Source organism: Waltera intestinalis, assembly GCF_009695995.1.
In the GTDB taxonomy this organism is placed as follows: Bacteria; Bacillota; Clostridia; order Lachnospirales; family Lachnospiraceae; genus Acetatifactor; species Acetatifactor intestinalis.
Map to the genome: position 1 here is coordinate 1 of NZ_VUMU01000012.1, position 55,987 is coordinate 55,987.

The 55,987-nt window shown below is 46.4% G+C and carries 64 protein-coding genes (1 of these 64 cut by a window edge); 53 read left to right on the top strand and 11 right to left on the bottom strand.

Annotated elements, in window-relative coordinates:
* Positions 1-331: 331 nt before the first annotated feature.
* The 4 genes from FYJ59_RS09740 to FYJ59_RS09755 all read right to left on the bottom strand — a co-directional run bounded on the left by FYJ59_RS09740 (position 332) and on the right by FYJ59_RS09755 (position 4,070).
* Positions 332-508, bottom strand: coding sequence for a hypothetical protein (locus tag FYJ59_RS09740; protein ID WP_154496662.1), 177 nt, complete (start codon positions 506-508; stop codon positions 332-334).
* A gap of 105 nt (positions 509-613) precedes the next feature.
* Entirely contained in the window at positions 614-2,539 is a 1,926-nt protein-coding gene (locus FYJ59_RS09745) for an asparagine synthase-related protein (RefSeq protein ID WP_154496663.1), read from the bottom strand.
* Position 2,540: 1 nt separating this feature from the next.
* Complete coding sequence (locus FYJ59_RS09750) at positions 2,541-3,368, bottom strand: sensor histidine kinase (protein WP_154496664.1); 828 nt, start codon at positions 3,366-3,368, stop codon at positions 2,541-2,543.
* Between the two features lie 15 nt (positions 3,369-3,383).
* Positions 3,384-4,070 (bottom strand): response regulator transcription factor, encoded by a 687-nt coding sequence (locus FYJ59_RS09755; RefSeq protein ID WP_154496665.1) that lies wholly within the window; start codon positions 4,068-4,070, stop codon positions 3,384-3,386.
* Between the two features lie 185 nt (positions 4,071-4,255).
* On the opposite strand from FYJ59_RS09755, the gene FYJ59_RS09760 reads away from it, so the two are divergent.
* From FYJ59_RS09760 to FYJ59_RS09770, 3 genes are all read left to right on the top strand, one after another.
* Positions 4,256-4,531, top strand: a complete 276-nt coding sequence (locus tag FYJ59_RS09760) for a PqqD family protein (RefSeq protein ID WP_154496666.1) — start codon at positions 4,256-4,258, stop codon at positions 4,529-4,531.
* A gap of 6 nt (positions 4,532-4,537) precedes the next feature.
* Entirely contained in the window at positions 4,538-5,401 is an 864-nt protein-coding gene (locus FYJ59_RS09765) for a hypothetical protein (RefSeq protein ID WP_154496667.1), read from the top strand.
* A gap of 100 nt (positions 5,402-5,501) precedes the next feature.
* The gene (locus FYJ59_RS09770; RefSeq protein ID WP_154496668.1) at positions 5,502-5,717 is read left to right on the top strand and encodes a hypothetical protein; all 216 of its coding nucleotides are present in this window, start codon (positions 5,502-5,504) and stop codon (positions 5,715-5,717) included.
* A gap of 14 nt (positions 5,718-5,731) precedes the next feature.
* Here FYJ59_RS09770 and FYJ59_RS09775 read toward each other — a convergent pair whose 3' ends face one another.
* Positions 5,732-6,250, bottom strand: a complete 519-nt coding sequence (locus FYJ59_RS09775; protein WP_154496669.1) for a S24/S26 family peptidase — start codon at positions 6,248-6,250, stop codon at positions 5,732-5,734.
* A 173-nt stretch (positions 6,251-6,423) separates the two neighbouring features.
* Between FYJ59_RS09775 and FYJ59_RS09780 the strand changes: the two genes are divergently transcribed.
* From FYJ59_RS09780 to FYJ59_RS09835, 12 genes are all read left to right on the top strand, one after another.
* The gene (locus FYJ59_RS09780; protein WP_154496673.1) at positions 6,424-7,824 is read left to right on the top strand and encodes a sugar transferase; all 1,401 of its coding nucleotides are present in this window, start codon (positions 6,424-6,426) and stop codon (positions 7,822-7,824) included.
* A 133-nt stretch (positions 7,825-7,957) separates the two neighbouring features.
* Complete coding sequence (locus FYJ59_RS09785; protein WP_154496675.1) at positions 7,958-8,191, top strand: hypothetical protein; 234 nt, start codon at positions 7,958-7,960, stop codon at positions 8,189-8,191.
* 213 nt (positions 8,192-8,404) lie between these two features.
* Positions 8,405-9,328 (top strand): dTDP-4-dehydrorhamnose reductase, encoded by a 924-nt coding sequence (gene rfbD / locus FYJ59_RS09790; protein WP_154496679.1) that lies wholly within the window; start codon positions 8,405-8,407, stop codon positions 9,326-9,328.
* Between the two features lie 211 nt (positions 9,329-9,539).
* Entirely contained in the window at positions 9,540-9,962 is a 423-nt protein-coding gene (gene rpsL / locus FYJ59_RS09795) for a 30S ribosomal protein S12 (protein ID WP_022153693.1), read from the top strand.
* Positions 9,963-10,177: 215 nt separating this feature from the next.
* On the top strand, positions 10,178-10,648 hold the full coding sequence (gene rpsG, locus FYJ59_RS09800; RefSeq protein ID WP_118545676.1) for a 30S ribosomal protein S7: 471 nt from the start codon (positions 10,178-10,180) through the stop codon (positions 10,646-10,648).
* Between the two features lie 15 nt (positions 10,649-10,663).
* Complete coding sequence (gene fusA / locus FYJ59_RS09805) at positions 10,664-12,826, top strand: elongation factor G (RefSeq protein ID WP_154496682.1); 2,163 nt, start codon at positions 10,664-10,666, stop codon at positions 12,824-12,826.
* Positions 12,827-12,943: 117 nt separating this feature from the next.
* Positions 12,944-14,131 (top strand): elongation factor Tu, encoded by a 1,188-nt coding sequence (gene tuf / locus FYJ59_RS09810; protein WP_118549993.1) that lies wholly within the window; start codon positions 12,944-12,946, stop codon positions 14,129-14,131.
* Positions 14,132-14,831: 700 nt separating this feature from the next.
* Positions 14,832-15,689: a hypothetical protein gene (locus tag FYJ59_RS09815; RefSeq protein ID WP_154496684.1), complete on the top strand. Its 858-nt coding sequence runs from the start codon at positions 14,832-14,834 to the stop codon at positions 15,687-15,689.
* A gap of 193 nt (positions 15,690-15,882) precedes the next feature.
* The gene (locus tag FYJ59_RS09820; RefSeq protein ID WP_235897992.1) at positions 15,883-17,172 is read left to right on the top strand and encodes a CapA family protein; all 1,290 of its coding nucleotides are present in this window, start codon (positions 15,883-15,885) and stop codon (positions 17,170-17,172) included.
* 177 nt (positions 17,173-17,349) lie between these two features.
* Positions 17,350-19,404: an oxidoreductase gene (locus FYJ59_RS09825; protein WP_154496688.1), complete on the top strand. Its 2,055-nt coding sequence runs from the start codon at positions 17,350-17,352 to the stop codon at positions 19,402-19,404.
* A 14-nt stretch (positions 19,405-19,418) separates the two neighbouring features.
* The gene (locus FYJ59_RS09830) at positions 19,419-20,699 is read left to right on the top strand and encodes an aconitase X (protein ID WP_154496690.1); all 1,281 of its coding nucleotides are present in this window, start codon (positions 19,419-19,421) and stop codon (positions 20,697-20,699) included.
* Positions 20,696-21,139, top strand: a complete 444-nt coding sequence (locus FYJ59_RS09835) for an aconitase X swivel domain-containing protein (RefSeq protein ID WP_022154650.1) — start codon at positions 20,696-20,698, stop codon at positions 21,137-21,139. Before FYJ59_RS09830 ends, FYJ59_RS09835 begins: the two co-directional genes overlap by 4 nt.
* An 86-nt stretch (positions 21,140-21,225) precedes the next feature.
* On the opposite strand, the gene FYJ59_RS09840 is transcribed toward FYJ59_RS09835, so the two are convergent.
* The gene (locus FYJ59_RS09840) at positions 21,226-21,663 is read right to left on the bottom strand and encodes a GatB/YqeY domain-containing protein (RefSeq protein ID WP_022154647.1); all 438 of its coding nucleotides are present in this window, start codon (positions 21,661-21,663) and stop codon (positions 21,226-21,228) included.
* 323 nt (positions 21,664-21,986) lie between these two features.
* On the opposite strand from FYJ59_RS09840, the gene FYJ59_RS09845 reads away from it, so the two are divergent.
* The 10 genes from FYJ59_RS09845 (at position 21,987) to FYJ59_RS09890 (ending at position 31,572) form a co-directional block, all read left to right on the top strand.
* A complete protein-coding gene (locus FYJ59_RS09845) occupies positions 21,987-22,661 on the top strand; it encodes a DNA alkylation repair protein (RefSeq protein WP_154496693.1) in 675 nt (224 codons plus the stop codon).
* Between the two features lie 30 nt (positions 22,662-22,691).
* A complete protein-coding gene (locus FYJ59_RS09850; protein ID WP_154496695.1) occupies positions 22,692-23,771 on the top strand; it encodes an anti-sigma-I factor RsgI family protein in 1,080 nt (359 codons plus the stop codon).
* A 97-nt stretch (positions 23,772-23,868) separates the two neighbouring features.
* On the top strand, positions 23,869-24,384 hold the full coding sequence (locus FYJ59_RS09855; protein ID WP_235897993.1) for a GNAT family N-acetyltransferase: 516 nt from the start codon (positions 23,869-23,871) through the stop codon (positions 24,382-24,384).
* Positions 24,385-24,430: 46 nt separating this feature from the next.
* On the top strand, positions 24,431-25,390 hold the full coding sequence (locus FYJ59_RS09860) for a GTP-binding protein (RefSeq protein WP_154496697.1): 960 nt from the start codon (positions 24,431-24,433) through the stop codon (positions 25,388-25,390).
* Positions 25,378-26,124, top strand: a complete 747-nt coding sequence (locus FYJ59_RS09865) for a DUF5058 family protein (protein ID WP_154496699.1) — start codon at positions 25,378-25,380, stop codon at positions 26,122-26,124. The genes FYJ59_RS09860 and FYJ59_RS09865 overlap by 13 nt, the downstream gene beginning before the upstream one ends.
* A gap of 64 nt (positions 26,125-26,188) precedes the next feature.
* Positions 26,189-27,007, top strand: coding sequence for a hypothetical protein (locus FYJ59_RS09870; protein ID WP_154496701.1), 819 nt, complete (start codon positions 26,189-26,191; stop codon positions 27,005-27,007).
* 19 nt (positions 27,008-27,026) lie between these two features.
* Positions 27,027-28,466 (top strand): M20/M25/M40 family metallo-hydrolase, encoded by a 1,440-nt coding sequence (locus FYJ59_RS09875; RefSeq protein ID WP_154496705.1) that lies wholly within the window; start codon positions 27,027-27,029, stop codon positions 28,464-28,466.
* Between the two features lie 12 nt (positions 28,467-28,478).
* Positions 28,479-29,027 carry a phosphohydrolase gene (locus FYJ59_RS09880; protein WP_154496707.1) on the top strand — a complete coding sequence of 183 codons (549 nt, stop codon included), beginning with the start codon at positions 28,479-28,481 and terminating at the stop codon, positions 29,025-29,027.
* Complete coding sequence (locus FYJ59_RS09885; protein ID WP_235897995.1) at positions 28,969-29,889, top strand: SDR family NAD(P)-dependent oxidoreductase; 921 nt, start codon at positions 28,969-28,971, stop codon at positions 29,887-29,889. Before FYJ59_RS09880 ends, FYJ59_RS09885 begins: the two co-directional genes overlap by 59 nt.
* 321 nt (positions 29,890-30,210) lie before the next feature.
* Positions 30,211-31,572, top strand: a complete 1,362-nt coding sequence (locus FYJ59_RS09890) for an MATE family efflux transporter (RefSeq protein WP_154496709.1) — start codon at positions 30,211-30,213, stop codon at positions 31,570-31,572.
* 12 nt (positions 31,573-31,584) lie between these two features.
* Here FYJ59_RS09890 and FYJ59_RS09895 read toward each other — a convergent pair whose 3' ends face one another.
* The gene (locus tag FYJ59_RS09895; RefSeq protein ID WP_154496711.1) at positions 31,585-33,063 is read right to left on the bottom strand and encodes an alanine/glycine:cation symporter family protein; all 1,479 of its coding nucleotides are present in this window, start codon (positions 33,061-33,063) and stop codon (positions 31,585-31,587) included.
* 432 nt (positions 33,064-33,495) lie between these two features.
* Between FYJ59_RS09895 and FYJ59_RS09900 the strand changes: the two genes are divergently transcribed.
* Entirely contained in the window at positions 33,496-34,485 is a 990-nt protein-coding gene (locus tag FYJ59_RS09900) for a hypothetical protein (RefSeq protein WP_154496713.1), read from the top strand.
* Here the strand turns inward: FYJ59_RS09900 and FYJ59_RS09905 are convergent.
* The 3 genes from FYJ59_RS09905 to FYJ59_RS09915 form a co-directional block, all read right to left on the bottom strand.
* The gene (locus FYJ59_RS09905) at positions 34,433-35,296 is read right to left on the bottom strand and encodes an AraC family transcriptional regulator (RefSeq protein WP_205839517.1); all 864 of its coding nucleotides are present in this window, start codon (positions 35,294-35,296) and stop codon (positions 34,433-34,435) included. The genes FYJ59_RS09900 and FYJ59_RS09905 overlap by 53 nt on opposite strands.
* A gap of 238 nt (positions 35,297-35,534) precedes the next feature.
* Positions 35,535-36,248 (bottom strand): response regulator, encoded by a 714-nt coding sequence (locus tag FYJ59_RS09910; RefSeq protein WP_154496717.1) that lies wholly within the window; start codon positions 36,246-36,248, stop codon positions 35,535-35,537.
* Between the two features lie 63 nt (positions 36,249-36,311).
* A complete protein-coding gene (locus FYJ59_RS09915) occupies positions 36,312-37,448 on the bottom strand; it encodes a sensor histidine kinase (RefSeq protein WP_328597227.1) in 1,137 nt (378 codons plus the stop codon).
* 290 nt (positions 37,449-37,738) lie between these two features.
* Between FYJ59_RS09915 and FYJ59_RS09920 the strand changes: the two genes are divergently transcribed.
* The 4 genes from FYJ59_RS09920 (at position 37,739) to FYJ59_RS09935 (ending at position 41,883) form a co-directional block, all read left to right on the top strand.
* Complete coding sequence (locus FYJ59_RS09920) at positions 37,739-38,431, top strand: PrsW family glutamic-type intramembrane protease (protein ID WP_154496722.1); 693 nt, start codon at positions 37,739-37,741, stop codon at positions 38,429-38,431.
* Positions 38,432-38,540: 109 nt separating this feature from the next.
* On the top strand, positions 38,541-40,076 hold the full coding sequence (locus FYJ59_RS09925) for a DUF1538 domain-containing protein (protein WP_154496724.1): 1,536 nt from the start codon (positions 38,541-38,543) through the stop codon (positions 40,074-40,076).
* 11 nt (positions 40,077-40,087) lie between these two features.
* On the top strand, positions 40,088-40,777 hold the full coding sequence (locus FYJ59_RS09930; RefSeq protein ID WP_118551150.1) for a P-II family nitrogen regulator: 690 nt from the start codon (positions 40,088-40,090) through the stop codon (positions 40,775-40,777).
* The gene (locus tag FYJ59_RS09935) at positions 40,774-41,883 is read left to right on the top strand and encodes an acyltransferase (protein ID WP_154496726.1); all 1,110 of its coding nucleotides are present in this window, start codon (positions 40,774-40,776) and stop codon (positions 41,881-41,883) included. The genes FYJ59_RS09930 and FYJ59_RS09935 overlap by 4 nt, the downstream gene beginning before the upstream one ends.
* On the opposite strand, the gene FYJ59_RS09940 is transcribed toward FYJ59_RS09935, so the two are convergent.
* The gene (locus FYJ59_RS09940) at positions 41,884-42,783 is read right to left on the bottom strand and encodes a class I SAM-dependent methyltransferase (protein WP_154496728.1); all 900 of its coding nucleotides are present in this window, start codon (positions 42,781-42,783) and stop codon (positions 41,884-41,886) included.
* Positions 42,784-43,072: 289 nt separating this feature from the next.
* On the opposite strand from FYJ59_RS09940, the gene putP reads away from it, so the two are divergent.
* From putP to secY, 23 genes are all read left to right on the top strand, one after another.
* A complete protein-coding gene (putP, locus tag FYJ59_RS09945) occupies positions 43,073-44,608 on the top strand; it encodes a sodium/proline symporter PutP (RefSeq protein ID WP_154496730.1) in 1,536 nt (511 codons plus the stop codon).
* A 651-nt stretch (positions 44,609-45,259) separates the two neighbouring features.
* Entirely contained in the window at positions 45,260-45,577 is a 318-nt protein-coding gene (gene rpsJ, locus FYJ59_RS09950; protein ID WP_022154516.1) for a 30S ribosomal protein S10, read from the top strand.
* A 150-nt stretch (positions 45,578-45,727) separates the two neighbouring features.
* Positions 45,728-46,411: a 50S ribosomal protein L3 gene (rplC, locus tag FYJ59_RS09955; RefSeq protein WP_022154515.1), complete on the top strand. Its 684-nt coding sequence runs from the start codon at positions 45,728-45,730 to the stop codon at positions 46,409-46,411.
* A 26-nt stretch (positions 46,412-46,437) separates the two neighbouring features.
* A complete protein-coding gene (rplD, locus tag FYJ59_RS09960) occupies positions 46,438-47,058 on the top strand; it encodes a 50S ribosomal protein L4 (RefSeq protein ID WP_118546827.1) in 621 nt (206 codons plus the stop codon).
* Entirely contained in the window at positions 47,058-47,357 is a 300-nt protein-coding gene (rplW, locus tag FYJ59_RS09965; RefSeq protein ID WP_022154315.1) for a 50S ribosomal protein L23, read from the top strand. The genes rplD and rplW overlap by 1 nt, the downstream gene beginning before the upstream one ends.
* A 79-nt stretch (positions 47,358-47,436) precedes the next feature.
* Positions 47,437-48,279 (top strand): 50S ribosomal protein L2, encoded by an 843-nt coding sequence (gene rplB, locus FYJ59_RS09970; protein WP_022154314.1) that lies wholly within the window; start codon positions 47,437-47,439, stop codon positions 48,277-48,279.
* A 16-nt stretch (positions 48,280-48,295) separates the two neighbouring features.
* The gene (gene rpsS, locus FYJ59_RS09975; RefSeq protein ID WP_022154313.1) at positions 48,296-48,577 is read left to right on the top strand and encodes a 30S ribosomal protein S19; all 282 of its coding nucleotides are present in this window, start codon (positions 48,296-48,298) and stop codon (positions 48,575-48,577) included.
* 189 nt (positions 48,578-48,766) lie between these two features.
* Complete coding sequence (gene rplV, locus FYJ59_RS09980; RefSeq protein ID WP_022154312.1) at positions 48,767-49,156, top strand: 50S ribosomal protein L22; 390 nt, start codon at positions 48,767-48,769, stop codon at positions 49,154-49,156.
* 23 nt (positions 49,157-49,179) lie between these two features.
* Entirely contained in the window at positions 49,180-49,839 is a 660-nt protein-coding gene (rpsC, locus tag FYJ59_RS09985) for a 30S ribosomal protein S3 (RefSeq protein WP_022154311.1), read from the top strand.
* Positions 49,839-50,270: a 50S ribosomal protein L16 gene (rplP, locus tag FYJ59_RS09990; protein ID WP_022154310.1), complete on the top strand. Its 432-nt coding sequence runs from the start codon at positions 49,839-49,841 to the stop codon at positions 50,268-50,270. The genes rpsC and rplP overlap by 1 nt, the downstream gene beginning before the upstream one ends.
* On the top strand, positions 50,267-50,470 hold the full coding sequence (rpmC, locus tag FYJ59_RS09995) for a 50S ribosomal protein L29 (RefSeq protein WP_154496732.1): 204 nt from the start codon (positions 50,267-50,269) through the stop codon (positions 50,468-50,470). The genes rplP and rpmC overlap by 4 nt, the downstream gene beginning before the upstream one ends.
* Before the next feature lie 30 nt (positions 50,471-50,500).
* Positions 50,501-50,755: a 30S ribosomal protein S17 gene (gene rpsQ / locus FYJ59_RS10000; protein ID WP_022154308.1), complete on the top strand. Its 255-nt coding sequence runs from the start codon at positions 50,501-50,503 to the stop codon at positions 50,753-50,755.
* A gap of 43 nt (positions 50,756-50,798) precedes the next feature.
* On the top strand, positions 50,799-51,167 hold the full coding sequence (gene rplN / locus FYJ59_RS10005) for a 50S ribosomal protein L14 (protein ID WP_022154307.1): 369 nt from the start codon (positions 50,799-50,801) through the stop codon (positions 51,165-51,167).
* Positions 51,168-51,179: 12 nt separating this feature from the next.
* Positions 51,180-51,491: a 50S ribosomal protein L24 gene (rplX, locus tag FYJ59_RS10010; protein ID WP_022154306.1), complete on the top strand. Its 312-nt coding sequence runs from the start codon at positions 51,180-51,182 to the stop codon at positions 51,489-51,491.
* A 23-nt stretch (positions 51,492-51,514) separates the two neighbouring features.
* On the top strand, positions 51,515-52,054 hold the full coding sequence (rplE, locus tag FYJ59_RS10015) for a 50S ribosomal protein L5 (protein WP_328597228.1): 540 nt from the start codon (positions 51,515-51,517) through the stop codon (positions 52,052-52,054).
* 18 nt (positions 52,055-52,072) lie between these two features.
* Positions 52,073-52,258, top strand: coding sequence for a type Z 30S ribosomal protein S14 (locus FYJ59_RS10020; RefSeq protein ID WP_022154304.1), 186 nt, complete (start codon positions 52,073-52,075; stop codon positions 52,256-52,258).
* Between the two features lie 238 nt (positions 52,259-52,496).
* Positions 52,497-52,898 carry a 30S ribosomal protein S8 gene (gene rpsH / locus FYJ59_RS10025; RefSeq protein ID WP_022154303.1) on the top strand — a complete coding sequence of 134 codons (402 nt, stop codon included), beginning with the start codon at positions 52,497-52,499 and terminating at the stop codon, positions 52,896-52,898.
* 130 nt (positions 52,899-53,028) lie between these two features.
* Positions 53,029-53,571 (top strand): 50S ribosomal protein L6, encoded by a 543-nt coding sequence (gene rplF, locus FYJ59_RS10030; protein ID WP_022154302.1) that lies wholly within the window; start codon positions 53,029-53,031, stop codon positions 53,569-53,571.
* Positions 53,572-53,591: 20 nt separating this feature from the next.
* On the top strand, positions 53,592-53,960 hold the full coding sequence (gene rplR / locus FYJ59_RS10035; protein ID WP_154496736.1) for a 50S ribosomal protein L18: 369 nt from the start codon (positions 53,592-53,594) through the stop codon (positions 53,958-53,960).
* A gap of 21 nt (positions 53,961-53,981) precedes the next feature.
* Positions 53,982-54,491 (top strand): 30S ribosomal protein S5, encoded by a 510-nt coding sequence (rpsE, locus tag FYJ59_RS10040; RefSeq protein WP_022154300.1) that lies wholly within the window; start codon positions 53,982-53,984, stop codon positions 54,489-54,491.
* A gap of 48 nt (positions 54,492-54,539) precedes the next feature.
* The gene (gene rpmD / locus FYJ59_RS10045; protein ID WP_022154299.1) at positions 54,540-54,725 is read left to right on the top strand and encodes a 50S ribosomal protein L30; all 186 of its coding nucleotides are present in this window, start codon (positions 54,540-54,542) and stop codon (positions 54,723-54,725) included.
* Between the two features lie 21 nt (positions 54,726-54,746).
* Positions 54,747-55,187, top strand: coding sequence for a 50S ribosomal protein L15 (gene rplO, locus FYJ59_RS10050; protein ID WP_022154298.1), 441 nt, complete (start codon positions 54,747-54,749; stop codon positions 55,185-55,187).
* Positions 55,187-55,987, top strand: the 5' portion of a protein-coding gene (gene secY / locus FYJ59_RS10055) for a preprotein translocase subunit SecY (RefSeq protein ID WP_154496738.1). Its footprint extends 513 nt past the window's final position; only the first 801 of its 1,314 coding nucleotides appear in the window; its start codon is at positions 55,187-55,189; its stop codon lies off the right edge, out of view. The genes rplO and secY overlap by 1 nt, the downstream gene beginning before the upstream one ends.

The following is a 55,987-nucleotide window of genomic DNA, read 5'->3' on the forward strand; positions in this document are numbered from 1 at the left end:
ATCGCAGCTTTTTGGAAGAGTTGCTCCCCTGGTCACCAGCGCTTCCGGAAAACATTCGAAAATAGAATTTACAGCAGGCCGCAAAAGCGGCTTATAGTTGTCAAGGTATTCGCTATGGAGCGTTTACTCTAATTCTTCCATTACAGGTGCATTCCACTTTTTCATCATTACATACCTCCGTCTTTTTACTTACTCTGATATCATTTTAAGTTTTTTTGTAGTTTGTTAAAGGAGTGTAACAAAATTGATAAAAAAGGGGATGTGGATGGAAAGGTGGAAATAAAAAAGGTCATGGTGCGATATCACATCATGACCTTATATTACGCAGTAATTAGCTTAATTGATTTGTAGACTCATCAGGATTTGTTTGTCCAGGTTTATCCCAAGAAAGATGTCCGGATATAACACCATCACCGATATAACCGCCATCGCTATAAATGCCAGTCCAATTATGAGCAGTCTCATTGATATTTAATTCTTCCATTGCAGGAGCATTCCATTTTTTCATAATCTCATACCTCTTTTCTAATATTTTGATGTTGAAGTCATTTTATCGTAGCTTTGTTACTTTGTAAAGAAATGTAACAAAAGTGATAGAATTGTACTAATATGGTCAGTCCTGATATTTTTCCATGACATACACAAAGCCCAGATATAAAAATGTATCTTGATTTTTTGGAGAGGGGTAATCACCAACATTGTTAAAAAAGCAGGTGATTTTTTCGTTGTCTAGGTAAGGAAAATGTGTATTATCGCATAAAGTTTTAGTGAGTTCCGGTTTAAGCCTATTCCAATCCCTGATGATTCGAACAAACCAGTCAGAGTTTTGCACTCCATAGCGCATCCAGTTATCCAGCAGTGATGCAGGCAGCAGGTCCTGTAGGTTACCACGGATGAGCCAGCGGGGAGTGCCCTGATAAGCAAATAAATGGTAAGGCAGGTGGTAACAAAAACTCATCATACGGATATCCTTGGTAGGATCACGGATGATGATACCGTGGTAAAGTCCCATCTTGGTCTCCAGTTCCCCAATATAGGTTAAGAAGGGTTGCCGGTAAAGCATTTCTTGATAGAGCCAGTGGGGAGAAGGCAGATTTTCGAAATATTTTGTGCCTCCGGCGAGAAAACGCTCTTTCAGAGGATAGTCATCCAGAATGGCGGCAGTCAGAAACGGATTTTCCGGTGTGTAGGTGAACTGGGGATTCCGGTATGTTTTCGTGGCAAATTGGAAGTAACGGTAACAGCCCCGTAATGCGTCCTTGCGACTTTCCTTGACAGTGAGGGAATATCGGTTTAAGTATTTCAAAAACGTAACATAGTGGTGGTTGGAATACAGGTCATATAGCACATCATCTATGTATCCGTGGGACACAGTGCTATTTCCACTTTGTCCTGAAAGGAGAACTTTGCAACTGTCAGAGGAAGCAGTTCTGTATATTTCGCAAAGATTGGGCAAGTTGATAAAAGCCTTAAAGGGTACCTCCATGATTTTTAGCACTAATTCCAATTCCTCCAGACAATTCTTCCCGTGATTATTCAGAAAGTGGGGAATCATATTGGGATAGTGCTCAGTGATGGAAAGTACATCCTTTTCTTCATTCAAAACATTGTTGCGGTTGCGGTCACTGGGGGCCTCTTCAGATGGTACGTAGGTGTAGGTGTAAAGATTTTTACCTTCTTCCTGAAGCTGCTTGGCAGCAAGAGTACCTACTGTGGCGGAATCCAGGCCACTGCTGAAGGAGATACCGATTTCACCATCTGTGCGGAGGGCATCTCTAACGCAATCCTCATACAGTGTGCGGAAATAAGCCCCATATTCTGCTGCAGTTCGGAATGTGCATGGTGCCGGCGTGGACTGGGGATGCCAATAACGATGCTCGGTGATTCCTTCCGGAGTACATTCCAGATAAGTGCCGGGATTTAGCTTATAGACATCCTGATAGGGGGTGTCGGCCGGTATCATGTTGGGCATCAGTCCCGGAGCGGTAAGAAAATCCTTAATAAAAAGTTCATTGTGTCTAATTTCAGGGCAGAGAGATGTTATGGGCTCCAGCAGTGTAGAAAAGATGACAGAATCCTCTCTGCGGTAATAGTAAAGGCAGCGGCTGGAAAGTTGGTCGGCTACAAGGTACAGTGTCTGTTTAGCCGGTTCATAGATGGCAAAGCTGAACAGACCTCGCAGATGATGTACGCATTCAATTCCCCATTTTGCATACGCCTGGTAAAGAAGGGCGCCATCGGGCAACGAGCTACCGGACATGGAAAGTTCCGCAGATAATACTTGCAGTAATTCCTCCCGATTATCCAGCAGACAGTCGGCATCAAAATAGAAATTCTTTTGTTGATGGAGACAGGGAAGCTCTTCGAACCGAGACTCCGGTGTAATGTATTGAATGCCGCAGCCCATGAGAAGATTCTGCTTTTCCAGGACAGAGATACGCTGCAATTTGCATTTTTCTTCATAGGGTTTTCGCATGATATCGGCAGCAGATTGTGCAATTTCGTGATGAAAGGAAATGATTCCCCAAATGGCAGACATATTAATCCTCCTTCTCTGAGATGGGAAGACGGAATGAGAAACGGCTTCCTTTTCCTACGACACTTTCGCAGGATACACATCCTCCGTGACGTTCTACAATCGCTTTGACGATAGAGAGTCCCAGACCGCTTCCGGTAGCGGAATTAGGTGTGCGTGCTCTGGATACGGTATAGGTGCGGTCGAAAATGTGGGGGAGCGCTTCCGGAGGAATTCCCATACCGGTATCCTCTATCGTTACAAGCACTTCCTGCTCGGATTCCATAAGTTGTACCTTTAGGGTAATGGAACTGCCTGCCGGGGAATATTTTGCCGCATTGGTAAATAGATTGTCCAGGACCCGAACCATTTTCTGAATGTCTATGGAGATGGAAGCATGTAAATCATCCGGAAGCTCCAGTAACAGATTGTGGTTATCATATCGGCTGTCTGGTAGGGCGTCATAAAAGTATTCTTCGAAAAAAGCAACAGCATCCACTGTAGTAAAATCTAGCGCCTTAGAGGTATCCTCCACACAAAACAGATAATACATATCCTGAATCAGGTTTTCTAAAGTCCGGGTGCGATGATTTATCAGCTGGAGTGATGTCTGCAGATCCTCCGAACTGATTTCCTGACCGGACAAAAGGTAATCAACGGCACTGCGAATGGCAGTGATAGGTGCTCGCAAATCATGGGAAATATTGGCGAGCATTTCTTCCCGTTCTTTTTGTATTTGTTCCAGCTTTTTGTTTGATTCCAGAAGCTGATTATTAGAAAGCAACAGCTTGGCTGAGAGCGATTCGATGGTTTCGCTTTCTAGCGCAGGAGATTGAAATACACTTCTTTTCATACTGCATTGCTCCTCTTAGTTTACAATAAAGCGATATCCCTTGGACCATACGGTCTCAATCATATGTTCTAATGTAGGATTGCCTTCAAATTTTTTCCGTAATCTGCTGACATTGACCATGACAGAACGGCGGTCGCTTTCTTGATAGAACCCAAACAGGGCAATTCCCAAATCCTCAAAGGTGACATCTGTGTTGGGATGTGAAGCAAGATAAAGCAGTACCTCATATTCCCGATTGGCAAGCATCAAATCTTCTCCCTGATAGAATGCCTTGTGGGCTAATTTATCAATGGTTAAGTCATGAAATACCAGAGTATTATCATTTTGGGGTGTGTTGACATGGGCTGCCCGACGAATGTGAATATCGATACGGGCTTTCAATTCGCGGAGACTGTAAGGTTTTACAATGTAATCATCTGCACCGATAGTCAAGCCTTCTATTTTGTCATCTTCACTTCCTTTTCCGGTCAGAAAAAGAATGGGCGAAGAACAAAATTGACGTATCTGATGACAAACCTCATAACCGTTTAGCTGAGGCATCATGATATCCAACAAAATACAGTCGGGCTTCAGTTTTTTTGCATATGCGATTCCCTTTTGGGGAGAATCTGTTGCATATACTGTGTAGCCTTCTCCGGAAAGGTATTTTTTATTGATGGAGAGGACTTCTATATCATCATCAATTAGCAAGATGGTAGCCATGGGACACCTCCTTTATACAGCTAGCCGGTTAAAATTACAGGAACAGTATAACATACATTTGGTCAGGAGAGTAGGATAAAATGCAGAAAGTGTGGAAAAATATCGGTTTGCCATTTGTGGATTTTTGTTATATAATTAGGAAAAGTTAGGTATTGTTGCTTTTGGAAGTTGTGAGGTGTTATGATATGAAGTTGTCAGAGGGATATCTAGTGAAGGAAATTGCAGGGAGCTATGTTCTGCTTCCGGTGGGGCAGAATGTGGTAGATTACCAGCACATTCTTCATGCAAATGAAACCGGATATTTTATTGTGAGTCAGCTGAAGACGGAGGTTGCTTATGATGATTTGTTGGAGAGACTGGCTGTTGCATACGAGGCTGATGCGGAGGATAAAGAGGCATTAAAAGCAGATTTAGATGCCTTTTTAGAAAAATTGCGGGAAAAGAAATTACTGTGTGAGTAGGAGTCTATGAAAAAATATCGAATTGCGGGACTGCTTCTGGGTATTGATGCGAAAGAGCAGTTCCTGCACAGGGAATTACAAGATTTTGAGGTGGAGAGTGAAGAGAAACCGGATATTTGGGTAGGTATCTCTGTACAACAGGATAAGCGTGTCTATCCCGAGAAAGTGGTTATTTCTGCAAAATTATTACAGGTGTATGAGGAAGCAGAGCGGTATGTTGTGCGATATGAAGCTTCTGATTGTGTGGAATGCTATATATTAGAGAAGGGAAGCAGAAAAGCCCATATTTATTTGAAAAGTGAGAAGGTTGTATGCCATACGGAAATCATGTATTCCATACGAGATTCCTTTTTCTTTTATATGCAGCAGCTGGGAAGAGTTAAAGTGCATTCAGCTTCTATTGTATATCAAGGGAAAGCATGGCTCTTTTCAGCGCCGGCAGGCACCGGGAAAAGTACCCATGTACAGCTTTGGAAGAGGAAGGAATATCCGGTGGAGGATTTTAACGGAGACATTGCAGCATGTTACATGGATAACAATGGGCAGGCTGTGGCTGCAGGCCTTCCATGGTGCGGAACCTCGGGGCTGTATCGAAATGATACCGTTCCTTTGGGTGGAATCCTTTTCCTGGAACGAAGCTGTCATAACGAAGCATATGCTACAAAGACCATGGAAGGAGTGTTGCGTTTGACTGCCAGATGTCTGACCCCTGCTTGGAGTGAAGGGCAAATGGATAGAAATGTGAATCTTGCCATGGAACTGGTAAAGCATTGCACAATGGGCGTTCTGTATTGCACCCCACAGGAACAGGCTGCGGAAGTGGCAAAGGAGTTTATTGACAAAATTTTAGAAATAAAGGAAAAATGTTGACCCTTTTTATTGTGTTAAGACGTCTTATTCATTGTAAGATGTAAGCGATTACATTTTATGACTCACTGTCAAAAATAAACAGAAGGGAGGAGAGTAACTTATGAAGAGATATGAAAAACCTGTTTTAGTAGAAAGCGATATCCTGGTAGAGAGCGTATTTGCCGGAAGCGGGGATGAGGAAATTGGCGATCAGGGAAAACGGAAATGCCGAAACGGAAGAACCAGTTTTAACCCCGGAGCAGATAAGTGTCAGAGATGCCTTGGCGGTAACTATATTCAAGATATCGTCGGTAAGTCATGCCCTGAAGGACTGTAAAAGACGCAACAGTATTACTCGGAAATTGTTTCGTGGTCTTTCCATTTTGAACGGAGTAAAATCAGACGATTGAGGACAGGGCGTACAGGACGCAGGAACATCCAGATTTTCCACAATAGATTGTACATCTGATTGGAAGTGCAATCTATTTTTTTGCCTTTTCGCAGATAAGATTTGACTACACCGTAAACCTGTTCCTGGGGGATGGACCCTTCTATCCAGGTCTGGTTGTCGCCTAACATAAAATAGGAAAAGGAAGATTCCGTGGGAAGGACACGGTAAACTCTATGAACATAGTATGCGCCTGTGTGACGCTTGTATAGGGCAATCTCCCCCTTTTTTAGGGGAAAGGTTGGTTTGCCGATAAACAGGGTATCACGGTTTCCAAGAAAAAAAGGACTCATACTGGTGCCGGTGGGCTGAACAGAAAGGGTCTGCCCCTCTTCGAGCAACGATAACAGATGGGGAAGCGTGTCGGTATTATTTTGAGAGGATATATTTCTATTGCCTTGAGAAGAATTTGCAGTGGACATGGAAAAATCCCTTTCTTCCTATACATATTTATAACATGATTTGACTATAACAGCTTCATTGAAGAAAAGCAATCCTGTACTTTACTTTCTGTTCCTTACTGTAGTATAATATGTTGTAAAATTGATATATATCGTATGTTATATTGAAAGATACGATGTAAGGGGGATTGTGAGTGAACAAGTCAAATGCAGGGGCTAATACGAATACATTACAGATACTGCTTGATGTGCTGATGGTGGTTTGCGCATTTGCAATCGATTATTGGTTAAACGGTTCCTCATTGGATGACCAGACCCAGGTGGGCATGATGGTTCTGGTGGCGGTGTTTCTGCTGATATTTATTCTTTCCAATAAAGAGGAATATTTATATAATGTAACGATGTTCTATTATTTGGACAGGGTGTACCGAAAGGTTACGAAGTCTTTTCTCATGGCTACCATTGCTACTGCGGCATTGATGAACTTTATTGCACCCAGTGAAGAAGCAAGGAAATTTTATCTGCTTTTTCTAATCAATGCATATGCTTTGGCAGGGGTGAAGATGTTCATTTCCAGACCCTTGAATCGATTTTTGACAAAGGGAAGTATGCCCAGAACTGCTTTTGTGGGTAGGCGGGGACAGTTTAATAAGTTCCGATATTTTCTGGACAAGACCAGTATTCAGGTGAATCCCATAGGATACATTGCCATGCAGCGTACGGATTTAGAGAATGCTGCGGAAGAATATCTTGGATGCCTGGAGGATTTGGAACAGTTAATTCGGGAACACAATTTGGATCAGGTGTACATCATCCAGAAAAATGGAGAGGAATTGCCTTTTACCCAGAAATATGTAGATCTTTGTATTGATATGGGAGTGACGGTCCGTCTGGTGGTTGATTTTTACAAGCGCAGGCGTGCCAACAGCTATGTGAGTACCGTAGGGACCTATCCTGTGATTACTTATCATACGATTACATTGAATTCCTATGAACAGATGATAAAGCGAACTATGGATATCCTGGGAGGATTGGTAGGCATTATTGTGTTTTCCCCGATTATGTTGGTTACCGCTATTGCTATCAAACTGGATTCTCCGGGACCGGTACTGTTTAAACAGACAAGAGTGGGTCAGAACGGAAGACATTTCAAGATTTATAAATTCCGCAGCATGTATCTGGATGCGGAGGAGCGTAAGAAGGAACTCATGGCACAAAATGAGATGGAAGGTGGTGTCATGTTTAAGATGAAGGATGATCCCAGAATTACACGTGTGGGAAAGGTCATCCGAAAGCTGAGTATTGATGAACTTCCCCAGTTTTTCAATGTAGTGGAAGGGACTATGAGTCTGGTGGGAACGAGACCGCCTACTTTGGATGAAGTAGAAAAATATCAGCGGAAGCAGTGGAGACGCATCAGCATCAAACCCGGAATTACGGGTCTGTGGCAGGTGAGTGGGAGAAGCAAGGTAACTAATTTTGACGACATTGTTGAGATGGATGTAGAGTATATAGATAATTGGTCTTTGCTATCTGATATCAAAATCATGCTGAAGACAGTGGCGGTTCTCCTAAAGCATGATGATGCATATTAAGCATTGATAGAAATAAATATTTTTTATTACAAAAAGCTGAACCTTTTTTTCTGGTACTATAGTCTTATTATATAGATTGGAAAAAGAGAAATACTACAGATGTGTAAAGAATGGAAAGGAAGGCTTTGTAGTAATGAAAAAATTAGTGAAAGATAACGTGGTTACCTTATTTGTATCAGCAGCATTTATAATTGTAGGGATTTTGGCAGAGCCTTTACTGGCGGTACTGGGTGGATTGATTGGCATGACCTGCTTACTGGCTACTGCAATGGAAAGGCACAGTAGTGAGGAATTGGTACAGGAGGCGTCTGTACAGCAGAAAGAATATCGAAATCATAAGGCTCAGGTTTCATATGGTGCATTCTAATTATATTTTATAGGCAATGATATGACACCAAATGAAATCATGTAAACATAGCAGCATCAGTTTGGAAAATAATTCTGAACGGATGCTGTTTTATTAAGCAGTTTTATGAAATGGAAAAGAGTTGATTTTAGAGAAAATGGATAGTATACTTTTTAAAAGATAGGGGTTGTTCAGAACTACTTAATATTAGGTGTGACCGGAGGAAGAGTAAACATGAAAATCTTTGTGACAGGCGTGGGAGGACAGCTTGGACATGATGTGATGAATGAATTGGCGAAGCGCGGAATAGAAGGCATTGGCTCTGATGTGGCGCAGACTTACAGTGGCGTGCAGGATGGCTCCGCTGTATGTACCATGGCATATCATCAGCTTGATATTACGGACAAAGATGCAGTTAACGCGGCTTTGCATGAGGCGAGACCGGATGCTGTGATTCACTGCGCAGCATGGACAGCAGTGGATTTGGCTGAGGATGATGACAAGATAGAGAAAGTTCGTGCCGTGAATGCGGAAGGTACCCGCTATATTGCTGAAGTATGTAAAGAACTTGACTGCCCAATGATGTATATCAGTACGGATTATGTGTTTGACGGGCAGGGGACGAAGCCCTGGGAGCCGGACTGCCGTGATTACAAACCTATGAATGTGTATGGGCAGACGAAGCTTGAAGGTGAGCTTGCTGTTTCGGGGATTCTGGATAAATATTTTATTGTTCGCATTGCGTGGGTATTCGGCAGAAATGGGAACAACTTTATTAAGACAATGATAAATCTGGGTAAGACTCACGATACGTTACGAGTGGTAAGTGATCAAATTGGTACGCCGACCTACACCTATGATTTGGCAAGACTTCTGGTAGATATGATTCAGACCGAAAAGTATGGATATTATCATGCCACCAATGAGGGTGGATACATTTCCTGGTATGAGTTTGCCTGCGCTATTTTTGAAGAAGCAGGGATGAATACCAGGGTAATTCCGGTTACCACAGAGGAATACGGACTTTCCAAAGCGGCAAGACCTTTTAACAGCCGTCTCGAGAAAAGTAAGTTGAGAGAGACCGGTTTTACCCCTTTGCCGGATTGGAGAGATGCGCTGAAAAGATATATTGAAGTGTTGAGGGAAGACGAAGAGTAAACGTAAAAAAGAAGGTAAAAGGATAGCAGAAGAAAATCCTGTAAATTCAATTAAAAATTCTGCATTTTAAATAAAAATTTGTTGACAATGCATCCGCAAACAAGTATACTATCATAGTGTGCCCGTATAGGCATGCTGGACACGCGGATGCATTATTTTTTGTGTGTCGCAAATAATAAACACTATTATAATAAGAAAGAGGTGAAACAGAATGCCAACATTTAACCAGTTAGTAAGAAAAGGACGTCAGACCTCTGTTAAGAAGTCTACTGCACCTGCTCTCCAGAAGGGTTACAACTCTCTTCACAAGAAAGCAACAGACGTTTCTGCTCCCCAGAAGCGTGGTGTATGTACTGCTGTTAAGACAGCAACTCCTAAAAAGCCTAACTCTGCTCTTAGAAAGATCGCCAGAGTACGTCTTTCCAACGGAATCGAAGTTACCAGCTACATTCCCGGTGAAGGTCACAATCTGCAGGAGCACAGCGTTGTTTTGATCCGTGGTGGTCGTGTTAAGGACCTGCCCGGTACCAGATACCACATCATCCGTGGTACCCTTGATACCGCCGGTGTCGCTAACAGAAAACAGGCTCGTTCCAAGTACGGCGCTAAGAGACCTAAGGATGCTAAGAAATAAGTAGTATCCGGGGCGTTTTGAACGTCGGACCGAGAGTTCGATGAAAATCCGTAAGGATTTTTGGAGACGATGCGAACATCGTCTTTGTACCACAAAAACGAAACTAAGAAAAGTGTTGGAATTCTGTGATACAGATATAACAGCGCGAACACTTGGGGAAACACATGTGAGTACCTATGATCTAACGTAAACAATTTGTTAAGGAGGGAAGAACCGTGCCACGTAAAGGACATATTCAGAAAAGAGATGTATTAGCAGATCCTTTATACAACAACAAAGTGGTTACCAAGCTTGTCAACAACATCATGTTAGATGGCAAGAAGGGTGTAGCCCAGAAGATCGTATACGGAGCATTTGCTAAGGTTGAAGAGAAGAGCGGCAAGCCTGCTCTGGAAGTATTCGAAGAGGCTATGAACAACATCATGCCTGTTCTGGAAGTAAAAGCAAGACGTATCGGTGGTGCTACCTATCAGGTACCTATCGAAGTTAGACCTGAGAGACGTCAGGCTCTGGGCCTTCGTTGGTTGACCATGTTCTCTCGTAAGAGAAGTGAGAAGACCATGGAAGACAGACTTGCTAACGAAATTCTTGACGCAGCCAACAATACCGGATCTGCAGTTAAGAGAAAAGAAGACATGCACAAGATGGCAGAGGCAAACAAGGCTTTTGCTCATTACAGATTCTAGTAGGAGGGAAAAAACTTGGCTGGAAGAGAATATCCGTTAGAGAGAACCAGAAATATCGGAATTATGGCTCATATCGATGCCGGTAAGACCACTACTACCGAGCGTATCCTGTATTACACAGGTGTTAACTATAAGATCGGTGATACTCACGAAGGTACTGCTACCATGGACTGGATGGCTCAGGAGCAGGAGAGAGGTATTACCATTACATCTGCAGCTACCACCTGTCACTGGACTCTTGAAAAAGAGACCAAACCCATGCCCGGTGCTCTGGAGCATCGTATCAATATTATTGATACCCCGGGTCACGTAGACTTCACCGTTGAGGTTGAGCGTTCCCTTCGTGTACTGGATGGCGCTGTCGGCGTCTTCTGTGCAAAGGGTGGTGTAGAGCCTCAGTCCGAGAACGTATGGCGTCAGGCTGACACCTACAATGTACCTCGTATGGCATTCATCAACAAGATGGATATCCTGGGTGCTAATTTCTACGCAGCAGTAGATCAGATCCGTACCAGACTTGGTAAGAACGCTATCTGCCTTCAGTTGCCTATCGGTAAGGAAGATGAGTTCAAGGGAATCATTGATCTGTTCGAGATGAAGGCTTACATCTACAACGATGAGAAGGGTGATGACATCACTGTTACCGATGATCTTGGAGATATGGCTGATGAGGCTGCTTTATATCATGATGAGCTCATTGAAAAGGTTTGTGAGCTGGATGATGATCTGACAATGATGTATCTGGAAGGTGAAATTCCTTCTGTTGAAGAGATGAAGGCTGCTTTGAGAAAAGCTACTTGTGAGTGCAGAGCCGTTCCTGTATGCTGCGGTACTGCTTACAGAAATAAGGGCATTCAGAAGCTCCTGGATGCTATTATCGAGTATATGCCTTCTCCTCTGGATGTGCCGGCTATTAAGGGTGTTGACTTTGACGGTAATGAAGTAGAGAGAAAGTCCTCTGATGAAGAGCCTTTCGCTGCACTTGCATTCAAGATCATGACTGACCCGTTCGTAGGTAAGCTCGCTTACTTCCGTGTATATTCCGGTACGCTGAATTCCGGTTCTTATGTACTCAATGCTACTAAGGACAAGAAGGAACGTGTAGGACGTATCCTGCAGATGCATGCGAACAAGCGTGCAGAGTTGGAAAAGGTTTACTCCGGTGATATCGCAGCAGCAGTTGGATTCAAGTTCACCACTACCGGTGATACCATCTGTGATGAGCAGCACCCTGTAATCCTGGAGTCCATGGAGTTCCCTGAGCCCGTTATCGAGCTGGCTATCGAGCCTAAGACCAAAGCTGGTCAGGGCAAGATGGGTGAAGCTCTTGCAAAACTGGCAGAAGAAGATCCTACTTTCCGCGCTCATACCAATCAGGAGACCGGTCAGACCATTATCGCCGGTATGGGTGAGTTACATCTGGAGATCATCGTTGACCGTCTGCTTCGTGAGTTCCATGTAGAAGCTAACGTAGGTGCGCCTCAGGTTGCATATAAGGAAGCGTTCACCAAGGCTGTTGAAGTGGATTCCAAGTACGCTAAGCAGTCCGGTGGTCGTGGACAGTACGGACATTGTAAAGTTAAGTTTGAGCCCCTGGAGGCTAACTGTGAGAAGTTTGACTTCGATCCGAAGGCAAATATTCTGATCAACGATCCTCCTACCCTGTTATTTGAATCTACTGTAGTCGGTGGTTCCATTCCTAAGGAATACATCCCCGCAGTAGGTGAAGGTATCCAGGAAGCAGCTCAGGCTGGTATTTTGGGTGGATTCCCTGTACTGGGTGTTCATGCGAATGTATATGATGGATCCTATCATGAGGTCGACTCCTCCGAGATGGCATTCCACATTGCAGGTTCCATGGCATTCAAGGAAGCAATGCAGAAGGCAGCTCCTGTACTGCTTGAGCCGATCATGAAGGTTGAGGTTACCATGCCCGAGGAATACATGGGCGATGTAATCGGTGATCTGAACTCCCGTCGTGGTCGTGTAGAAGGTATGGAAGACATCGGCGGTGGTAAGATGGTTAAGGCTTTCGTTCCCCTTGCTGAGATGTTCGGTTACTCCACAGACCTGCGTTCCAAGACCCAGGGTCGTGGTAACTACTCCATGTTTTTCGAAAAGTATGAGCCCGTTCCTAAGAACGTTCAGGAAAAGGTTCTTGCTGCAAAGGCGAAATAAGCGCTAAATCAATAAAAATAACTTGAAAAACCTCTGATTATTTAATATAATCAGAAGTAGCGAGTTGAAAAAATAAAACTACGAAACTGTTTAATTATTTTAAGGAGGACTTAAATAATGGCTAAAGCTAAATTTGACAGAACAAAGCCCCATTGTAACATTGGTACCATCGGTCACGTTGACCATGGTAAAACTACCCTGACCGCTGCAATCTCCAAGGTTCTTTCCGAGAGAGTACCTGGTAACGAGAAGGTTGACTTCGATCACATCGATAAGGCTCCCGAAGAGAGAGAGCGTGGTATCACCATTTCTACCGCTCACATCGAGTACCAGACCGAGAAGAGACACTATGCACACGTTGACTGCCCGGGCCATGCTGACTACGTTAAGAACATGATCACCGGTGCTGCACAGATGGATGGTGCTATCCTCGTTGTAGCTGCTACTGATGGTGTTATGGCTCAGACCAAGGAGCACATCCTTCTGTCCCGTCAGGTAGGCGTTCCTTACATCATCGTATTCCTGAACAAGTGTGATATGGTTGACGATCCCGAGCTGATCGAGCTGGTTGAGATGGAAGTAACCGAGCAGCTGGAAGAGTACGACTTCAATGACTGCCCTATCATCAAGGGTTCCGCTCTGAAGGCTCTGGAAGATCCCAGCAGCGAGTGGGGCGACAAGATCATGGAACTGATGGATACTGTAGATTCTTATATTCCTGATCCTCAGCGTGATACTGATAAGCCTTTCCTGATGCCCGTCGAGGACGTATTCACCATTACCGGTCGTGGTACCGTTGCTACCGGTCGTGTAGAGCGTGGTGTTCTGCATCTGAATGATGAAGTTGAAATCGTTGGTATCAAGGAAGAGACCAAGAAGACTGTTGTAACCGGTATCGAAATGTTCCGTAAGATGCTGGATGAGGCACAGGCTGGTGATAACATCGGTGCTCTGCTTCGTGGTATCCAGAGAACTGAAATCGAAAGAGGACAGGTTCTGGCTAAGCCCGGTACTGTTACCTGCCACAGAAAGTTTACCGCTCAGGTATACGTTCTGACCAAGGATGAAGGTGGACGTCATACTCCTTTCTTCAACAACTATCGTCCTCAGTTCTACTTCAGAACCACCGACGTTACCGGCGTTTGCGAACTGCCTGCTGGTGTTGAGATGTGCATGCCTGGTGATAACGTAGAGATGACCATCGAACTGATCCATCCTATCGCTATGGAGCAGGGTCTTACCTTCGCTATCCGTGAAGGTGGTAGAACCGTTGGTTCCGGCCGTGTAGCTACCATCATCGAGTAATCTTTGATAGATAGTATATAGCTTTTATGCTGGGGAAGTACTTGTACTTCCCCAGTTTTTTAAACAATAACTCAGAACAGTAATTCGGAACAGTAATTTAAAACAACAATTCAAAATATTAATTCAAAGATCAGTTTTTCTTTTAGCCATTTAGTGACACAGCTCTGTGTCGGATATTTCAAGATATTTACTTCAATTATTTGTATAATAGCATTATTTTTTAAGAGATTAGTTTGTAGAAAGTATACGTGCATAGGAAACATACAAGTAGTGATGTGAAAAATACATGCGAGAGAGGGGAATTATGGATTAGGTATGTGCCAGAGGTAGGAGAATACATGCGAAAAAAGAAAAAAGATGAAATAGGTATGTGCCAAAGGTAAGAGAATACATGTGAGAGAGGGTGAAATTATGAAATAGGTATGTGCCAGAGGCAAGGAAATACATGCGAAAAAAGAAAAAAGATGAAATAGGTATGTGCCAGAGGCGAGGAAACACATGCGAAAGAGGTGAAATTATGGATTAGGTATGTGCCAGAGGTAAGAGAACACATGCGAAAAAAGAAAAAAGATGAAATGGGTATGTGCCAGAGGTGAGGAAACACATGCGAGAGAGGGTGAAATTATGGATTAGGTATGTGCCAGAGGTAAGAGAATACATGCAAGAAAGGGAAAAATAGAGATAAAATGAAAAGCACTAAATGAAAAATGTACGGCGGGAGGAAAAGGCTATAAAGGATTTACTATATGAACAATTGATAAAAAGAGAACATTGGTTAAGGGATTTGAAACAAAATTTGGAAACAAGTATACAGAATGCACCATCAGGCAATCTGAAAATAATTAACTGCAGAGGCGTTGAACAATATTATTTGGACTCTGCTGAAACTAGAACATCCTATCCAAACGGAAAATATCTGCGAAAATCTGATTTTGAATTGGCAGGTAAACTTGCACAACGAAATTATGATGAGAAATTGCTGTCAGAGGTAGAAAAGCAATTAAAGAACATACAAAATATTATTAAAAAATATGAAAAACAAGAAATAGTACAGGTAGAAGAACTATATAGTGTCTATGACAGAATGAGTCCATCCAGGAAAAAAATGGTGGATTCGAGGATAATGTCGGATAAGGAATATGTGAATCAGTGGTCAGCACAAATATATTCAGGTAAAGATTTTGAAGAAGGACAGGCAGAAATCTACACAGAAAAAAAGGAAAGAGTCAGATCAAAGTCAGAAAAGATCATTGCAGATATGTTGTACCATAAAAATATCCCATACAAGTATGAATGCCCTGTAACCCTAAAGGGATTGGGAATGATATATCCGGATTTTACCTGCCTGCGGTTAACAGATCGAAAAACGATTTTATGGGAGCATTTGGGAATGATGACAGATCCGATTTATTGTCAGAAAGCTATGAAAAAAATAGACATTTACTCCAAGAATGGGTTCATACAAGGTAGAGACATTATATATACATTTGAATCAGAAAAATACAGTTTAAACACAATGAGTGTGGAAAATCTCATCAGTCAAATATTTAGTACATAAAAAATGTATGAAAAAGGATGCCCGAAAAAAATTCGAAAAAGGATATAAATCAATTCCGTATAATCAAACAGCTTCTGATAATATTTGTTAATAATATTTTGAAATGCAATTTTTGATAAAAGAAATATGTATGTTATAATGGAACATATAAGAAGTGAATAAAATACAGAAAAATCAGTGAAAAGGTAGAGAAATGGCAGATAGAAGACTTTTGACTTTAAGAAAAACAATAATGTTTTATATTTGTATATGGAACATTTTTTTATTGATCGGCTGTGCGAAGACTGAGATGGTGTCTGAGGACAATACAGTAACAAATGGAAATATTGTCAGTACCACAGGAACTATTGCAATAGAAACAGAAGCAATAGAAACAGAAACGCAGGATGCAATCCAACCATCTTCCGATCAACCACCGGAAGCCGCGCCGGAGTACAAGATCATCATGGTAGGGGATATACTGCTTCACACTCCGGTGGAGGAAAGCTGTCTGCAGCCGGATGGAAGTTACGACTATGATTCTCTGTTTTCCCATACAAAAGAGGAGATTGCTGCAGCAGATCTTGCCCTGGTGAATCAGGAGGTGATCATAGGCGGTGCGGATCTTGGAATCTCCGGGTACCCCTGCTTCAATGCGGATTACAGTCTCTGCGATTCATTGGTGGGAGCAGGCTTCGATGTCATCTGTCATGCCACGAACCATGCTATGGACAAGGGACGTGCGGGGCTGGTAAACTGCGCGGAGTACTGGAGGGACGAATACCCACAGATCACTGTCCTGGGTATTCATGATATTGCGGATACCTCCACTTCCTGTGGCGCAGATCCGGCAATCATTGAGCTGGGAGACATGCGGATTGCAGTCCTGAACTACACTTATGGGACCAACGGTATTTCTCTGCCGGCGGATATGCCCTATGCGGTGGATCTGTTGAGTGAAGAGCAGGTGGCGGCAGATATTCAGAGGGCAGAGAAATTGGCGGACTTCACCATCGTATGTCCGCACTGGGGAACGGAGTACAGGCTGACATCAGATGCTTCCCAGGAGAAATGGACCAAGATATTTGCGGAAAACGGTGCGGATTTGATCCTGGGTACCCACCCGCATGTCATTGAACCCATAGAATGGGTGACAGATGAATCGAGCGAGCATGAAATGCTGGTCTATTATTCCCTGGGCAATTTCGTGAACTGGACCTCCGGCACCGGAGAGGGAGTCGCTAACCGTATGGTAGGCGGCATGGCCGAGGTAACGCTTACGAAGAACGAGGATGGGGAAGTGGAGATCGCAGATTATGGGGTGAAAACGATAATCAGTCATGTGGCTTCCGGTCCCGAAGGTGTGACGACATATTTTCTGGAGGATTATCCGGAAGAACTGGCAGAGGAAAATGAGATCGTTTCGCAGGATCCGGAGTTTTCCAGAGAATACTGTGTCAATTTGTGTGATTCCGTATGGGGAGACCTGTGGAAGACAGAGTAGACAAGTGACATATAGTCTGTTAAAATAAAAAAAGTTGTTGATGCAACAACAAAATGCGACCTATTTTGCAGAATAATCAATAAGAAATATTTTTACTGCCGGCAAGGCGGCGTGTTATAATAAAAATACATATAGGGGTACGCAAATGAGAAGAGAGAAGGCAAAGGAGGAGTTACAATGAAACAACAGTTGGAACCGTTGTTTACGCCGTGGAAGATCGGAAACTGCGAGATTAAGAACCGCATTGTTCTGACATCCATGGGTGGCACAAACCTGTTGGGATGGATGGAAGTGAACCATTTTGACAAGGATGGTGCGAAATTTATTCTGGAGGTAGCGAAAAATAATTGCGGTCTGGTGCTTCCGGGATGTCAGCCGGTATACAATCCCATGTACGGACAGTGGCTGTATAAGAAGAAAAAAATGTATGAGGATCTGGCAAAGTGGATGCCAAAGTTCCACAAGACAGGAGCAAAGCTGTTCGTCCAGCTGACGGCAGGTTTCGGCAGATCATTTACCATCAGTGAAATGATGGAGACCCTGTACACCAATAAGGCATTGCGGGTACTGGCGAAACCTTTTATGGATCTCGACAAGATTACAGCCGCACCCAGCCCGTCTCCGAACCGCTGGTCAGATAAAGTTCCTTCCCGGGAGATGACCGTGGAGGAGATTCAGGAGTTCATCACCGCATTCGGTAAGACAGCAAAATTATTAAAGGATGCCGGTGTGGACGGTGTGGAGATCCATGCGGTACATGAAGGCTATCTACTGGATCAGTTTACTTTAAAATATGTGAATCAGCGAACCGATGAATATGGTGGATCTTTTGAAAACAGATATCGTTTTGCTGTAGAGATCGTAAAAGAGATCAAGAAGGTCTGCGGGCAGGATTTCCCTGTGTCTCTTAGGTACAGTGTGGAATCCAAGACCAAGGGCTTCCGTGAGGGAGCACTTCCCGGAGAAAGCTTCACAGAAGCAGGTCGTGATATGGCAGAATCCGAAAAAGCAGCGAAGTATCTGCAGGATGCCGGTTATGATATGTTAAACTGCGATAACGGTACTTACGATGCCTGGTACTGGGCACATCCCCCTATCTATATGCCGGAGAACTGCAATCTGGAGGATGTGGCGCATATCCGTAAATTCGTGGATATCCCTGTGGTATGCGCCGGACGTATGGATCCGGAGACGGCTGCGGCTGCTATTGCAGACGGAAGAATCGATGGTGCCGGATTCGCCAGACAGTTCCTGGCAGACCAGGAATGGGTGACCAAGCTGATGAATGATAAGGAGGACGACATCCGTCCCTGTATTCTGTGCCACAACGGCTGCTTCAACATGTGTCACTATAAGGGAGTTCCCAATGATCAGGCATTATCTGATTCCCTGCATCTGGCACGCTGTGCGGTAAATGCCGAGACCATGCAGTGGGAGAAGCACAAGATCGTCCCCACCACCAGCCCGAAGAAAGTACATATTATCGGTGGCGGTATCGGCGGCATGGAGGCTGCCAGAGTACTGAAGCTGCGGGGACATGAGCCGGTGATTCACGAGCAGACAGATCATCTGGGCGGAACCTTTATTGCTGCCAGTGCGGAAAGCTATAAGGGAAAACTGCGGGATCTTCTGACCTGGTATCGGAAGCAGATGGCAGATTTGGAAATCGAGATTCATTACAATGAAAAAGTGGAGAGCATCGCTCCGTTTGCCGGTGCTCCCGTGATCATCGCTACCGGAGCAGTGCCCAGAGTACTGAAAAAAGTGCCCGGTCATGAGAAGATGGTTGAGGCATGCGAATACCTTACCGGTACTCCCGTAGGAGAAAAGGTTGCCGTCATCGGCGGCGGACTCACCGGCTGTGAGATTGCTTATGAACTGGCGCTGCAGGGCAAACAGCCTGTAATCGTAGAGATGAAAAACGATCTCATCGCCCAGACCGGAGTATGCCTGGCCAACAGTTCCTATCTGAGAGAGTGGTTCGCCTGGAAGAAAGTGCCCGTATATCTGGAAACTACGCTGCAGGAAGTAAAGGATGACAGCATCGTATGCAAGGATGCTTCCGGAAAAGAGATCACAATTCCCTGTGACAGTGTGATCAGCTCCGCAGGATACATTCCCAATCCACTGGCACCGAAGGGCAGCAATGTCAGCCTGGTAGGTGACTGTGACGGTGTAGGCAATCTGCGAAGTGTCGTATGGCGCGCTTATGAAGTTGCCATGAAGATTTAAAGGGAGGGAAATCAATGAACTTAACAAAAGAACAACAGGAAATATATGATGGAAAACAGGGAGCGACCCTGGCGAAGGTCATGCAGACGCTGGTGCGCTACGGCGAGCTGTTCGGTGCGGACGGTATGGTGCCTGTGACCAGTAAATATAACCATCTGGTAACCTCTTTCGGATTGAAAGCACTGGCGCCGGTGTATGAACTGATGAATCAGCTGATCGAATCCGGCAATGTATCCAAACAGAAATTTTCCGCCGATCCGAGACCACTGGATCCCAATGTGCCCAGTTCTTTTTTACAGGATTTTGTGTTCAAGAATTTCATGTACTCCAAGCAGGATGACTACGAGAAACAGCTGACACAGCTGGGTATCATGGAAAAGGATGCTTACACCTGCACCTGTTACATGGATGAAGTGGGAAATACCCCGGCCATGGGAGAGGTGCTGTCCTGGTCTGAGTCTTCCGCAGTGGTTTATGCCAACTCCGTATTGGGGGCAAGATGCAATCGTAACTCCGGTATCATTGACCTCATGGGTTCGGTAGTGGGCTATGTGCCCCGTTTCGGTCTGTTAACGGATGAGGGCAGAAAAGCCACCTGGATCGTGAAGATAGAGACAACGAAGAAGCCGGAAGCACAGCTGCTTGGATCTGCCATTGGTATGAAAGTCATGGCGGATGTTCCCTATATCGTAGGACTGGACAAATGGCTGGGCGGTAAGCTGGATGATGCAGCGAAAACCTATCTGAAGGATTTCGGCGCAGCGACTGCTTCCAACGGTGCGGTAGGTCTGTACCATGTGGAAAATATCACTCCGGAGGCTGTAAAATACGGAAAAGATCTGATTGCGGAGGATGCAAAGGTCTATGTGGTAGATGATGCGGAACTTCAGAGGGTCTATGAGAGCTATCCGGTGATCTGGAAAAAGAAGGATGCCAAGCCGAAGCTGTGTTTCATGGGATGTCCCCATATGAGTTTACAGCAGCTCATCGACTGGACGGAAAAAGTCTCTCAGAGCCTGAAAGAAGCAGGTAGAACCAGAGTATGTATTCCTACCGTATTCACGGCGGCACCCGCGGTACTGAAAAAATTTCAGGAGACCCCTTATGCGGAGACGTTAAAGGCAACGGGAGTTATTACTTCCTATATCTGCCCGTTAATGTATATGAACAATCCTCTCAGCGAGAAGATGCCGGTCATTACTTCCAGCAACAAGCTGCGGACCTACACCAGTGCAAGATATTATACCGATGCTGAGATCTTAGAGCAGATCACGAAGGGAGGAGCGGACAAATGAAAGAATTTAAAGGAAGAATCGTAGCCTCCGGAACTGTAACAGCCAAGGCACTGGTATCTCACGGGGGTCTGAACACACTGGCATCTTTCCAAAAGGCATTACAGTTCGGCGATAAAAAAGCAACCTGCGGAGATCAGAATAATCCCGACCTCTATGGTAAACAGATGGCGGGCAAAGCCCTGTGCCTGCCGACGACTATCGGATCTACCACCGGCGGACTGGTACTTTACTGTGCCTGCTCCATGAACAGACAACCGGCATGTATGCTGTTTTCCGAACCTATTGATTCCCTGGCAGCAGCCGGAGCAATCCTGGCAGATGTGTGGCTTGACAATGTGCAGATGCCTGTCATTGACAGTCTGGGGGAAGAATTTCTGGAATATGTGAAGGATGACATGAATATTACCGTAAAAGAAGACGGTACGGTAGTAGTGGAATAATGCTTTAGATAACAAGCGGCTTTCGGAGATCCTCCGGAAGCCGTTTGTTGATGGATTTCAAAATCGCTGATAATGCACCGCACATATTATTTGGTCAGCTCAGCAACGACCTGATTGATGACCTTGCCGTCAGCCTTGCCCTTCAGTTCGCCCATAACAGCCTTCATGATCTGGCCCTTATTTTTCGTAGCCAGAACATCTGCGAATTTCTCTTCCAGAATTGCCTTGACTTCCTCAGCGGAGAGCATCTTGGGAGCAAATTCGCTCATGATCTCATAGCGCTTCTTGTATTCCTCCAGCAGCTCGGTACGGTCTGCGGGGCAGGTATCGATCTGCTCCTTCACGGATTTGATCTCTTTTAAGATGGCTTCGTTGGCCATCTCATCGGGAATATTGTCACGGCAGCCGTTGTCGATCCCTTTTTTCTTTACAGCGGATACCAGCGCGGAGATAGCATCCTTTCTGAATTTATCCTTTGCCTTCATGGCAGCGATCATAGCGTCCTGTAATTCTTTTAATTTCATTGTGGTCTCCTCTCTGGAACAAAATCTCCAAATGTTTTCTGTGTTTTATTATACTCTCACAGATGAAAACTGAAAAGAAGAAAATGGGAATATCTGTCAGCTTATATCCGGGTTGTTTACACAGATATACCCTCAAACTCTTCATAGCGTGGGTATCAGCAACAAAATAAGTAACTAATACCCATAAACTAGTTACGCTGAGGAGAAAGGACACAGGAGGGTGTTCGCCGCATCACTCTTAATTTCCATCCATGACTGTTTTGCATATCTTCTATGCTTGTGGTACAATAAACAGAAAGCAGGCATTTTGAGGAGAAAATTGTATGAAAGCACAGGAATTATTATTTCAATTGCAAGATAAAGGTTACCGTGATTTTCAGAGCAAATTAATCCCGACGATTCCTGTGGAGACGATTATCGGTGTCCGCATTCCCGCTATTCGTAAGCTTGCGAAGGAGTATGGAAAGGATCCGGAGAGCGTAGAGTTTCTGAAGCAGCTGCCGCACACTTATTATGATGAAAATATTTTGCATGCGCTGCTGGTGGCGGAGATCAAAGATTACGAGGTTTGTGTAAAAGAAGTGGAGCGTTTCCTGCCTTATGTAGATAACTGGGCGGTGTGTGATATTTATTCACCAAAAGTGTTTCGCAAAAATAAAGACAAACTCATAGACAAAATAAGAGAATGGACAGCTTCGGACCACCCTTATACCTGCCGCTTTGGAATGGAAATGCTGATGACACATTTCCTGGATGAGGATTTCCGGGTGGAATATCTGGAGATCCCGGCAGCGGTACATTCCGAGGAATATTATGTGAACATGATGATCGCGTGGTTCTATGCCACGGCACTGGCAAAACAGTGGGATGCGGCCGTTGGCTATATCGAGAAAAAATGCTTGGATCCATGGACTCATAACAAGACCATACAGAAGGCGAGGGAAAGCTACCGGATCACTCGGGAGCAGAAAGAGTATCTGAAAACATTAAAGGTGTAAAACAGATGCAAGAAAGCTATGAGGTAGGATATGAAAAAGAGAAACAAGGCAGAAGTGTTATCAGGTCAAAGAATCAAAATAGCGGCGTTGTTAACGGGAATAAGTTTGTTGCTGTTATCTGGCTGCGGCAATAAAGCACAGGAAGCGGAAGGATCACAGGTACAGACAGACATCGCTGTAACTGCCACAGAACAGACTGCTGCGGCAGAAGAGCAGGCAGAGACAACAGATCCGGAAACATTGGATTATGCATACCGGCTACATATTACGATCAATCCCGAATTCAGGTTATATCTGGATAAGCAGTCAAAGGTAGTGGCGGTTGCATGCCTGAATCAGGATGCGGAAGATCTGTTCTCAGAGACGGACCTCACGGGGATGGATGTGGAAAAGGCTATGCCTGTGATCATACAGCAGGCAGTGGCAAAAGAGTATCTGGCAGACGGTAAAAATATCACCATAGATCTGGAAAAATCAACGGAGTCCGGGCAGGCAGACACAGTGGAACAGGTGATCGCGGCTGCAGTTACTGAGGAATTAAAAGAACAAGGTGTGGATGCCGTCTTAGAGCTGCAGGATGCCGGTACGCCGGTCATCATCGAAGGAACCGACACAGGAGCCGGGGATACTGTTCTGGATAAGACAGATAATACAGGTAATTCAGCTAATTCAGATAAGGCTGGAAATGCGGCGGAAAGCGGAGCAAACAATGCAGTTCCGGAAAACGGAACTACAGGTAGTGGATCGACAACAAACGTTTCACAGAAGACAAAATGTAGTGCCTGTGACGGAACCGGAATCTGCCAGGAATGCAAGGGTGGTACAGCACCTTGTAAGCGTTGTGGAGGATCCTTGTGGGAGACCTGCGGTACCTGCGGAGGCAGTGGCAGACAGACCTGTCCCGGATGCGGCGGCAGCGGTGTGGATGCTACCAGCGGAACCAGCTGCAGACATTGTGGAGGCAGTGGTGGAAATACCTGCCAGCAGTGCGGTGGAAGCGGTGGTAAGTCTTGTAGTATCTGTCATGGCAAGGGTGTGATCTCTGATGACTGCATTCTGTGTCACGGAGACAAAAAGTGTACTGTATGCGGCGGTAGTGGGGAACTATAAAACAGTAAAACAATCAAGCTGCAAATGAAAAAACGTAAAGCATAAAAACGTAAAAGATAAGTCAGTAAAAGATAAGTCAGTAAAGGGATGGAACAGCATGAAAGATCATCACATGGAATTTCGCAGGGCACGCAGAGAAGAAGCAGAAGAAATCCTGCAGTTATACCGTTCCCTGATCGGAACCGAATATTGTGTCTGGACAGAAAATTATCCCACAGAACGGGAAGTGGAATTTGACCTGTCGAGAAATGCATTGTTTTGTTTGTATGAGAGAATGCCGGAACCTGATGAGAGAGAACGATTAATAGGCACAATCTCCATAGACGATGACCCGGAAGTGGAGGCACTGTCCTGTTGGTCAGAGGATCTTACCCCGGTGGCAGAGCTGTCCAGACTGGGAGTGGCAGCAGAATATCAGAATCGCGGCATTGCCAGGATCCTGTTGCAGGAAGCTATGGCGGAATTGAAATCACAGGGTTATAAGGCGGCACACATATTAGTGGCAAAGGACAACGTGAAAGCCCTGCGTTCTTATGAAAAATTGCATTTTACCACGGCAGGGGAATGTGAGCTTTTCGGGCATTACTACTGGTGTTATGAGAAAGAATTATAGAAGTGATCACTATGCAAATCAATGAAACAGAGAGGAAAGACGATATATGGTAACGATCGATCTGATCACAGGCTTCCTGGGATCCGGAAAGACTACTTTTCTGAAAAAATATGCAGAATACCTGATGGATCAGGGACTGCATATCGGTATTCTGGAAAATGATTTCGGTGCCATCAACGTGGATATGCTGATGCTCCACGAACTCAGGGGAGATCAGTGCGAACTGGAGATGATTGCCGGAGGATGCGATGCGGAGAGCCACAGGAGACGTTTCCGTACGAAGCTGATCTCCATGCGAATGTGTGGTTATGACAGGGTGCTGGTGGAGCCGTCGGGAATCTATGATGTAGATGAGTTTTTTGATGTACTTCGGGAGGAGCCACTGGACCAGTGGTATGAGATCGGCAATGTCATCGCCATACTGGATGCAAGACTGGAGAATAATCTCTCACAGCAGGCGGACTATCTGCTGGCATCGGAGGCTGCCAATGCCGGAAAAGTGATCCTGAGCCATGCGGATGCAGCCACCAGGGAACAGTGTGAGGACACGGTGGCACATCTCAACCGGGCACTGGAACAGATCCGTTGCGACCGGAGAATCGACCCCAAGAAGGACATCTTACAGAAAAATCTCACGGATCTGACAAAAGAAGATTTAGAGGAAGTATCCGAATGCGGTTATCGTCTGGAAAGTTACCGCAAGATGGATTTAGAGAATGGACAGAGCTTCGACTCTTTATTTTTCATGGAAGAGAAGATTAAGCCGGAGGCTTTGGAACGGGCGGTGCCCAGACTGTTTTCCGACAAGTCCTGCGGAGAAGTATTCCGTATCAAGGGCTTTGTGAAAAACGGAGCAGGACAATGGATGGAATTGAATGCTACACCGGACAGTCATACGATGCAGTCTGTCGCAGTGGGGCAGGAGGTGCTGATCGTCATCGGAGAGCACTTACAGGAAGATAAAATCAGAGAGATTCTGAAGGAGGAAGAGACATGTCAATCTTAAGTCAGTTAAACAGTGTACCGATGTACCTGATCTGTGGAGGGATCATTGCTTTTGTGGCGGTAGTCTGTGTGATTTTTCTGGTGAGGGCATACCGCGCCGGACAGGCACTCGGTATGGATACCACGAAAATGAAGCGTACGATCATCTCCAGTGCGACCTTTTCCCTGTTGCCCAGTGTGGGGATCCTGCTGGGTGTCATCGCCCTGTCGGGAAGTCTGGGAACACCCTGGCCGTGGCTTCGATTGTCCGTGATCGGTGCACTGCATTATGAGACCCAGGTGGCGCAGGCAGCAGCGGAGCAGGTGGGAATGAGCACATTGTCTGCTGCGGAAATGACACCGCAGGCATTTTCCACGATCGCACTGCTCATGAGCATCTGCATTATCTGGGGCATGACATTGTCCATTTTCCTGAATAAAAAATATACACAGAAGCTGACCTCGAATAAAAAATCCGGCAAGCCGGGTTTCGGAGATATGGCAATGACCGCCATGTTCATCGGACTGGTCAGCACCTACATCGGAAGATATCTTGGCGGTTTTATATCGGAGAACGGATTGTTTACGTTTCACGGAGATTACATTCCGTTAGTGGTAATGGCGGTATCGGCACTGGTGATGGCAGGGTTTGTATACCTCATTGAGAAAAAAGGAAAAGCCTGGGTGGACAGCTTTTCCATTGCCGGAAGCATGATCATCGGTATGACGGCAGCGGTGCTGGTGGGGTTGCTGTAACGACTGACAGAACAACCTACATAGTACCGGGTAGCGTATCTCCGAAACGGAAAGGAATATCAATATGAGAACAGATAGCATGAAGGCAGATAGTATGAAGGCAGATAGTACGAGAACAGATAACATGAAAGCGGATAGCATGACAATAGATAATACAGAACTGAATAGTGGAGAAGCAACAAAGGAACAGACCGGGCAGACTCCGGATACCTGGCAGGCCTACACAAAGAAAACACATGTCATCGGGCGGACTGTGAGTATCATTACGCTGGTGATGTTGGTGGGAGCACCGTTTCTCATCGGTAAGCTTTTAGGTGCGTATCCGGATCTGAGTGCTGTCGGCAAGGGGTTCCTCTCTGTGGGAATCGTATGGCTGGTCAGCAGCATCGCGGAGTTTTTGATCTACACACCGATGCTGGGAGCCGGCGGCGGATACCTGGCATTTATCACCGGTAACCTGATCAATATGAAGATCCCCTGCGCGGTCAATGCGAGAGACATGGTAGGAGCGAAGACCGGAACCCCGGAAAATGAGATCATCTCCACGATCTCCATTGCCACATCTTCTCTGGTGACAATCCTCGTCCTGGCGCTGGGCGTGTTATTGATGGTGCCGCTGCAGCCCGTGCTGCAGAGCGAAGTATTGCAGCCGGCTTTTGAAAATGTGGTTCCGGCGCTGTTCGGTGCCATGGCGTACAAATATTACCGGAAAAATATGAAGATCGCTGCATTGCCGCTGATCCTCATGAGCCTGTTATTCATTCTGGTACCATCCCTGATCGGCTCCACCAGCTTTATGATCGTTCCTTCCGGCGCGATTGCCATCGGTGTGGCATATCTGCTGTTCCGGAAAAAGAATACACAGAAAACGACAGAAGAATAATTAAGAAAAGAGGACAGATATGAAATACATAGGTTTGATACTTCTTGCAGTGTTGGCTGTGATCGTATTGTTACTGTTGATCGCAGTGCTCCGTACCTTATTGATGCCGTCGAAGACTTCGACTTATGTGGCAGACGAACCGGAGGAGGAAGCGCTGGCACTGGCAGAGAAGCTGTCGAAAATGATTCAATATGACACCACCTCCTATGCCAACGTGGCAGAGGTGGAGAAATTCTTAGGCTTCCATAAGGTGCTGGAGGAACTGTTCCCTCTGGTACATGAGAAGCTGGAGAAGACAGAGATCGATGGGAATCTGTTATTTTACTGGAAAGGAAAAAGCTCTGAAAAACCGATCCTGCTCATGAGCCACCAGGATGTGGTGCCGGCGGAAGGTGAATGGGTTCATGCACCTTTTTCCGGAGATATCGCAGAAGGAAAAGTATGGGGCAGAGGCGCATCCGATACCAAGGCCTCTGTAATGGCATTTTTCCAGGCGGTGGAGGAACTCCTGTCGGAAGGGTTCGTCCCGCCCACCGATGTCTATCTGGCAAGCTCCTGCACGGAAGAGTGGGGCGGTGACGGTGCACCGAAGATTGTGTCAGAATTGCAGCGCAGAGGGATCGAGCTGTTCCTGGTATGCGATGAGGGCGGTGCAATCATCACCGAACCCATCGGCGGCATTCACGGCAATTTTGCAATGGTAGGCGTATTTGAAAAGGGCAAGGCAGATGTGAAGTTCACTGCACGGAGCAATGGCGGACATGCCAGCGCACCGTCGAAGGGAACGCCCATTGCCAGATTATCCGCTTTTGTCAATGAGGTGGAGACGCATTCCCCGTTCCGGAAAAAGCTGCTGCCGGAGGTATCGGCAATGTTCACAAAACTGGCTCCCTATGCCGGATTCGGAATGAAGCTGGTATTCGGCAATGTGTGGCTGTTCGGCCCGGTATTAAAAGCGGTCATGCCTGCGATCAGTGCCCAGGCAGGTGCAATGCTGAAGACGACGATCGTTTTCACGGTGCAGAAGGGCTCCGATGCCTATAATGTGCTGCCTCAGGAAGCCTATGTGGGCGCCAACATGCGTTTTATTCCTCATCAGGGGGAGAAGGAGAGCCTGGAGATCATCAAAAAAGTAGCAGGTAAATACGGTCTGGAGACCGAAGTGCTGCATGCTAATGATTATACGCCGCCTGTGGATATTCACGGAGAAGCATTCCATCTGGTGGAGCAGACCATCGCAGATACTTTCCCGGGACTGCCTTCCAGCCCTTATGTGATGACGGGTGCGACCGATGCACAGTTTTACCAGCCCATCTGCAAGAACTGCATCCGTTTTGCACCGGTGATCTATGGACCGGAGCAGATGAAGGGAATGCATGGATTGAACGAAAATATTGAGTATAATTGTCTGCCCGGAGCTGTCAGATTCTATAAGAACCTGATCCGCGCGGAGAAATAAGGAGCGACACTTATGAACACCATGACTACATATTCTGGCAGAAAGTTTGATCCCATGCAGATGACACCGGGGGATGTATATATTGAGGATATCGCTCATGCGCTGAGCTTACTGTGTCGGGGCGGTGGACAGCTGAGCTATTTTTATTCGGTGGGACAGCATTCGCTCAACTGTGCTGCGGAAGCGAAAGCCAGAGGGTGGTCTAAGAGGCAGCAGCTCGCCTGTCTGCTCCATGATGCCAGCGAGGGATATATTTCGGATATCATCCGCCCGGTGAAGATCTATCTGACCAATTATCTGGAGATCGAAAGTAAGATTATGGGAACGATTCTCACACACTTCGGACTGGATGATCTGACGGAAGAGGAGAACCGCCGCTGGAAACAGATCGACGATGAGATCCTGGAACTGGAACTGAAGACATTGCTTCACGGCGAAGAGAACAGAGCAGTGCCGCCGCTTTTTTCCGTGCCGGATCTGGCGGAGCATACGCCCGGAGAGATTGAAGTCAGATTCTTACAAGAGGCAGAGCGGCTGGGGGTGCACGGAAGTGATCGTTGAGAAGAAGCCGGAGCGCAGTTATTCTACGACAGTAATGTACATTCTGGCATATTTGGATCGTTATGGCTATCCGGTATTGATTCTGATAGCCGGAGCGCTGGCAGATTTCTACCGGGGGAGTAACGGAGAGTGCGGATCAATCGGTTACGGCATTGCCACCGCCTATGCCAAAGAAGGTGCCAATCTGGTGCTGACCGGACGCAATGTACAGAAGCTGACGGATGCGAAGGAAGAACTGGAGGCAAAGTACGGTATCAAGGTACTTCCCGTACAGGCAGATGTCAGCGCCGGTTCAGACAATGAAGCAATCGTACAGAATGTGGTGAAGCAGGCGATTGACACTTTCGGAAGGATCGATGTACTGATCAACAATGCCCAGGCTTCCGCTTCCGGTGTAACCATCGCAGATCATACCACCGAGCAGTTTGACCTGGCGGTATATTCCGGTCTGTATGCAGCATTCTACTATATGAAGGCTTGCTATCCTTATCTGAAGGAGACGAAGGGTTCTGTTATTAACTTTGCCTCCGGAGCAGGTCTCTTCGGTAATTTCGGACAGTGCGCTTATGCGGCGGCCAAGGAAGGTATCCGCGGACTGACCAGAGTCGCAGCTACCGAGTGGGGTCCCGATGGCATCAATGTCAACGTTGTATGTCCTCTGGCATGGACCGCACAGCTGGAGAAATTCGAGCAGGCATATCCCGATGCTTTCAAGGCAAACGTCAAGATGCCTCCTATGGGACATTACGGCGACGTGGAGAAGGAGATCGGCCGCGTCTGCGTACAGCTGGCTTCTCCCGACTTCAAGTATATGAGCGGTGAGACCCTGACACTGGAAGGCGCTATGGGACAGAGACCGTAAGTGGGTTTTTCATCTATTGCGGGATGCGTCCTACGGTACGAAATATCAGCATTTCAAGCTGATCCGCAACAATACCGTTATGATCATTGCACACCGTATGAGTATCGTGGCAACTGCAGACAATACAAAGCTTCAAAAATCCGGGACAGTTCCTTTCCCGGATTTTTTTATTATTAATGTAATAATGTTATGAAATACATGCATAAAGCTTGAAAAAAAGATTTGAGTATGTATAATTGTCAAAGAAACACATGCGTAGAAAGCGAAAAAAGAAATCAGGCATGTAAGGAACAAAATAAAACAGAAAATGTGAGGAATACCATGCAGATAACAGCAATGAAAAAAGATGATTTTTACAGGCAGATGTTCAAACTGACCATCCCGATCATTATACAGAATCTGCTCAGTGCAGCGGTAAATTCCGCGGATGTCATTATGTTAAACTATGTGGGACAGTCCGCAATATCCGCAGTATCCCTGGCGTCAAATTTTTCGAATGTCCTGTTTATGGTATATTACGGACTGGGGACGGGAGCCACTCTCTTGTGCGCCCAATATTATGGAAAGGGGAACCTGGAAGCAATTCATACTGTAGAAGGAATCACACTTCGTTTCTCTATGGCAATTTCAGGTATTGTTGCGCTGATTGCATTTTTCCTCCCTCAGAAGATGATGCTTCTCTTTACACCTGATCAGGAGCTGATCACTATCGGCGCCTCTTATCTGCGGATCATGGGCATCACATACCTGTGCTGGGGCATCACGGAAGTGTATCTTGCCATTCTGCGAAGCGTAGGTCGTGTGACGGTCAGTATGGCGTTGAATATGCTGGCTTTCGTATTGAATGTCATTCTGAATGCCACATTTATCTTCGGACTGTTCGGCATGCCAAAGCTGGGAGCTACCGGTGTCGCCATTGCCACAGCCCTGTCCCGACTGGTGGAACTGGTGGCATGCGTTATTGTATCTTCCTTTAGCAAAAATGTAAAACTGCATCCGAAGTACCTGCTCGTTCACAGTAAGGTGCTGACACAAGATTTCATGCGTCTGTCTCTGCCCGCACTTTGCAACGATGTGTCCTGGAGTGTGGCGTTTTCCATGTATTCCGTGATCCTTGGGCATCTGGGAACAGATGCGGTGGCTGCTAATTCACTGGTGGTCGTAGTGCGCAATATCGGTACGGTGTTCTGCTTTGCCATTGCCAGTGCAGGTGGCATATTGCTGGGAAATATTATGGGACAAGGCGATCTGGAGAAGTCGAAGAGTTACGCTTCCCGGATGTTGAAGATGACGGTAATCGCCGGAGCTATAGGCGGCCTGATCGTACTGGCAATTACACCCTTTGTGTTACGGTTTGCTACATTGAATGACACTGCCATGCATTATCTGAAATATATGCTGCTCATCAATACTTATTATATTATGGGCGCTGCCGTGAATACGGCGCTGATCGCCGGAGTATTCCGTGCCGGCGGAGATACGAAGTTCGGACTGATCTGCGATACGATCGATATGTGGTGCTATGCGATCCCTCTGGGATTCTTCGCCGCATTTGTACTGAAACTCCCGGTGCTGTGGGTCTATTTCCTGTTATGCACGGACGAATTCGTCAAATGGCCCTGGGTCATTAAGCATTACCGAGAGGGTAAATGGGCGAAGAATATTACCAGAGAAGAAGTATGATTCTAAGTTAAATTACATGGCCTTTTCCTGCTCTTCCTGAATTTCGGGGAAAACAGATAACATGGGCTTTACATCTTCTTTTTTAATGATACGTGCCACGTAATTTTTCGTGATCTTCATTACTACGGGAGACAGGGCTATGACACCGATCAGGTTGGGAATCGCCATCAGACCGTTGAAGGTATCGGACAGATCCCAGGCAAGCCCTAAGTTCATGGTGCAGCCGATGAAGATCATCAGTACGAATGCAATCTTGTAGACAATGGTGGATTTCGTACCGAATAAATATTCACATGCCTTGGAGCCGTAGTGACTCCAGCCCAGTACAGTAGAGAAGGCGAACAGCAGGATCGCAATGGCGATGAAGGCGGGACCGAAGCTGCCGAATACGGTAGCAAAAGCCTGACCCACCAGAGCGGAACCGGACACATCCACCAGTACGGCACCGGTATCCAGGTCGATCAGTCCGGAGGACAGAACCGCAAAGGCTGTCAGTGTACATACGACCATGGTGTCGGCGAATACTTCGAAAATGCCCCACATACCCTGGCGTACGGGCTCTTTTACGTTGGAACTGGAATGCACCATAACGGAGGAACCAAGGCCGGCTTCGTTGGAGAACACGCCGCGCTTCATGCCCCAGGTCAGAGCCAGCTTCACACCGGAACCTACGATACCGCCGCCCACGGCGCGCAGACCGAATGCTCCTTTGAAAATAGCGGTAAATACGGTACCCACGTGACCGATATTTGCAAAGAAGATTACCAGTGCACCGATGACATAAGCGATGGCCATAAAGGGAACCAGCTTCTCGGTGACAGCTGCGATTCTTTTTAATCCGCCGACAATGACCAGCGCACCGATGATCACCAGAACAATGCCGGTGGCGGTAGCGGGAATGGAAAAGGCAGAAGTCATGTTCGCAGCAATCGAATTGACCTGACTCATGTTGCCGATACCGAAGGAAGCCAGCAGGCAGAAAGCAGAGAACAGCACAGCCAGTACGGCACCGATCTGTTTGCAGCCCTTATAGGAGCCGAGACCGTCCTTTAAGTAGTACATGGCACCGCCACTCCATTCCCCTTTGGAGTTCCGGCGGCGGTAGTAGATACCCAGTACATTTTCCGAGTAGTTCGTCATCATGCCAAAGAAAGCCACGACCCACATCCAGAAGATGGCGCCGGGACCGCCGGCGACCAGTGCACTTGCCACCCCGACGATATTACCGGTACCGATCGTGGCAGCCAGTGCGGTGCACAGCGACTGGAACTGGGAAATGGACTGATCTCCGGCCTCCGTATGTTTCGTTACATGCTTGTCGTGAAAGATGCCGCCCACCGTATTTTTGAACCAGTGTCCCAGATGGGATAACTGGAAAAAATTTGTCAGGATCGTCATCAGAATACCGGTACCTACCAGCAGTACCAGCATGGGGACACCCCATACGAATCCATTGACGGCACTGTTCACATTGGCTATGAGTTCTACCATATACATTCTCCTCCTTTGTTTTCAGGTAAAAGAAAAAGCGCAGACACCCGAAGATGTCCACGCTGACATAGTTACCTGATCTGTATTTCGTTTCTGATTTTTTCCCAGTATAACATATAGGAAAAGATGCCGCAAGAGAAAATTTTTCTAAAAACCCCTATTGACCTAAAGTTAGCTTTAGGTATTATGATAAAACCATCCCGTAAGAAATGTCTCTAACGTGGAAAATCAAGCATATCGAAAGCTACGGCGCCAACAGCGGCTTCCCTGTATACGGCGGAAAACTGTAAGGCGAACCGTCAGTGTGACGAAAACAGGAAATGCGAGCGATTACGAAAAGTAATGGCTCGCATTTTTAGCTTTGTATTGTTTTGTACTATAAAGTTTCCCCGGGCTGTGTCGATATTATTCATATAGGAAAATACAGACACCATGGATGGAGAAAAAGCTACGGATGGCGGCCTTGAGAGAGGCAGCCATCCGCTTTTTGCGGCAGTAATCGCTGTCGGAGAGGGAGATATTATGGCAATTACAGGAATCAGCTATGGAAGGACTTTCGTGTATGAGACACAGAAGAGAGTGAATGAGGGAGTTTTGCAGAGTACGTCAGATGCGGAAAATCGTTTTGCGGAAAATCTGGAGGCTGCGGAGGAAAATGACAAGGCACTGGCGCCGGTGACGCGGGGGGTGCGGCTGAACCGTCGTATCGAAGGCAAGGATAAGGTGCCTTATGGGGAGATGGCGGAGAACGGTGTTATCGAATATGAAGGTGTGGTCTTTGTCTGTGACTATGATCATAACCGTCTGACTCTGGGGGATACTTCGAATGAGAAAAACTGTATCAACATTCCGCTGTCCGGCGGTGGAAGTCTGCTGGTTAACCGGAATAACATCGATGCCCTGTCCAAAGCCATCGGTATGTTCAGCCCGGAGGATGTGAACCGGATCCTGCGTGCACTGGCACAGGATAAGAAGATCCGGGAGATGGAGAAAGAACTGGATGATATGGAGAACGGTGACAATGTAGACAGCAACGAGGAAACTTCGGAGACGCCCGATGCGGACAAAGCAGCGGAAACGGACCTGGCCGGAACCGCCGGAGAACCGGAAAAAGAGGATCTGAGTCTCATGGAGCAGATCCGCGAGAAAATGCAGGAAATCTACGACAAGCTTCAGAACGGCGATACAGAGACGAAATTCCGGATCGGCAATCAGGAATTCAGCATCAAAGAATGGGACAGTTTTCTGGAGAAGTTCGACAACGTACAGGATGCAATCCGGGAGGCATTGGAAGAGAAAATCGAAAAACAGACGGAAGAACATTTCGAAGAGGAAGACTTAGAGGAGACTGCCGATAAGAAACCCGATGTCAATCAGGATTTTTACGATATTCCCGGGGAGATTTTCCGTACACTTTTTTGAACAGATCCTTGAAATAATTGCTGTCGTTGAAGCCGTATTCCAGAGCAATATCCGTGATGGAACTGTTGGTGGTAAGAAGCGCCGTCTGGGCGTGCTTGAGCCGTACATAGTTTAAATATTCCTTGAAGCCCATACCGGTGATCAGCTTGAATTTTTTACTGAAATAGGTGGGGCTTAGGGAAGCCACGGAGGAGACCTCTTCCAGTGTCAGTGGCTTGCGGAAATTGTTGTAAATGTATTTTGTGGCAAGCAGGATATCCGCATCCCGGGAATTTAGCAGATCCGGTTCCTTTTCATTCATGACGGAATGCCGCATCAGCATGAGCAGGAGCTCTTCCAGATAGCAACGCTCAAAATGCTCGGAGTATTGGTCGAAGCGGGAATTCTCGGTGAGCATACGGGTCAGCAGAGAGCGCAGATATTCCTGGTATACCGTAGGAACGCTGCCCATGAAGGAATGTAGCTGTAGCCCCTGCCCGGATATGGAAGTGAGGCTGTCGGCAGACCAGTCCGATAAATGCAGATATTCTTCTTTGAAATAGATCATTACGATCTCGCAGACCTCTCCGGCAGAATACAGAGAATGATGCAATTCTCCCGGGGCAATGAAGACCAAATCTCCTGATTCCATCTGGTAGACGGTATCTTTTAGTAGGAAACGGCAGCTGCCGGACCAGAGATAGAATATTTCATAAAAGCTGTGATAATGATCGGGCTGCAGGGGAGAAAAATCACCTCTGCGGCCTTTTTCCACGATGATCCGGTCAATATCCTTTCTGCCGCGTCTGCCTTTTTTAGTTGTGATATCCATAGCTGCTCCTTCACTTTTTAAATCTACTGACATTGATACAGTCAGAATACCACAAAAAAACAGTACTTTCAACATAAACAAGCTATAAAAACAGCAGTAAATATTAAAAAATTACGCTATTATAATAATTGAAAAAGGAACCCGCCTCTTTCAAAAATATACTTTTCTCTCTATTCCCCTCGGTATACTCCCCCTCGCCGAGGGGAATTTTAATTCATAGGAAATTTCTTCCTATGAATTAAAAACGCTCCGCGGGGATCGCGCCGTTCTCGTTCTCACGCATCCGATAGCCCACACCAATCTCAGTGAAGACATACTGGGGCTGTGCGGGATTCTGCTCCAGCTTTCTGCGGATGTTCGCCATGTTGACCCGGAGGATCTGATTATTATTGTCCATATAGGGACCCCAGATAGCATTCATGATATAGCTGTAGGTCAGGACTCTGCCGGAATTTTCCGCTAAAAGTGTAAGCAGCTGGTATTCGATCTGGGTCAGGTGCACCTCTTCGCCCCGCAGGCGGATCAGTCGTTTCTCGAAATCAATCTCCAGATCCAGTGTCTTATATACATGACCGGGAGTCTGGGCGTGGCTGTGCCGCAGAGAAGTGCGGATCCTTGCCATGAGCTCTCCGGTGCCGAAGGGTTTTGTGATATAATCGTCCGCACCCAGATCCAGAGCGGAGACCTTTTCCTGCTCCTTGGTGCGGGCAGATATGATGATCACGGGAACATCGCTCCAGGAGCGCAGCTTTTGCAACACATCCAATCCGTCCATGTCCGGCAGCCCTAAGTCTAGCAGGATCACGTTGGGGCAGAAAGAAGTGCTGAGACTAAGTCCCTCTCTGCCGTTTAAGGCATGCATGATCTTGTAGCCTTCCCGGTCCATGGTAGCGGTGATGAAATTACTGATACTTCTATCGTCTTCGATTAAGAGAACTTTGATCTTATTCATATCTGTGATCCATATCCTTTCCGGTATTTTCAAGAGTTCTGTCTTATGTGGCTGAGAGTACACTTATTTTTCTGAAGCGACAGCTCCCACCTTGGGCAGTGTGAAACAGAATTCCGCGCCATCCGCATGATTCCGGCCACTCAGCGTTCCGTGATGGGCGGTGATGATGGTCTTGCAGATGGACAGACCGATACCCATGCCCTTGCGGGAATCCGAGCTCTGGGAATTGTTGTAGGTACTCGTCTCGAACAGATTCTGTAATTTTTCTTCCGACAATCCTTTTCCGTAGTCTCTCACAATAAAAGATACATGCTCCGGATGATCCTCCACGATGAAATCAATGGGCAGGATACTTCCGGAATGAACGATGGCGTTTTCCAGCAGATTGATGGTGACCTGCTCGATCAGCACCGCATCCATGGGGATCATCAGAAATTCCTCGGGGATCTTGACCCGGATGGCGGCATCGGGATAGCGTTTTTCCAGTTTCTCCAAAGCTTCTCCCACCACTTCCTCCACCGGTTCCTCTGTGGTATTGATGCTTAAGCTGTCTCCCTGGATACGAGTGACGGACAGCAGATTTTCCACCATATTCAACAGCCAGTTGGAATCCTCATAGATATTGGTCATGATCGTACGCTGCTCGGTGGAGCTTAGATCGTTCTGACTTTCCAGAAACAGGGAGCTGTTGCCGATGATGCCGGTGAGCGGCGTGCGCAGATCGTGGGAGATGGCGCGCAGTAGATTTGCACGCATCTTTTCCATTTCGGCCTCTGCCAGCCGCTTTTCCCGCTCTGCGATCATCTCGGACTGGATGGTCATATGGGAGGTCATGGTACACAGGATCAGAGTGATTCCACTCATCAACAGGAAGGTGATAGGGTAGCCGGTCAGTGTGAAATTAATCTTATAATACGGATAGGTGAACAGATAATTGATCGCTATTACGGAAAAAAGGGTGCAGGCAATGCCGTAGCTGTAGCCCACCGTCCATCTGGCGATGATCACCAGTGCCAGAATGTAGAACAGTGCTACATTGGCATGGTTGTCCGGTACTATATGCTGATATAAAAAAGAGGCAAGAGTGGCGCACAACATACAGGCGGCACAGATCAGGATACTGATGGCGTGTCTGGTAAAGGGTGGTTTTAAGCGGAAGCTTTTCCGCGGTGATTTTTTAACGGAAAGTGATCGGAACACGGTGTGATCCTCCATGAAATATTGTTAGTCGTTTTGTAAATTTATTATAACTATAGTACCATTACTTTGCAATGCAAGGTGTAAAGAAGTAGTTAAGGATATTTGAAAACCGGTATATTTTCCCCTAAAGCTACGGCAAAAGGCAGGTATCCTCAGGAAAATCCAAGACACAAAAAATAGGAACATATACTTTCGTTAGGTTGACATCAGGAAAAACATTAGATTAAAATGTAGTATGGCGGCGGTCCTGAAAGGGCGGACCGTCTATGTGGACAGAAGAGGAATAGGTTATGTTTCTGACAGGATTGGCACTATTGCCGGCCATCGCACTGGTGGTATGGATCTATAGACAGGATAAGGTGGAGAAGGAGCCGAGGGGATTATTGTGGAAAATATTCCTGTTTGGTGTATTGTCTGTGATCCCCGCCATGATACTGGAAATCATTCTGGATGAAGTATTTCTGGTATTTATGGATGCAGATACGCTGTGCTACGTGATCCTGGATAATTTTATCGGGGTGGCACTGATCGAGGAACTTTGCAAGATGCAGGCGGCCAAATGGGCGGCATGGAAGCATCCGGCATTCAATTACAAATTCGATGCCATCGTGTACTGTGTGACTTCGGCATTAGGATTTGCAGCCATTGAAAATGTTCTGTATTGTCTGGGCGGTGACATTGGGACGGCAGTGACCAGAGCCCTGTTGTCCGTGCCTTCCCATGCCATCGATGGCGTGATCATGGGATATTTTTTCGGTGTGGCGAAGGAGGCAGAACTTGCAGGCGATAAAAAACGCAGGAAACGCTACCTGAAGCTCAGCGTGTTCATGCCGATGATCGAACACGGTATCTATGATTCCGCATTGTCTCTGGATGCGGACTGGATCTTCGTTTTCTTTTTCCTGTTTGTGATCGTGGTGGATGTCTGGACCTATAAATTTGTGAAAAAGCAGTCTGGGCAGGACCGGGAGCTGTCTGCATAAAGATTGCGTTAAGACCCCGTGAAAATTTTATAAATTCACGAAAAACGGTAGGATCGGGTCTTTGCTTCATGTTAAGATAAAGAAAACATAAAGAAAGGAAAGACCAATATTGAAGTTATTAAATCCAAAGATCCGGCAAAAATTTGCAGAATCCTTGAAGGCGGTCCTGCCGGTAGTAGGGATCGTGATCGTATTAAGCTTTACTATAGCTCCCATTACCTCCAGTATCCTGCTGTGCTTTCTGGTGGGGGCGGTGATGGTCATGGCCGGTATGATGTTTTTCACCCTGGGTGCGGAGATGTCCATGACCCCCATGGGAGAAAAAGTGGGTGCCAGAATGACCCAGAGTAAAAACATTCTGCTGATCGTAGTGTTATCTTTTCTGTTGGGAGTGGTGATCACCATTTCCGAGCCTGACTTGCAGGTGCTGGCGACACAGGTGCCTTCGGTTCCGAATATGACGCTGATCCTGGCAGTGGCAGTGGGGGTTGGAATCTTCCTGGTCATTGCCCTTCTGCGTATGTTGATCGGTGTGGCCCTGCCGCCATTGTTGACCTTTTTCTACATAGTAGTGTTTGTTCTTGCATTTTTCGTACCGGAGAACTTCCGGGCAGTGGCGTTTGATTCCGGAGGTGTGACCACGGGACCCATGACCGTTCCTTTTATCATGGCACTTGGTGTCGGTATTGCGTCCATCCGTAATGACCATCATGCGGCAGACGACAGCTTCGGTCTGGTAGCACTGTGCTCCATCGGCCCGATCCTGGCGGTCATGGTGCTGGGGCTGATCTATAAGCCGACCAATGCGGATTACCAGCCGGTGGCGATCCCGGAGATCGCTGATTCCGTGGAACTGGCGCAACTTTTTGCTCATGGGATTCCGGATTATATGAAAGAGATCGCACTCTCATTACTTCCCATTGTATTGTTTTTCGGTCTGTTCCAGATATTTGCCCTGCGGCTGTCGGGGAAGATACTGGCGAAGATTCTGATCGGTCTGGTGTATACTTATATCGGTCTGGTACTGTTCCTGACCGGTGCAAATGTGGGCTTTATGCCTGCCGGTAATTACCTCGGTCAGGTCATGGCAGCCAGATCCTACAGGTGGGTACTGGTGCCGGTGGGAGCACTGATCGGTTACTTTATCGTAAAAGCGGAGCCAGCGGTCTATGTACTGAATCATCAGGTAGAGGAGCTGACGGACGGTGCCATCTCTGCCAGATCCATGGGGGTTTCTCTGTCCGTGGGCGTATCCTTATCCGTAGCACTGGCGATGATCCGCGTGCTGACGGGGATCCCGATTCTATGGTTTTTGATCCCGGGCTATGGTGTGGCGATCGGACTATCCTTTTTTGTACCGAAGATATTCACAGCGATCGCCTTCGACTCCGGCGGTGTGGCGAGCGGTCCCATGACAGCTACCTTTTTACTGCCGTTAGCACAGGGTGCCTGTGTGGCGGTGGTCGGCAATTTAGTCGCAGATGCTTTCGGTGTGGTAGCAATGGTAGCCATGACACCGCTGATCACGATCCAGATATTGGGAATGGTATATCAGTTAAAGCAGCAGAAGAGCGGTGCAGGCGTATTTGCCGGTGCGGCGGATGCATTTGGTGCTTTGGATGAGAATGCCATCATTGAACTGTAGGAGGTGTGCCCATGAGTGAATTATATATGATGGTCACCATCACCAATCGTCAGCTGACGAGGAAATTCGTGGAATGCTATAAAGAAAGCGGCGCACAGGTCGGCAGTGTTACCGTCGGCATGGGAACCGCGGCGAATGAGATCTTAGATTATTTTGGACTGGACGGCATGGAGAAGAGCGTATTGTTCCATCTCGTCACAGATGCTGCCTGGCGGCAGATCAAGGCTGCCCTGCGCAAGAAAATGCAGATCGATCTCCCGGGAATGGGAATCGCATTTATCATTCCCGTGAGCAGTGTCGGTGGCAAGAAAGCATTGAATTATCTGACCTGCGGGCAGAAATTCGTAAAAGGAGAGGAGTCCACATTGAAAGAGACGAAGAATGAGCTTCTGGTAGTGATAGCCAATCATGGATATACGGAACTGGTCATGGATGCAGCGAGAGAAGTACATGCGGCAGGCGGCACAGTCATCCATGCCAAGGGCACCGGAACAGAGAATGCACAGCAGTTTCTGGGCGTGACACTGGTGCCGGAAAAAGAAATGTTGTTCATTGTGGTAAAAAGTGAGCAGAAAAATTCCATCATGCGTGCTATAATGGAAAAAGCAGGACTGGAGAGTAAAGCACAAAGCATAGTATTCTCCCTTCCTGTAACAGATACTGCAGGCATGCGCCTGATGGAGGAGATGGGAGAGACATGACAAACGACTTATCCGGACCCAGGAAGCAGTTCCTGGACGTGCTCCGGGTACTGGCAACCTGTGCAGTGGTGCTGATGCATGTACTGACAGGTGCGACAGATGTGACAGATGCGTCGATAGTGCCGGAATACCGGTCATTATTGCTGTCAGTTATGGATCTGGTGACCTGGTGTGTTCCTATATTTTTATTGATCTCGGGATATTTGTTCCTGAATCCGGAACGTACATTGACTTATCCGGTCATGATTAAAAAATATTGCAGGAGGATTGCGCTGGCGATCCTCCTATTCGGCGTTCCGTATGCAGCTTCCGAGCTGGTAGTGGCGGAGCGGACCTTCCGGATCAGGATGATCCCGGAGGCACTGAAGATGACTCTGATGGGACATACCTGGTCCCATATGTGGTATCTGTATCTGATCTTGTTTTTATATCTGATCACGCCGCTTCTGAAAAAAGTGCTGCGTGTGCTGCCGGTGTGGGGTGTTGTAGCAATGATGGCAGTGATCTTCTTAGGAAGCAGTGTGGCACCGTTTCTGAATAAGGTACTGGATGTCAACAGTATTCCGGTATTGCCGGATGGCGGTGTGTATTTCCTGTATTATCTGTGTGGATATTTCTTCGCGGTGAGAGAAGTATGTGTGGACAAGGGAAGGAATGTATGGCTGACAGCTGCAGTAGCGGTTCTGGCTCTGGGAATGATCCTGAGCAGAACACTTGCGGGATTCTCCATTCAGATGGCATACAATTATCCGTTTACAGTACTGCTTGCAGTGCTTCTGTTCGCTTCAGGATGGAATGGGGGAGGAGACAGCGCGGCTTTGGCTGCCCGGGAGAAGGACAGAATACACCGGATCCCCTGGCAGGAGGCGGGAGCCTTGAGCTTCGCCGTATACCTGGTACATCCGGTGTATGTGAACCTGTTGTATAAATTCGTGAAGATTACACCCTTTACGGTGTTGGAACAATGCGGTGTGCAGTCTGTAGCCGCGGGACAAGCGGTATTGATTTTGCTGCTGGCTGCATTCTGCCTGGTAGTGCTGGCACTGGCAACGGCTACTGCGTGGGTGCTGCGCAAGATCCCGGTGTTAAGAAAATATGTGCTGTAATTACTTCCGCTGCCAGCGCCCGGAAGCACCGCAGGGCAGTACCAGCCCACTCTCGGTGACGGGGAGGCCGATCTCTTCGGCTTCCACATGACCACCGAACTTTTTCGTCAGGGTGGAATTCATCATATAGGACAGCACGGCGGGCTGCAATCCTGTAGTGTACGAATTGATCAGGAAGAACAGCGCATCATCGGATAAAAGCTGTGCGGTCAGTCCTACGAAATCCCAGATATTATCTTCTATTTTCCAGATCTCACCCTTGGGACCTCTGCCGTAGGAAGGGGGATCCATGATGATGCCGTCGTATTTGTTGCCCCGGCGGATCTCACGCTCTACGAACTTCATACAGTCGTCCACCAGCCAACGGATAGGAGCATCGGCAAGCCCGCTGGCAGCAGCGTTCTCCTTCGCCCAGCCGACCATACCCTTGGACGCATCCACATGGGTCACAGCAGCTCCCGCAGCTGCAGCGGATACAGTGGCACCACCGGTGTATGCGAAGAGGTTCAGTACCTTCACGGTTCTGCCTGCATTATGGATCAGACCGGAGAACCAGTCCCAGTTCACAGCCTGCTCCGGGAACAGACCGGTATGTTTGAAACTGAAGGGCTTCAGATGGAAGGTCAGAGGATCAGTCTTATCGCAGGCTTCCTTCTGAAAAGGCAGAGTGTAATGAATCGCCCATTCATCCGGCAGATGGAAGAACTCCCATTCTCCGCCGCCCTTGGCACTTCTGTGGTAATGACCGTTTTTCTGCTTCCAGCCCTTATGATCGTGGGGCGTCTTCCAGATGACCTGGGGATCCGGACGGACGAGAATATAATCTCCCCAACGCTCTAACTTTTCTCCGCTGGACGTATCCAGCACTTCGTAATCTTTCCAATTATCTGCAATCCACATATAGAAACCTTTCTGTGTGTATACTTTGTAACTTATTTTTATAGGACATAGTAATAGAATATAATACCGGAAAGACTTTTTCAAGGAATACTTGCAGAGAGTGGTTATATGGTTGAAGAACTGAACGACTTAAAATGTGGAATGACGGAAAACTATCAAATCAGACTTTCATGCATTACAGCGATAGCAAACTAATCTGTTGACGATAAGCCATTTCTTGTATATAATAAATCGTATCACTGTATACAATTAAGAAAATGTACAAGAAGAAAAATTTGAGGAGGATATTATGACAGGAAATACGCTGGGCTGGGTAATTGTGGCATTCGTGCTGTATTTACTCATGATGATCGCTATCGGAGCGTTCTACGCAAAGGGAAACAACAATTCCGAAGATTACTTTTTAGGAGGCAGAAAGCTGAACGGCTTCGTCGCTGCACTGTCCGCGCAGGCATCGGATATGAGCGGATGGCTGTTAATGGGGCTGCCGGGAGCTATTTACTTAACCGGTGTCGGAGGTGACGGCTGGATCGCCATCGGACTTTTCATCGGCACGACGCTGAACTGGCTGTTCATTGCCACGAAGTTGCGCAGATATACGATCCGCGCCAACAATTCCGTGACGCTGCCGACTTATTTTGAGAACCGCTTCCATGATGAGAAGAAGGTATTGATGACGGTTTCTTCTATTACAATTGTAGTATTTTTCCTGGTATATTGTGCTTCCGCACTTTCTGCCGGAGGTCAGCTGTTTGAGTCCGTGTTCGGTATTGATTATCATGTGGCACTGACCATCGGTGCGCTGGTAGTTTTGGTCTATACCTTCCTCGGCGGATTTACCGCAGTATGTGTGACAGACTTTATCCAGGGTATGCTGATGCTGGTCGGTATTCTGGCAGTACCGCTGTTCGCTTATCATTTTCTGACAACCGGCGGCACTACATTGTCAGCCGGTCTGGAAGCCAGCGGTGCCGACAGTGCCAACTTCCTGAATCTGATGAAGAACGGTGACGGCAGTAATAATATCGTCAGCGTGATCTCCGGTCTCGGCTGGGGACTGGGATATTTCGGAATGCCCCACATCCTGGTGAGATTTATGGCAGTCCGGGATGAGAAGGAAATGACTAAGTCCAAGACTACAGCCATCAGCTGGGTAGCATTATCCCTGGGATTTGCAGTATTTATCGGTATCCTGGGCAGAGCTTATCTGCCGGAGCTGGTGAATGGCAATAATGAGAAGGTATTTATTGAGATGATCAAGAAAGTATTTACCGTGGAGATGCAGGCTCCGTTCATTGCAGGATTGTTCCTCTGCGGTATTCTGGCAGCGATCATGTCCACGGCGGATTCCCAGCTGTTAGTCAGCGCTTCCAGCGTAGCGGAGGATATCTTCAAGGGACTGCTCAAAAAGGATGCGGATGACAAGACGGTTATGAATGTGAGCCGTGCCACAGTACTGGTAGTAGCTGTGCTGGCTTACATCATCGCATGGAATCCGAACAACACCGTCATGGGACTGGTATCCAACGCGTGGGCAGGTTTAGGTGCCGCCTTCGGACCGTTGGTAGTGATGTCCTTATATTGGAAGAGAACCAACTTCCCCGGAGCGGTAGCCGGAATTGTCACCGGAGCACTTGCCGTTATCATCTGGGATTATATTCCCCTCGTGGGCGGACAGACCCTGGGCAAAGCTACCGGATTGTATTCTCTGGTAGTAGGCTTCGGGCTGGGACTTATCGCGATCATCGCAGTCAGCCTCGCTACCAAGGCTCCTTCCGAGGAAATGCTGCAGGAGTTCGAGGACGTGAAAGCAAACCGGCTGTAACAGACCGTTGATGAAGTAAATATTGATAAACCGAATACTGACGGGCGGCCAAAACAGCAGCCTGTCAGTATTTTTATGTATTTGTGTTGGCGAGGGTATAGGAGACAAAACCAGGTCGATATACCCACTGGCTTTCGGGCCAGCGGGGCGCAGAAAGAGATTTTGTTAAGATAAGCCCCGACGTCATCTGAGAGCATCCAGGGGAGGGTTTCACTTGTCGTAAAAAATAATGGGCAATATTATATATAAGAAGAAACTCACAAAAATACAGTGGCGAACCTGTGCAAAACGGCAAAAAGAAATTGTATCAAAAAAAATACAATTTTTTAAAAAAAAGTCTTGCAATGCCCATAAATTCAATGTATACTAATCCTTGCTGTGGCATGATAGCTGTGAAGCGTGAGGTTGCCGGTTCCCAGTAATGGAGATCGGGTTTTCCGTGGAGCGAATGTCAAGTTAGAAAACTGACGGCAAGTCACTGTACCAATTAACATCTGCCTTGAGCAGTAACAACGTGTAAGTTTATGGCCGGAGAGAAGAAAGCGTTGCACAAAGGTCGCAGACACACACGGGAAAGTGTACAGTCACCGCTTGTCCGTACAAAAAGTAAGTATTTACTTACAAAAGTGCGAAAAGGAGGCGACTTTTTTTATGGCAAATCAGGTAATGAGAATTACATTGAAAGCTTATGAACATCAGCTTGTTGATGCATCTGCCAAAAAAATCATCGAAACTGTTAAGAAGACCGGATCTCAGGTAAGTGGTCCCGTGCCTCTTCCTACCAAGAAGGAAGTTGTTACCATTCTGAGAGCAGTACACAAGTACAAGGACTCCAGAGAACAGTTCGAGCAGAGAACTCACAAGAGACTGATCGACATCATGGCTCCTACTCAGAAGACTGTTGATGCTCTTCAGAGACTGGAAATGCCTGCCGGTGTTTACATCGACATTAAGATGAAGAACAACTAATAAGTTTTTCAAAGTAAAGCCAAACAACAAAAACCTCTACTTAGACGTAAGAACACAGGGCGATTGATTCGCCGGGGAAATACGCACAGCGTATTTCTAAGTGTTTCACAGAAACACTTTGGTCCGCTATGTAGAACACAGGAGGTAAAAATGAAGAAAGCAATTTTGACAACAAAAGTTGGAATGACCCAGATCTTCAATGAAGATGGCGTGCTCGTTCCCGTAACCGTGCTTCAGGCTGGTCCCTGCGTGGTTACTCAGGTAAAGACCGTGGAGAATGACGGCTACAGTGCTGTACAGGTAGGCTTTGTTGACAAGAAGGATAAGGTTGTTAACAAGGATGCCAGCGGCAAGAAGCAGATCGTACACAGACATGGTGTTAACAAAGCAGAGCAGGGCCACTTCAAAAAGGCTGGCGTAAGCTCCAAGAGATATGTAAGAGAGTTCAAGTTTGAGAACGCTGAGGAGTACACCCTTGGTGCAGAGATCAAAGCTGACATCTTCGCTGCAGGCGATAAGGTAGATGCTTCTGCAATCTCCAAAGGTAAGGGCTTCCAGGGCGCAATCAAGAGATTTGGACAGCACAGAGGACCTATGGCTCATGGTTCCAAGTTCCATCGTCATCAGGGTTCCAATGGTGCATGTTCCTCCCCTAGCCGTGTATTCAAGGGCAAGGGAATGCCTGGACATATGGGTTGTGTAAAGGTAACTGTTCAGAATCTTGAGGTCGTAAGAGTAGATGCTGAGAAGAATCTGCTTCTGGTAAAGGGCGCAGTTCCCGGACCTAAGAAAGCTTTAGTAACCATCAAAGAGACCGTTAAGGTTGAGGCATAGTTTAGGACGAAAGGAGGACCAATCAGATGGCAAACGTATCTGTTTACAATATGGAAGGCAAAGAAGTTGGTACAATCGAATTAAACGATGCAGTGTTTGGTGTTGAAGTGAACGAGCACCTGGTACACATGGCAGTTGTACAGCAGCTTGCAAATAATCGTCAGGGAACTCAGAAAGCAAAGACCCGTTCTGAGGTATCCGGTGGCGGAAGAAAGCCCTGGAGACAGAAGGGAACCGGTCATGCAAGACAGGGTTCAACCAGATCTCCCCAGTGGGCAGGCGGCGGCGTAGTATTCGCTCCCGTTCCCAGAGATTACTCTTTCAAGCTTAACAAGAAAGAGAAGAGAGCAGCTCTGAAGTCTGCACTGACCAGCAAGGTTCAGGGAAGCAGCCTGATCGTAGTTGATGAGCTGAAATTCGACGAGATCAAGACCAAGAACTTCACCAATGTTATGAATAACTTAAAGGTAGAAAAGGGACTGGTAGTGATCGCTGATAACGATATTAACGTAGTTATGTCTGCTAGAAACGTAGCTGATGTAGATACCACCCTGGTAAATACCATCAACGTTTACGACGTAATGAAGGCTAAGACAGTTGTCCTGACCAAGGATGCTGTTGCAAAGATTGAGGAGGTATACGCATAATGGCTGATATTAAATACTATGATGTAATCCTCAAACCCGTTATTACCGAAAAGAGCATGGCCGGCATGGGCGAGAAGAAGTACACCTTCCTCGTTCACACCGAAGCTAACAAGTCTCAGATCAAAGAGGCTGTTGAGAAGATGTTCGAAGGTACCAAGGTTAAGAGTGTTAACACCATCAATATGGATGGCAAGAACAAGAGACGCGGAATGGTTACCGGCAAGACTGCCAAGACCAAGAAGGCAATTGTTCAGTTAACTGCAGATAGCAAAGAGATCGAGATCTTCGCAGGTCTGTAAGAATAAAGCTACTGCTTAAGATTCAAGTATGCGGCACTTAAGTGCTCGCGCAAAAAATCATCGTAAAGGAGATACAGTAATGGGAATTAAGACATACAACCCCTATACACCTTCCAGAAGAAACATGACTGGTTCTGACTTCTCTGAGATCACCAAGACCTCTCCCGAGAAGAGCCTGTGTGTTTCCCTGAAGAAGAACTCCGGCCGTAACAATCAGGGTAAGATCACTGTAAGACATCGCGGCGGCGGTTCCAGAAGAAAATACAGAGTAATTGATTTCAAGAGATACAAGGATGGCATTCCTGCAACCGTAATCGGTATCGAGTACGATCCTAACAGAACAGCAAACATCGCGCTGATCTGCTACGAAGATGGTACCAAGTCTTATATCCTCGCTCCCGAAGGTCTGACCGACGGAATGAAGGTTATGAACGGTGCAGAGGCCGAGGTCAGAGTAGGTAACTGCTTACCTCTGTCCGAGATCCCTGTAGGTACTCAGGTACACAACATTGAGTTATATCCCGGTAAGGGCGGTCAGCTGGTTCGTTCCGCCGGTAACAGCGCACAGCTGATGGCAAAAGAAGGTAAGTACGCTACTCTTCGTCTTCCCTCCGGTGAGATGAGAATGGTTCCCCTGGTTTGCCGTGCAACTGTTGGTGTTGTAGGTAACGTTGATCATAGCCTGGTTAAGATCGGTAAAGCCGGACGTAAGCGTCACATGGGCATCCGTCCCACCGTACGTGGTTCCGTCATGAACCCCAACGACCATCCTCATGGTGGTGGTGAAGGTAAGACCGGTATCGGTCGTCCCGGCCCCAGCACACCTTGGGGTAAACCTGCTCTTGGTCTGAAGACACGTAAATCTAAGAAGGCTTCCAACAAGCTGATCGTAAGAAGACGTGACGGCAGAGCAATCAAATAGTTAAGGAGGAAAGATCATGGCTAGATCACTGAAAAAAGGACCTTTCGCAGACGCAAGCCTGTTAAAGAAAGTCGACGCTTTAAATGCATCAGGACAGAAGCAGGTTATTAAGACCTGGTCCCGTCGTTCTACAATTTTCCCTTCCTTCGTAGGACATACGATTGCTGTTCATGATGGTAGAAAGCATGTTCCCGTATACGTTACTGAGGATATGGTAGGCCACAAGCTCGGTGAGTTCGTTGCAACCAGAACCTTCAGAGGCCACGGCAAGGACGAGAAGAAATCCAAGGTTAAATAATAATTTTATTGACCTGGAGCTAAAAATATGCTATCTTATATAGATGGCTGGGAGAGCTATGCGCTCTCCCGAGGGTCTTCCCTCGAAATTATATATTAAGAGGAAAGAAGACAGGATATTTTTGTGCGCAGCACTTAGGATACACACGGGTGCGTTGCGCGGTTTCAGTTTGAAAGGAGGACCAAATCTATGGCTAAAGGACATAGATCCCAAATTAAGAGAGAAAGAAACGCTCAGAAAGATACAAGACCTTCAGCTAAGCTGTCTTACGCAAGAGTATCTGTTCAGAAGGCTTGTTTCGTATTAGATGCCATCAGAGGCAAAGACGTACAGACTGCACTTGGTATTCTGGAGTACAATCCCAGATATGCTTCCAGCCTGATCAAGAAGCTGCTTGAGTCAGCAATCGCTAATGCTGAGAACAATAACGGTATGAATACCGAGAACCTTTACATCGCAGAGTGCTATGCAAATAAAGGACCTACCATGAAGAGAGTAAAGCCCAGAGCACAGGGTAGAGCTTATAGAATCGAAAAGAGAATGAGCCACATTACCATCGTTCTTGATGAGAAGAAGTAGGGAAAGGAGCTATTGAAAAGTTTATGGGACAGAAAGTTAATCCTCACGGCCTGAGAGTCGGTGTTATTAAAGATTGGGATTCCAAGTGGTACGCTGATGCGGAGTTTTCCGATTATCTGGTAGAAGACTACAACATCAGAAAGTTCCTGAAGAAGAAATTATACAGTGCAGGTGTTTCCAAAATCGAGATCGAAAGAGCATCTGACAGAGTAAAGGTTATCATCTATACTGCTAAGCCCGGTGTTGTGATCGGTAAGGGCGGTGCTGAGATCGAAGTAACCAAGAAAGAGCTCTCCAAGTTAACCGATAAGAAGGTTATGGTTGACATCAAAGAGATCAAGAGACCTGACAGAGATGCACAGCTGGTAGCTGAGAACATTGCTCAGCAGCTGGAGAACCGTGTATCCTTCAGACGTGCAATGAAGTCCTGCATGGGCAGAACCATGAAGTCAGGTGCTATGGGTATCAAGACCTGCTGTTCCGGTCGTCTGGGCGGTGCTGATATCGCTCGTGCTGAGTTCTACAGCGAGGGAACCATTCCTCTGCAGACCCTGAGAGCAGATATCGACTACGGTTTTGCTGAAGCAAACACCACCTATGGTAAAGTTGGAGTTAAAGTTTGGATTTATAAAGGCGAGATACTTCCTACAAAAGGAAATCAGATGGAAGGGAGCGATAAATAATGTTAATGCCGAAGAGAGTAAAACGTCGTAAACAGTTCCGTGGATCCATGGCCGGAAAAGCTTCCAGAGGTAACACCCTGGCATATGGCGAATTTGGTCTGGTTGCTACAGAACCCTGCTGGATCAAGTCTAATCAGATTGAGGCAGCCCGTATTGCGCTTACCCGTTATACCAAGCGTACCGGTAAAGTATGGATTAAGATTTTCCCCGATAAGCCCGTAACTGTAAAGCCTCTCGGTACTCGTATGGGTTCCGGTAAAGGCGCTGTAGATTGCTGGGTAGCAGTTGTTAAGCCCGGACGTGTAATGTTCGAGATCGCTGGTGTTCCCGAAGAGGACGCTCGTGAAGCATTACGTCTTGCTATGCACAAGCTCCCTTGTAAGTGTAAGATCATTGCTAAGGCAGATGTGGAAGGCGGTGTGACAGAATGAAATCAAATAAATTTGTAGAAGAATTGAAGACAAAGTCCGATGCAGAACTGGCACAGGAGCTGGTAGCTGCTAAAAAAGAACTTTTCAATTTGAGATTCCAGAACGCAACCAATCAGTTAGATAATACTGCAAGAATTAAAGAAGTAAGAAGAAACATTGCACGTATTCAGACTGTTATCACCGAGAAGTCTAGAGCGTAACGCGTGGGTGCGTAGAAAGGAGATCAAACCGTGGAAAGAAATTTAAGAAAAACACGTACTGGTAAAGTTATCAGTAATAAGATGGATAAAACTATTGTAGTTGCAATCGAAGAGCATGTTAAGCATCCCCTTTACAAAAAGATCGTAAAGGACACCTACAAGCTGAAGGCTCATGACGAGAATAACGAGTGCAACATTGGCGATATCGTAAAAGTTATGGAGACAAGACCCCTGTCCAAGGACAAGAGATGGAGACTTGTTGAGATCGTAGAGAAAGCTAAATAAATTAGTTTGTAAGAAACCGTGAAAGCGGTGAAGGAGGAATAACATGGTTCAGCAGGAAAGTAGACTAAAAGTTGCTGATAACACTGGCGCAAAAGAGTTACTTTGCATTCGTGTTATGGGCGGTTCTACCAGAAGATATGCACAGATCGGCGATGTGATTGTTGCTTCCGTTAAAGATGCAACACCAGGCGGCGTTGTAAAAAAAGGTGATGTAGTAAAAGCAGTTGTAGTTCGTTCCGTAAAGGGCGCTCGTCGTAAAGACGGTTCTTACATCAAGTTTGATGAGAATGCTGCAGTTATCATCAAAGATGACAAGACTCCCAGAGGAACCCGTATCTTTGGGCCGGTTGCAAGAGAGCTTCGTGAGAAACAGTTCATGAAAATTGTTTCCCTGGCTCCCGAAGTATTATAAGGAGGTTGCCACATGTCTACAATGAAAATTAAGAAGGGCGACACCGTTAAGGTTATCGCCGGTAAAGACTTAGGTACAGAGGGCAAGGTTCTCTCTGTAGACGTAAAGAATCATAAAGTCCTGGTTGAGGGCGTTAACAAGATCACAAAGCATGCAAAGCCTTCTCAGGCAAACCCCAATGGCGGTATTGTTGAGAAAGAAGCTCCTATTGATATTTCAAACGTTATGCTTGTTGTAAAAGGCAAGACCACAAGAGTTGGCTTCAAGGTTGAAGACGGCAAGAAAGTACGTTTCGCAAAGTCAACAGGCGAAGTGATTGATTAATCAATAGGAAGGAGGAAATATAAGTGAGCAGACTGAAAGATTTATATAACAATGAGATCGTCGATGCTATGGTTAAAAAGTTCGGTTACGCTAATGTAATGGAAGTTCCCAAGCTCGACAAGATCGTTATCAACATGGGTGTTGGTGAAGCAAAAGAAAACGCTAAGATCCTTGAGAATGCAGTTGCTGATATGGAAGCTATCACCGGACAGAAGGCAGTTCTGACCAAGGCTAAGAATTCCGTAGCTAACTTCAAGATCCGTGAGGGTATACCTATCGGATGTAAGACCACTCTGCGTGGCGAGAAGATGTATGAGTTCCTGGATCGTCTGGTTAACCTCGCTCTTCCTCGTGTCCGTGACTTTAGAGGCGTTAACCCTAACGCATTCGACGGCAGAGGTAACTATGCACTCGGTATCAAAGAGCAGTTCATCTTCCCTGAGATCGAGTACGACAAGATCGACAAGACCAGAGGTATGGATATCATTTTCGTAACAACTGCTAAGACCGACGAAGAGGCACGTGAGCTGCTGAGACTGTTCAACATGCCTTTTGCAAAGTAATCAAGGAGGTAAATTCTGATGGCAAAGACATCAATGAAGATTAAACAGCAGCGCAAACCTAAGTTCTCTACTCAGGCTTATACTCGTTGCAAGATTTGTGGTCGTCCCCACTCTGTACTGAGAAAATACGGAATTTGCCGTGTTTGCTTCCGTGAACTGGCATACAAGGGCGAGATTCCCGGAGTTAAGAAGGCTTCTTGGTAAGAGTGAAAAGATTTTCTAAGCCAGCAAAATACGCTGGCTAACAAAATCTATATTTCACTCCCAAGAGAATTCCTGGCGGAATTCTCCGAGACAAAAAGAAATTCTAAGGCGTCGAAAGGCGTCGAGTAAGAATTTCTAAAAGTTTTGGTTATAAGAATTATCTTATAATATAGATGGTATATACAAAATGTATGTACTTAGCATGATTCAAGTCAAATAATAAGGAGGAAACTAAATCATGACAATGAGCGATCCTATCGCAGATATGCTTACAAGAATCCGTAATGCAAATACTGCAAAACACGACACCGTAGATGTACCTTCTTCCAAGATGAAGCTGGCTATTGCACAGATTCTGCTGGATGAGGGATATATTAAGAAGTACGACATCGTTGAAGACGGTGGTTTCAAGACCATCCACATCACTCTGAAGTACGGCGCAGACAAGAACGAGAAGATTATCTCTGGTATCAAGAGAATTTCCAAGCCCGGTTTACGTGTATATGCCGGCAAGGAAGATCTGCCTAAGGTTCTCGGCGGTCTGGGTATTGCTATCATTTCTACCAACCAGGGTGTTATCACCGACAAGAAAGCTCGTGAACTTCAGGTTGGCGGCGAAGTATTAGCATTCGTATGGTAAGGATGAAAAGATTTTCTAAGTCAGCAAAATACGCTGACTAATAAAATCTAAGTTTCATCCCTAAGAGAATTCCTTGCGGAATTCTCCTGTGTAACTATTGTTTTTCTATAGAATTATAGGAGGTACGGGCATGTCCAGAATAGGTAGAATGCCAATCGCAATTCCCGCAGGTGTAACTGTAGAAGTTGCAGAAAATAATAAAGTGACTGTAAAAGGTCCCAAGGGTACTCTGGAAAGAGTATTACCCTCTGAGATGGATATTAAAGTAGAAGGAGCAGAAGTTCTTGTAAGCAGACCCAATGATCTGAAGAAGATGAAGTCTCTTCATGGTCTGACCAGAACTCTGATTCACAACATGGTAGTAGGTGTTACTGAAGGTTTCGAGAAGAAACTGGAAGTAAATGGTGTTGGTTACAGAGCGGCTAAGTCTGGCAAGAAGCTGACCCTGAACCTTGGTTACTCTCATCCCGTAGAGATGATCGATCCTGAAGGCATCGAGACTGTAGTCGATGGTCAGAACCTGATCACTGTTAAGGGTATCGACAAAGAAAAAGTTGGACAGTTTGCAGCTGAGATCCGCGACAAGAGAAGACCTGAGCCTTACAAGGGTAAGGGTATTAAGTATGCCGATGAGACCATCAGACGTAAAGTTGGTAAGACTGGTAAGAAATAATAGATAAGGAGAGTATGAAGATGGTTAGTAAAGAGTCCAGACAGTTAGTACGTGCAAAAAAGCACATGAAAATTCGTAACCGCTTCAGCGGCACTGCTGAAAGACCTCGTCTTGCAGTGTTCAGAAGCAATAATCATATGTATGCTCAAATTATCGACGATACAGTTGGTAATACTTTAGTATCTGCATCCACTCTTGAGAAAGAGATCAAGGCAGAGCTGGAGAAGACCAATAACGTTGATGCAGCAGCATATCTTGGAACTGTTATCGCAAAGAGAGCAATCGAAAAGGGCATCAAGGAAGTTGTTTTCGACCGTGGCGGTTTCATTTATCAGGGTAAAATAGCAGCTTTAGCCGATGCAGCCAGAGAAGCTGGCCTGGAATTCTAGGAAAGGAAAGAGGAATACACCATGAAACACACAATCATAGATGCAAGCCAGTTAGAGTTAAATGATAAAGTTGTTACCATCAAGCGTGTAACCAAGACCGTTAAGGGTGGTCGTAACATGAGATTCACCGCACTGGTAGTAGTCGGCGACGGCAACGGCCATGTAGGCGCTGGTCTGGGAAAGGCTGTAGAAATTCCCGAAGCTATCCGTAAAGGTAAAGAAGACGCTGTTAAGCACATCGTAGAGATCAATCTGGATGAGAACAATTCCATCACCCATGATTTCATCGGTAAGTATGGTTCTGCTAACGTTTTACTGAAGAAGGCTCCCGACGGTACCGGTATCATCGCAGGTGGTCCCGCTCGTGTCGTTTGTGAGCTTGCAGGTATCAAGAATATCCGTACCAAGTCTCTTGGCTCCAACAATAAGCAGAACGTTGTTCTTGCAACGATCTCCGGTTTAAGCCAGATCAAGGCTCCCGAAGAAGTAGCAAAGAATCGTGGAAAGTCTGTTGAGGAAGTTCTGGCGTAAGCCGGATCTTCCCGTTAAGTTGACAGGGCCAACAGAAAGGAGTAGAGTATGGCAGACAAGAAGTTAAAGATCACTCTGGTAAAGTCCACTATCGGTGCTGTACCGAAGAATAAGGCAATCGTGGAGTCTATGGGACTGCGTAAGATCGGCAAGTCCGTAGTACTGCCTGATAATGATGCAACAAGAGGACAGATCCGTCAGGTGAATCATTTGATCAAGGTAGAAGAAGCATAATCAGATAAGGAGGTGTTAGGAATGGAATTATCCAATTTAAGACCTGCAGAAGGTTCCAAACACAGTGATAATTTTAGAAGAGGCCGTGGACACGGTTCAGGAAATGGCAAGACCGCAGGTAAGGGTCATAAGGGACAGAAGGCTCGTTCCGGAGCTCCCAGACCCGGTTTCGAAGGTGGTCAGATGCCTTTATACAGACGTATTCCTAAGAGAGGTTTCACGAACAGAAACACTAAGGAAATCGTTGCTATCAATGTAAGTGCTCTGGAGTGCTTTGACAACGGTGCTACCGTTGATGTAAACGCATTAGTTGAAGCAGGAATCATTAAGAACCCCAGAGATGGAGTAAAGATCCTTGGAAACGGAGAACTTACCAAAAAGCTTGATGTAAAGGTAGATGCATTCAGTGCATCCGCAAAAGAAAAGATCGAGGCTCTTGGTGGAACTGCTGAGGTGATGTAATGCTTACAACACTGAAAAACGCATTTAAAATCAAAGAAATCAGACAAAAGATTCTTTTTACACTGGGAATGTTAGTTGTGATCCGTATCGGATCACAGCTTCCCGTACCCGGAGTGGACACGAAGTTCTTTTCTCAATGGTTTGCCCAGCAGACAGGCGGTGCGTTCAGTTTCTTTGATGCCATTACGGGCGGTTCTTTCCTGAACATGTCTATTCTGGCATTGAATATCAACCCTTATATTACATCTTCCATTATCATGCAGCTGCTTACAATTGCTATTCCTAAGCTGGAAGAAATGCAGCGTGATGGTGAAGACGGCCGTAAGAAAATGGTCGCTATCACCAGATACGTAACCATAGCGCTTGCACTGATCCAGTCCACAGCAATGGCAATCGGTTTCGGCAGACAGGGCTATCTGATCGAGTTTGATGCTCTGAATGTAATTACCGCTATCACAGCACTTACCGCCGGTAGTGCTTTCCTGATGTGGGTGGGTGAACGAATCACAGAAAAAGGTATCGGAAATGGTATTTCCATCGTACTGGTGATCAACATCATTTCCAGACTTCCTCAAGATCTGAGCAATCTGTTTGAGCAGTTTGTGTTCGGAAAAGCTCCGGCAACCGCAATTCTTGCAGTAGTGATCATCTTTGCAATTATTATTGCCATGGTGGTTCTCGTTATCATCTTAAATGATGGTGTGCGCAAGATTCCGGTACAGTATGCCAAGAAAATGCAGGGCAGAAAGATGGTCGGCGGACAGACCTCCAACATTCCGTTGAAGGTAAATACTTCCGGC

What these genes read in the sequence shown, in the direction of transcription:
- FYJ59_RS09740 (WP_154496662.1), bottom strand. Translation starts at nt 508, where the DNA reads ATGAAAAAATGGAATGCTCCTGCAATGGAAGAATTAAATATCAATGAG.
- FYJ59_RS09745 (WP_154496663.1), bottom strand. Translation starts at nt 2,539, where the DNA reads ATGTCTGCCATTTGGGGAATCATTTCCTTTCATCACGAAATTGCACAA.
- FYJ59_RS09750 (WP_154496664.1), bottom strand. Translation starts at nt 3,368, where the DNA reads ATGAAAAGAAGTGTATTTCAATCTCCTGCGCTAGAAAGCGAAACCATC.
- FYJ59_RS09755 (WP_154496665.1), bottom strand. Translation starts at nt 4,070, where the DNA reads ATGGCTACCATCTTGCTAATTGATGATGATATAGAAGTCCTCTCCATC.
- FYJ59_RS09760 (WP_154496666.1), top strand. Translation starts at nt 4,256, where the DNA reads ATGAAGTTGTCAGAGGGATATCTAGTGAAGGAAATTGCAGGGAGCTAT.
- FYJ59_RS09765 (WP_154496667.1), top strand. Translation starts at nt 4,538, where the DNA reads ATGAAAAAATATCGAATTGCGGGACTGCTTCTGGGTATTGATGCGAAA.
- FYJ59_RS09770 (WP_154496668.1), top strand. Translation starts at nt 5,502, where the DNA reads ATGAAGAGATATGAAAAACCTGTTTTAGTAGAAAGCGATATCCTGGTA.
- FYJ59_RS09775 (WP_154496669.1), bottom strand. Translation starts at nt 6,250, where the DNA reads ATGTCCACTGCAAATTCTTCTCAAGGCAATAGAAATATATCCTCTCAA.
- FYJ59_RS09785 (WP_154496675.1), top strand. Translation starts at nt 7,958, where the DNA reads ATGAAAAAATTAGTGAAAGATAACGTGGTTACCTTATTTGTATCAGCA.
- rfbD (WP_154496679.1), top strand. Translation starts at nt 8,405, where the DNA reads ATGAAAATCTTTGTGACAGGCGTGGGAGGACAGCTTGGACATGATGTG.
- rpsL (WP_022153693.1), top strand. Translation starts at nt 9,540, where the DNA reads ATGCCAACATTTAACCAGTTAGTAAGAAAAGGACGTCAGACCTCTGTT.
- tuf (WP_118549993.1), top strand. Translation starts at nt 12,944, where the DNA reads ATGGCTAAAGCTAAATTTGACAGAACAAAGCCCCATTGTAACATTGGT.
- FYJ59_RS09815 (WP_154496684.1), top strand. Translation starts at nt 14,832, where the DNA reads ATGAAAAATGTACGGCGGGAGGAAAAGGCTATAAAGGATTTACTATAT.
- FYJ59_RS09820 (WP_235897992.1), top strand. Translation starts at nt 15,883, where the DNA reads ATGGCAGATAGAAGACTTTTGACTTTAAGAAAAACAATAATGTTTTAT.
- FYJ59_RS09825 (WP_154496688.1), top strand. Translation starts at nt 17,350, where the DNA reads ATGAAACAACAGTTGGAACCGTTGTTTACGCCGTGGAAGATCGGAAAC.
- FYJ59_RS09830 (WP_154496690.1), top strand. Translation starts at nt 19,419, where the DNA reads ATGAACTTAACAAAAGAACAACAGGAAATATATGATGGAAAACAGGGA.
- FYJ59_RS09835 (WP_022154650.1), top strand. Translation starts at nt 20,696, where the DNA reads ATGAAAGAATTTAAAGGAAGAATCGTAGCCTCCGGAACTGTAACAGCC.
- FYJ59_RS09840 (WP_022154647.1), bottom strand. Translation starts at nt 21,663, where the DNA reads ATGAAATTAAAAGAATTACAGGACGCTATGATCGCTGCCATGAAGGCA.
- FYJ59_RS09845 (WP_154496693.1), top strand. Translation starts at nt 21,987, where the DNA reads ATGAAAGCACAGGAATTATTATTTCAATTGCAAGATAAAGGTTACCGT.
- FYJ59_RS09850 (WP_154496695.1), top strand. Translation starts at nt 22,692, where the DNA reads ATGAAAAAGAGAAACAAGGCAGAAGTGTTATCAGGTCAAAGAATCAAA.
- FYJ59_RS09855 (WP_235897993.1), top strand. Translation starts at nt 23,869, where the DNA reads ATGAAAGATCATCACATGGAATTTCGCAGGGCACGCAGAGAAGAAGCA.
- FYJ59_RS09860 (WP_154496697.1), top strand. Translation starts at nt 24,431, where the DNA reads ATGGTAACGATCGATCTGATCACAGGCTTCCTGGGATCCGGAAAGACT.
- FYJ59_RS09865 (WP_154496699.1), top strand. Translation starts at nt 25,378, where the DNA reads ATGTCAATCTTAAGTCAGTTAAACAGTGTACCGATGTACCTGATCTGT.
- FYJ59_RS09870 (WP_154496701.1), top strand. Translation starts at nt 26,189, where the DNA reads ATGAGAACAGATAGCATGAAGGCAGATAGTATGAAGGCAGATAGTACG.
- FYJ59_RS09875 (WP_154496705.1), top strand. Translation starts at nt 27,027, where the DNA reads ATGAAATACATAGGTTTGATACTTCTTGCAGTGTTGGCTGTGATCGTA.
- FYJ59_RS09880 (WP_154496707.1), top strand. Translation starts at nt 28,479, where the DNA reads ATGAACACCATGACTACATATTCTGGCAGAAAGTTTGATCCCATGCAG.
- FYJ59_RS09890 (WP_154496709.1), top strand. Translation starts at nt 30,211, where the DNA reads ATGCAGATAACAGCAATGAAAAAAGATGATTTTTACAGGCAGATGTTC.
- FYJ59_RS09895 (WP_154496711.1), bottom strand. Translation starts at nt 33,063, where the DNA reads ATGGTAGAACTCATAGCCAATGTGAACAGTGCCGTCAATGGATTCGTA.
- FYJ59_RS09900 (WP_154496713.1), top strand. Translation starts at nt 33,496, where the DNA reads ATGGATGGAGAAAAAGCTACGGATGGCGGCCTTGAGAGAGGCAGCCAT.
- FYJ59_RS09905 (WP_205839517.1), bottom strand. Translation starts at nt 35,296, where the DNA reads ATGGATATCACAACTAAAAAAGGCAGACGCGGCAGAAAGGATATTGAC.
- FYJ59_RS09910 (WP_154496717.1), bottom strand. Translation starts at nt 36,248, where the DNA reads ATGAATAAGATCAAAGTTCTCTTAATCGAAGACGATAGAAGTATCAGT.
- FYJ59_RS09920 (WP_154496722.1), top strand. Translation starts at nt 37,739, where the DNA reads ATGTTTCTGACAGGATTGGCACTATTGCCGGCCATCGCACTGGTGGTA.
- FYJ59_RS09930 (WP_118551150.1), top strand. Translation starts at nt 40,088, where the DNA reads ATGAGTGAATTATATATGATGGTCACCATCACCAATCGTCAGCTGACG.
- FYJ59_RS09935 (WP_154496726.1), top strand. Translation starts at nt 40,774, where the DNA reads ATGACAAACGACTTATCCGGACCCAGGAAGCAGTTCCTGGACGTGCTC.
- FYJ59_RS09940 (WP_154496728.1), bottom strand. Translation starts at nt 42,783, where the DNA reads ATGTGGATTGCAGATAATTGGAAAGATTACGAAGTGCTGGATACGTCC.
- putP (WP_154496730.1), top strand. Translation starts at nt 43,073, where the DNA reads ATGACAGGAAATACGCTGGGCTGGGTAATTGTGGCATTCGTGCTGTAT.
- rpsJ (WP_022154516.1), top strand. Translation starts at nt 45,260, where the DNA reads ATGGCAAATCAGGTAATGAGAATTACATTGAAAGCTTATGAACATCAG.
- rplC (WP_022154515.1), top strand. Translation starts at nt 45,728, where the DNA reads ATGAAGAAAGCAATTTTGACAACAAAAGTTGGAATGACCCAGATCTTC.
- rplD (WP_118546827.1), top strand. Translation starts at nt 46,438, where the DNA reads ATGGCAAACGTATCTGTTTACAATATGGAAGGCAAAGAAGTTGGTACA.
- rplW (WP_022154315.1), top strand. Translation starts at nt 47,058, where the DNA reads ATGGCTGATATTAAATACTATGATGTAATCCTCAAACCCGTTATTACC.
- rplB (WP_022154314.1), top strand. Translation starts at nt 47,437, where the DNA reads ATGGGAATTAAGACATACAACCCCTATACACCTTCCAGAAGAAACATG.
- rpsS (WP_022154313.1), top strand. Translation starts at nt 48,296, where the DNA reads ATGGCTAGATCACTGAAAAAAGGACCTTTCGCAGACGCAAGCCTGTTA.
- rplV (WP_022154312.1), top strand. Translation starts at nt 48,767, where the DNA reads ATGGCTAAAGGACATAGATCCCAAATTAAGAGAGAAAGAAACGCTCAG.
- rpsC (WP_022154311.1), top strand. Translation starts at nt 49,180, where the DNA reads ATGGGACAGAAAGTTAATCCTCACGGCCTGAGAGTCGGTGTTATTAAA.
- rplP (WP_022154310.1), top strand. Translation starts at nt 49,839, where the DNA reads ATGTTAATGCCGAAGAGAGTAAAACGTCGTAAACAGTTCCGTGGATCC.
- rpmC (WP_154496732.1), top strand. Translation starts at nt 50,267, where the DNA reads ATGAAATCAAATAAATTTGTAGAAGAATTGAAGACAAAGTCCGATGCA.
- rplN (WP_022154307.1), top strand. Translation starts at nt 50,799, where the DNA reads ATGGTTCAGCAGGAAAGTAGACTAAAAGTTGCTGATAACACTGGCGCA.
- rplX (WP_022154306.1), top strand. Translation starts at nt 51,180, where the DNA reads ATGTCTACAATGAAAATTAAGAAGGGCGACACCGTTAAGGTTATCGCC.
- FYJ59_RS10020 (WP_022154304.1), top strand. Translation starts at nt 52,073, where the DNA reads ATGGCAAAGACATCAATGAAGATTAAACAGCAGCGCAAACCTAAGTTC.
- rpsH (WP_022154303.1), top strand. Translation starts at nt 52,497, where the DNA reads ATGACAATGAGCGATCCTATCGCAGATATGCTTACAAGAATCCGTAAT.
- rplF (WP_022154302.1), top strand. Translation starts at nt 53,029, where the DNA reads ATGTCCAGAATAGGTAGAATGCCAATCGCAATTCCCGCAGGTGTAACT.
- rplR (WP_154496736.1), top strand. Translation starts at nt 53,592, where the DNA reads ATGGTTAGTAAAGAGTCCAGACAGTTAGTACGTGCAAAAAAGCACATG.
- rpsE (WP_022154300.1), top strand. Translation starts at nt 53,982, where the DNA reads ATGAAACACACAATCATAGATGCAAGCCAGTTAGAGTTAAATGATAAA.
- rpmD (WP_022154299.1), top strand. Translation starts at nt 54,540, where the DNA reads ATGGCAGACAAGAAGTTAAAGATCACTCTGGTAAAGTCCACTATCGGT.
- rplO (WP_022154298.1), top strand. Translation starts at nt 54,747, where the DNA reads ATGGAATTATCCAATTTAAGACCTGCAGAAGGTTCCAAACACAGTGAT.